The organism is Mucilaginibacter sp. OK098, from assembly GCF_900142915.1.
Lineage (GTDB): Bacteria > Bacteroidota > Bacteroidia > Sphingobacteriales > Sphingobacteriaceae > Mucilaginibacter.
Map to the genome: position 1 here is coordinate 1 of NZ_FRCM01000011.1, position 57,671 is coordinate 57,671.

Below are 57,671 nucleotides of genomic sequence, written 5' to 3' on the forward strand. Positions count from 1 at the left end.
TTGTCATAAGCCCTGGCAGTTTCTCTTGTACGGTCTTCAGCTCTCACCCAAAACTCCCTGGCATCATCACCCGGGAATACAGGCCTGTCTTTTTGACTTTGGTGTTTGAAGATGGCATTCCTTTTCCTGATCACCTCCTGTGGGGATAACGGTACGGCCATTTCTATTTCATGGGTTTCAAACTCCAGCCAGGCACCCCGGTACATCCACAACCAGCAGTCTTTTACCCAGTCTTCCGTTTCCCTTAGTCTTTTTAAGGCGGCTATAATGATGTTAAAACAAACCAGGTGCGTTCCGTTCGGGTCGGCAAAGTCGCCCGCTGCAAAGATCTGCTGCGGTTTTACTTTTTGCAGCAGCTCAATGGTGAGCTTGATGTCTGCCTCGCCTGCCGTGTTCTTCTTGATCTTGCCGGTTTCATAAAACGGCAGGGCCATAAAGTGGATATGGTCGTCCTGTAATCCGGCATACCTTGCTCCCGAGATCGCTTCTGTCTTTCTTATAAATCCTTTTACATCCCTGATCTCTTTGGTATCTACCTGGTTGGGCTTTTTGGTCGGGATAAAGGCCCGCATCTCTTCATATACCTTTTTTAACTTGGTATTGTCATCGCCTATGCTGTTGTTAAAATCTATTGCAAATTCTACGAATCTTAGCACGTCATCATCCCATACGGCCGTATTGCCCGAGGTTTGGTAAGCTACATGCACATCATGCCCCTGGTCAACTAGCCGGATAAAGGTGCCGCCCATGGAGATCACATCATCATCCGGGTGGGGAGAGAAGATGATCGAGCGTTTCCTTGCAGGCTGTGCTCTTTCCGGTCTTTGGCTGTCATCCGCATCCGGTTTACCTCCCGGCCAGCCGGTAATGGTATGCTGCAGCTGGTTAAAAATATCGATGTTGATATTGTATACCGGGCCCTGCTCTACTGCAAGCTGGGCCATGCCATGGTTGTTATAATCTTCTTCGGTAAGTTTCAGGATCGGTTTGTTCAGGTTATCGGCCAACCAGATCACCGCTTTCTTTTTCAGACCGTTTTCCCATACGCAGTCTTTTACCAGCCATGGGGTATTGAACCGAGTTAATGAACTTGCAGCAGGTTCATCCAACACAAATTCCACATTATCCGAGAGCTGCAGGTAAGTAGCCGGTACATCACCGGAGATCTCGCCTTCTACCGCTTTTTTGATGATCGGCGCTTTCTTCCCGCTCCAGGCCATCAGGATGATCTCTCTAGCTTTGAAGATGGTGCCGATGCCCATGGTGATGGCCTTGGTAGGCACATTCTGTTTACCGCCAAAGTCTCTTGAAGCATCATTCCGGGTCAAATCATCCAGGGTTACCAGCCGGGTACCCGAGTTGGGCGCCGAGCCCGGCTCGTTAAAGCCGATGTGGCCGGTTCGGCCAATCCCTAAGATCTGCAGATCCAGTCCACCCAATGCGGTGATCTTTTTTTCATAATCCAAGCAAAAGGCGGCTACCGCTTCCTGGTCAAGGGTGCCATCAGGGATGTGCACATTATCTTTATCGATATCTACATGCGAGAACAGGTTCTCATTCATGAACGTTACATAGCTTTGTGCCGCATTAGGCTGCATGGGGTAGTATTCGTCCAGGTTAAAGGTGATCACGTTTTTAAAGCTTAAGCCTTCCTGCTGGTGCTGGCGCACCAGCTCGGCATATACCCCTATCGGGGTTACACCAGTGGCTAAGCCCAGCACGGTCTTTTCGCCTTTTGCAGTTTTGCTCTTTATCAGCTTGGCTATTCGCTGGGCTACTGCCAGCGATGCTTCTTTCTGATTGCTGTACACCGTTACCGGCAGCTTCTCGTAACGCGTCTCTTCTAGTAAATTTAATCTCGCCATTGGGTTGGTTGGGTTGTATCCGTAGCCTTAAATCCAATTACTTCGGATTCATGGCTAACAGCTTTAGACTTAGAAAATTTGGTGAAAACAAATATATTCAGATATGTTTATAATTTGGCTAATAATTTAACTTTTGTACATGCATTAACATTTAGGTAATTTAAGCCCATGTTAGCCCTTAATACAAACCTGCAAAAGCTGGTAAGCATCGCTCAAAAAACAGAAAAAACAGGGATCGGCTTAATGTCGGGCACCTCGCTCGACGGGCTTGACATTGCCTTGTGCCGTTTTAAAGGCAGCGGCTTGCAAACCAAATTTTCGCTGATAAATTTTATAACTATCCCTTATGCCGATGCCTTTAAAAACGAGGTACAACAGGTTTTTGCACATAAAGAAGCAAGTCTTGAAAAAGTCTGCCTGCTTAATGAATACATCGGAGATTTTCATGGACAACTGGTATTGCAGGCCCTTAACGGTTGGGGTATTAAACCTGCTGAGGTAGATTTTATAGCCAGCCACGGGCAAACAATTTATCATGCCCCCAAACGACGGCATAAACAGCCAGGCTATTCAAATGGGACCCTGCAAATTGGAGATGGTGATCATTTGGCTGTTAAAACGGGCATATTAACCATCAGTGATTTCAGACAAAAGCATATTGCCACAGGTGGTGAAGGTGCACCGCTGGCTTTATATGGCGATGTATTGCTGGGGAGTAAAATCGGTGAAAATAGGATCCTGTTGAATATCGGTGGAATTGCCAACCTTACCTGGTTACCTGCCGATGGTAATTATGCCGGTATTGTGTGTACGGATGTTGGCCCCGGCAATACGCTGATTGATGCAGCCTGCCGCAAACATTTTAATAAGGCATATGACGAAGATTCAAAAATCGCCTTTTCGGGTAACATAAATGAAGACTTGTTAGCCGCCCTACTCGATCATCCATTTTTTAGTGAGCAGGCACCCAAAACCACCGGGCCTGAATTATTTAGCCTGGCTTATGTTGAGGCTGCGCAGCAAAGGTCAAACACTTTAAATATCAGCAACGAAGACCTGGTTTGTACTTTGAGCGCATTCACCGCTAAAACAATCACTGATTTTATTTCAAAGAATTTTGAGGCTGATAATATCCGGATTTTTACCAGTGGCGGGGGGGCGAGGAATATTTATATCATTGAACATTTAAAGAAAGCTTTACCACTGGTTGCTATTAAAACTACAGGTGATCTGGGTATTGACCCGGATGCTAAAGAAGCCATCCTGTTTGCCCTTTTAGGAAACGAGGCATTGTGCGGCGAATCTATGGCGATAGGAAATAACCCTGCGGTTTTAATGGGGAAAATTAGTTTCCCTTTGTAAAAGCACTCGAAAAGACTTACGAAGTTTTCAAAACATCGTAAGTCTGATGTACCAAGATCTTAAATTATACTTACTGCCATGACATTTTTACAATAACAACCCTGCTTAGTGTATTTAACCCATTGCAAAAGCACTAAGAAAAGTTTAGTATTGTAACTGCTTTAACAGAGGCAACAAGGCAGCTAATCAACTTGTTTAAATCCTGGTAGCTTATCATTATCAAAATCAATAATATGAAAAAATATTTATTTGCCCTTGCAGCTGTTTGCTGTGTTACAGGAGCAAGCTTTGCCCAGGTTGAGCCTGCTGCACCAAAAAACACTAACCCTATTTCTAAAGGCCGCATCCTGTCGGTAGATTCGGCCGTTGTTACCAAGCACCAGGTAACTATAAAAGGAAAGCTTATCCCTTATACCGCAACTGCCGGCAGTATGCCGATTTGGGATAATGACGGACGCCCGATTGCCGGTGTGTTTTACACTTATTATGAAAGAGATGATGTTACTGATAGGTCTACCCGTCCGTTAGTGATCTCATTTAACGGTGGCCCCGGCACACCATCTGTATGGATGGAAATAGGTTATACCGGACCGCGCTTACTTAATATTGATAATGAAGGATATCCTATTCAACCATACGGCATTGGCGAGAATAAAAATTCCATACTTGATGTTGCCGACATTGTGTACCTGGACCCGGTAAACACCGGCTATTCACGAATAGTTAACAAAGATACGCCTGGCTCTAAATTCTTTGGGGTAAATGAAGATATTAAATACCTGGCCGAGTGGATAAATACTTTTGTTACCCGTAAAAATCGCTGGGCATCGCCTAAGTTTTTAATTGGCGAAAGCTACGGAACAACAAGAGCTTCGGGCCTTGCGCTTGAACTGCAAAATTCGCAATGGATGTACCTTAACGGGGTGATCCTTGTATCACCAACGGATCTTGGTATTGAACGGAGCGGCCCGGTACAGGCAGCACTTAAACTGCCTTATTTTGCTGCCACCGCATGGTACCATGGAGCACTTGCCCCGGAATTACAGCAAAAAGACCTTACTGCATTTTTGCCTGAAGTTGAGAACTTTACCATCAATGAGCTGATCCCTGCCCTATCACGCGGTGGATTTATTGATGATGCCCAACGCAGCGCTATTGCTGCAAAAATGGCCCGGTACACCGGTATTTCAGAAAAAGTGATCATGCAGAATAACCTGGATGTATCATACGATCTTTTTTGGAAAGAGTTATTGCGTGATAAAGGGTTTACAGTTGGCAGGCTTGATTCTCGCTACAAGGGAATTGACAGGCAGGCGGGCGGCGAAAGCCCTGATTATAATGCGGAGCTTGTTGCATGGCTGCATGCGTTTACCCCTGCAATTAATATTTACCTGCGTGGCGAGCTGAACTACAAAACCGATTTGAAATATAACATGTTTGGTAACGTATGGCCATGGGACGATAAAAATAATCACACCGGCGAAAACCTGCGCCAGGCCATCGCACAAAATCCATACCTGCACCTGTTGATCCAATCAGGCTATTATGATGGCGCATGCGATTATTTTAATGCTAAATACAGCCTTTGGCAGCTCGACCCAAGCGGTAAGCTTAAAGATCGCCTAAAATGGGAAGGTTATAAAAGCGGGCATATGATGTACCTGCGTAAGGAAGATTTGGCGGTAGCTACAGAAAACCTAAGAAAATTCATACAGGAGTCCGTACCGAAAGCCGGTACACCTGCTAAGTATTAAAACCCGTAGAGACACAATACTTTGTGTCTCTGAATATTTGTGTCTCTGTATAAATATAACAAAGCCTTCTCATTACGTGCATGAGAAGGTTTTTATTTTAGATGATATTTTATAAGAGGCGCAAAGTATTGCGTTTCTACAATTAATTCTTCAACCCAATCCTGTGGTTGGTATAATCAAGCAAAAATTCATTGTCTGCAAAGAAATCAATACTGAAAATAGTACGCGGATCATGCGTAAATGAAGGGTTTTCAACCTGCGTAAGGTTATAGTCGCTGGTTGTGGTGTACTGGTAACTAAACCCGCTGGTGGTGGTGATAGTAACAGAAGAATTGGCAGCCAGCGTAGTTTGATTAACAGTGGCATTAGGATCTTCAATGTTGGCAAATGCCGGTGTTCCGGTATCAAACAATAAAGTACCCTGGATGCTTTTGCCATTAAAACTTATAGTGGCCGGAATATTCGGCGAATATCCTGCAGATGTATGCGTAAGTGAATGCATAATAAAACCGTTTGAACTGAGGTCATCAGGTACAAGGCCAATGGTAAGCAATTCCTTAACATAAGTTAACTGGTTAGAGATGTATGATGCTTTATCAAATTTTGAAAGCTTAAAGCCCTGCGTTACATTAGCCTTGGTATCAAAATAGCTTAGCGGACTTGCTATACTAAGGTTACTAAAGCTGGTATTTGGCCCTACTCCAAAAATATCATTGTAATGCGGATCCTCTTTATTGCCTGTTTGTGTATCAATTGCCTTATAATATAAAAAGAAAGGGATGCGTTTAGTGGTAACGGAGCCATTTGCATCGCCAATAGTTATTACCGCGTAAGCCAGGTTTCCGTATTCTTTTATTCCGCTGGTTGCATCGCCATAAGTTAAAGTGGCTGTTTGCTTGGTAACGGTAATGCCGTTTACAAGCAGGGAGTCGCCGGTAATTGTTATGCCCGAACTTGTGATCAAAGAAGCTGGAATAAGGCCATCGGCATCAATTGTCATAGCAGATGAACCCGTATCAAATATACTATAGTAAATTTGTTTTACTGTACCTACCTGCGATATAGGAATGATCACTCTCCGGAATATTGTACTTTGATATTCATACAAGCCAAGTGTGGCAATAGGCACCGGTGTTGGTGCGGGCGTATTATGATCTTTTTTACAGGATGCTATTAATACCGTTAAAAACAATCCCCCAACAATAAGCGGGAGATACTCTTTGTACATTTTCCCCATATATCAATTACGTATATTATAAATATTAAAATGGATAACGAAAATTTGCTCTTTTATGTATAGTAAAACTTAAAAGTAGAAATTTATTGTAAGCAATTGCTGTTAAACCCTTGTTAAAAGTTAAAGCAAACCTACTGAATATACGGATTTAATAATGCTGTTAGTTGCTTTAATTAAATATTTTGATTTTATAGTAGTATCAGGGTATGTTTTATTTAGAATAACGCGCTGTTTATACATAGAAAGTAGATAAAATCGGTATTAATTATAAACTTATCTTTTTTCATAATTTATTTTATACTACTGATGTATTTAGCTCCTTCATGGCTTTGAGTGATCTGTTTTAGTAATGCCAAATTATTTTCCTAAACAAGCCAGTAAGCCCGATTTACGCTGTACCTGTTCTATGTACGCTTCTGCATCCTGCTCCTCATAAAGCTTGTAGTACAATTCAGCGCCATCATTTAAATTGGCTATACCATTAATTTCTGTAACGGCAATAAACTGCCACATTACAGTTTCCTTCTTCGCGTTTAAAAAGCTATCCTGCCCGGCAATGCCAACGCTGTTGGCTTTTTCAAGAGCCGCAGCCTCATTTTCGGCTTCAATCAGTCTTAATTGCTCGTCAAACTGTGCGCAGTGATTGCCATCGCCGCTTACTATCCTGAATATTATTTTTGCTATGTACCAGTTCATAGGTTTTGTTTTTTTATCTAAGAATAATTTTTTCACCTCTTTACGCGCAGCGAAGAGAGGTCGACCAGCGTAGCGTTGTCGGGTGAGTCAACTCTGCGTCATTAATTAGCGTTAATGCATCGCGTTAATATCGCTCGCAGAGTTTACTCACCTGGTCATTGCTTCGCTCGACCGGCCCTCTCTTCGCTGCGCGTAAAGAGGGCAGAAGAACATGCTTAATTCATAAATGATCAAGTTTTCTTCTCCTGTTCTTTTTAATTATTTCTAACAGGCATCTATTTTAATCTTTTCTGTGTTTTACTTCCCCATCGCCATATTGCTTAATGTCCTTCAGTACGCCATCGCCCCAATAGCTGATATTGCCCTCACCATAATTACTGATGGTAAGTGTTTCATCAGCATAAACCTCTAAATTGCCTACCGAGTAGTTTTTAAGGCTCACATTTTTTGCAAGCATCCCACGTGCATAAAGGTTCCCTTCTGATTTTGCACTTATCTCTAAAACATTGCAGGTTCCTTCCAGCTCCACATCGCCAACACATGCAGTTATCAGTTTTACAGCCGGGGCGTTTATAGCGAGCTTGCTGCTGCTTTTATCGCTGTAGATCTTTACTTCAACAGGCTCACTTGATTTTAGTGGATTGGCGCATACCAGTGTGCCGTTGGTACTGGCGTTATAAATATTGAATAGCTGCCGGTAATAGATCTTAACATTAAGCCTGCTGAAACCCGGCGTGCGCCATTTTCCTTCGGCGGTAACATACAGGGTGCGGCCCGAGTTGGTTACCTCAATATATTCCTGCAAATTATCATCTGCTTCAACAATTACTTTTTCTTCATCAGCCTGGATCAGTTCAATGGTTCCGTTAATGCTGATGTGCAGGCGGATGAACGAGCTAATACTTTTTACTGCGGATACAATGTTTCCGCTTCCTTTTACTTCAATCATTTGTCGTAGTTTTTTAAAAGACATTTATAAATTTCAATCTTGTTGTCGTAACTAATTGCCGCTCCGGGCGTTTAATTAATAATACAAATGTGGGAAGATGTGCACCCCCGCAGGTTACACCAAACGGAGCAATAGTTATATAAAAAGGAACAATGCCATTTGAATTAAAAAATAAAGCAGACGACCAGGTGCTGCATAGCAATGAATTAGCAGCTGAAGATTTTAACACCGATAAGCTGGTTGAAAATACCATAAGCTTTAACCTGCCCTTTGCTGAAGCTAAAATGAAGCAATGGTACTTTAACGGGATAAGAATGGGTCATCATAACTGGCATTATAATGACCGTGTTGAAATGGAATGGAAGGCCGACCTGGATATGGTTACCCTTTATTTTAACATGCGGGGCAAAACAACTATTGCTAATAAAGATGCCGACAAACCCTATGAGCTGGGTAAGTATCAGCATAATTTATTTTACTCGCAAACCGGCGAAGGCACTATAAAGAATGACGACCTGTACCTTGATACCTTTATGATCCAGTTTAACAGGGATGCTTTTTTACGCCTTACAGAAGATTCAAACGAGGTGTTAAAGCGTTTTGGCGGCAATGTGCTTGAAGGTAAAAATGTTGCGCTTTGCGATAATAGCCTGTTTATGGATATTAATATGCTAAACGCGATAAATGCTATTATAAACTGCAAATACCAGGAAGATTTGAAAAAAATGTTTCTGCTTTCAAAAAGTATTGAGCTATTGGTTTTACAAGCCGAGGCTTATAATAGTTTTCAAAAAAGGGGGAGCGACTATTTAAAAACCGAATATGATAAAGAACGCATTATTTATGCCCGCGAATACCTGGTCCAGCACCTGGATCTTCCGCCAAGCCTAACCGATTTGGCAAAGGTTGCAGGGATAAACGAGTACAAGCTAAAGCGGGGCTTTAAAGAAATGTTTGCCAATACCGTATTTGGCTACCTGGCTGATACCCGCCTTGAGCTTGCCAAAACAGACTTGCTGGAAAGAAAGAAATCTGCCAGCGAAATAGCTTTTGAACTAGGTTATAGTTCCGTACAACATTTTAGCACCGCTTTTAAAAAGAAGTTTGGCGTATCGCCCACCAGGTGTAATTGATTGCTGACAGGATCTGTATAAAAAAGAAAATAGCTCCCTTCATCATTCGATATTCCTTTTCGCCTTTTACCATTCTCACAAAAAATACTAACTTAGCCTACCAACCAATCCTTGCAATGAAAACTATTACCTGTTTATCCGCAGCTGTTTTAATTTGCAGCTTTGCCCTTGCCCAACAAATGAATCCAAAAACTATAGCTTACCCCGCAACCAAAAAGGTTGATACCGTTAATAATTATTTTGGTACCGAAGTGCCTGACCCTTATCGCTGGCTGGAAGATGACCGCGCTGCCGATACCAAAGCCTGGGTACAGGCCGAGAATAAGGTAACGCAGGATTACCTGGGCCAGATCCCCTATCGTGATGCCATGCATGCCCGCCTCAAGCAATTATGGAACTACGAAAAGTACAGCGCCCCCTTTAAGGAAGGCAAATACACCTATTTTTATAAGAATGATGGCCTGCAGAGCCAGTCGGTTTTGTGGCGACAGGTGGGCGATGGGGCTCCGGAGATTTTCCTTGATCCCAATAAATTCTCTGCCGATGGCACTACCTCTTTACAGGGAATTGATTTTACCAAAGATGGCAGCATGGCTGCTTACCAGCTATCAGAAGGCGGCAGCGACTGGCGCAAGGTGATTGTGATAAAAACTGCTGATAACAGCATGGTTGGCGATACGCTTATTGATATAAAATTTAGCGGGATAGCCTGGAAAGGCAATGAAGGCTTTTATTATAGCAGTTATGATAAGCCAAAGGCTGGGAGCCAGCTGGCGGGGATAACGCAATACCACAAGCTGTTTTACCACAAACTGGGCACCGCACAAAGCAGCGATGTGCTGATATTTGGGGGCGATAAAACACCGCGGCGCTACATTGGCGCGGGGCTGACCGAAGATGAACACTTTTTAGTGATCTCGGCTGCCAAAGAAACCACCGGCAACGAACTTTACATCCAGGACCTTAGCAGCCCTAACAGCCTTATTATTAACGTGGTTGATAATTTTGATAACCAGCACAGCGTACTGGGCAATGTGGGCAGCAAGCTGTATATTATTACCAATTTGTACGAGCCCAATTTTAAGATAGTTACCGTTGATGCAGCCGACCCAAAAACCAAAAACTGGAAAGATCTGGTCCCTGCAACCGGCAATGTGCTGAGCGCAACAACTGGCGGCGGAAAGATCTTTGCCGAATACCTTAAAGATGCTACCTCATTTGTGCAGCAGTATAATATGGACGGTAAATTGGAGCGCACCATTACCCTGGCATCAATAGGTACGGCAAGCGGTTTTGGCGCCAAGCTTAAGGAGAAGGAAACATATTATACTTTTACCAATTACGTTTATCCTGGAACTATTTTTAAATTGGATATTGCTACCGGCACATCAACAGTTTATAAAAAAAGCGGGGTACAGTTTAACCCTGAACAGTACGAAAGTAAGCAGGTCTTCTACAAATCAAAAGACGGTACTAAGATCCCGATGCTTATCACTTATAAAAAAGGAACCGTGATGAACGGTAAAAACCCATTATTGCTGTATGCCTATGGCGGCTTTGGCGTTAACCTTACCCCGGCCTTCAGTACATCAAACATTATACTGGTGGAACACGGCGGCATTTACGCGGTGCCTAACCTGCGCGGCGGTGGTGAATATGGCGAAAAGTGGCACAAGGCCGGCATAAAAATGAAAAAGCAAAATGTGTTTGATGATTTTATTGCCGCAGCAGAGTACCTCATCAAAAATAAATATACTTCTAAAGATTACCTGGCAATTTCGGGTGGATCAAACGGTGGCTTGCTGATAGGTGCCGTTATGACCCAGCGCCCCGACTTGTGCAAGGTTGCTTTACCGGCAGTTGGTGTTATGGATATGCTGCGCTACAACCAGTTTACCGCAGGTGCCGGGTGGAGCTATGATTATGGTACAGCACAAGACAATAAGGAGATGTTTGCGTATTTGTATAAATATTCACCTTATCATGCTTTAAAGCCCGCCAGCTACCCTGCAACTATGGTTACTACTGCTGATCATGACGACCGCGTGGTACCAGCCCACTCGTTTAAATTTGCCGCACGGCTGCAGGAATATCAGAAAGGCCCGGCGCCAACCCTTATCCGCATTGAAACCAAGGCTGGTCACGGTGCTGGCCAAAGTACCGAACAAGTAATTAGCGGCCAAGTTGATAAATGGGCATTTATGTTTTGGAACATGGGTGTGAAGTTTTGAGGTTAGTGATTAGAGACTAGCGATCAGTAAGAATATATATTAGCGCCCTTGTTAGTGTTGTCCCCAACAAGTTGGATGAAGTATGTGGGGGGGTAAAAAGCACGGCGTGGTTTTCGGCAGGATAAGCACAGTGGGTGTCCTTGTTAGTGAATACAGCTATAAACCAATTATAAGTTATGATAAAACTTAAAATATCACTTTTAACAGCATTTGTGATCTTGCTTTATGTTACCGGCGCATTTGCACAGGCTAAAAAAGATCTTAATATTGTATTTATTGGCAACAGCATTACTTATGGTTCAGGCTTAAGTGATCCGGCAACGGAAGCGCCCCCGGTTATAGCGGTTAATTATTTAAAGCAGCAAAGTAATATAGGGAAGGTTGAGTTTGTAAACCAGGGACACAGCGGCTATACAACGGTTGATTTTTTACCATCAACAAACGGGATATTTAAAGATGTTGAACAGGCAGCCAAAGCCTTTACCGATAAACAGGCGCTGCTGATATTCTCCGTTAAGCTGGGCACAAATGACAGCGCCATTGAAGGCCCGAGAGGGGCGCCCGTTTTCCCGGAAGTGTATTACCAAAATTTAAAGACCATTGCTGATAGTTTACTGAAAGAGTTTCCGGGCAGCATCGTTATTTTTCAGCATCCGGTATGGTACAGCCCCAATACCTATAACGGTGCAAAATACCTTGCTGAGGGATTAGAACGCCTGCAAAATTACCTGCCGCAGATAGATCAACTGGTAGAAGACTATACCGCAACTTATCCGAAGCGTGTTTTTGTAGGTGATACCAAGGCTTTCGATTACTTTAAAAAACATTCCCTTACCGATTTCCAGCCAGAGCAAGGTCACCAGGGCACATTTTATCTGCATCCCAACCAGCAGGGCGCTGTAGCGTTAGGAAACTTTTGGGGCGAAGCGATAAATAAAGTATTAAAGAAAATAGGGAAATAAAATCAATTTTAATGAGATGGTAAACCAGGCGTCATTACAATGGCAGAGGGGTAAGTAATTTTTTTTACTAAAAACAAAACGCGATGCTTGCTGTTGATGGTAGCGTTGCAGCAGCATTGATTTTAGATCTATAATACTTCAGATAATATTAAAATGATTTTTTAATCAGAGGGCGGAGTAACCATCCGCCCCCTGAAGGGGAGTTTCGCCTCAAATTTTTCGGGATTGAAAAATGTTAGTTAAGGAGGCAAGAAGCTATTCAAAAAACTCCCCCTTCAAGGGGGTAAGACGGCTATAGCGTTATTTTGTTGGATCGTTCACTGTACCCATAAATATAATGAGGCCGCTGCTCATTTCCCTTATTGCAAATATAAAAGGATGATTAATAGCAACCGTTTGTGGTATAATAACATCTGTTGGAACTATACCCACTAGTGTTACTGCCGCCGCAGTAGTACCGCTTTCATCAATTTCAACAAAAGCTTTATGTTTAACCTCGCTTATTTGCAGGTTACCGCTTGTGCTTATTAACGAAAAATCGGCCTGATCAGTAAAAGCAATTCCCATACCTAAATTTGTCAGTGCGTTGTTTAGCGTTACGCTGTAACTAAATTTAAATTTTGGCAATGATATTTCGCTGTTTAAAGGTACTAACTTTTGTGTTAAGTTTTGCCATTTTACTGAATCTAATCCGGCTATTACATCTTTAAGCGGCGTACCGTCTGTCGGCATGATAATAACCATACTGAATTTCCTGTCAGAATAGGGCAACTCAAAAATATTCAGCCCCCCTTCGGCGTAATAATTATAGTCATTTGTGCCAGTCATAAAACTGGTTGTTACCTGGCTGCCATCAGATTTATAAAATGGCTTTGGCTGGGTTTTAGCCGGGTCGAATTTTTGATTCCAGCTGCTTTTAAAATAAATGGCATTTACCAGGTACATAACGACTTGCTTGTCTATCGCATCAATAATGGTTTGTATTTTCCCGTTAGTATTATCATTCACCCAATTGTTAATGGTATTTACCGATGATTGGCTGTTAAAATCAAGTGCCTGCACTTGGGCATGAAAATTATCGGTATTGGTTTTTAAAAATTGAGGCAGCACATCAAAGCCCTGCCTGTACCAAATGGAATTTGCTATTTTAAGTGTAGTATTAGGGTTAAGCAGCGGTAAGTTGGTAATAAGGTTGTTGTAATAATTGTTTACCTGTTGCTGTGTAAGACCGGCAAAGTTCAATGTATTCCGTATAGCATCAAGCGTTTGGCCGTTAGCGCCATTACTGGTCATCCCAAGGGCAAAACTCACGCTTAAGGGCGATACAAACAGGTTGGCATTTGAAGTATTTGCGCCGCTTAGGTTTTTAAACAGTTTTAAGGAAAACACATTGTCCGCTGTAACTTTTTGTTCCTCGAAAGATGAAAGTACCAGGCTCTTTCCCTTAAGCAGGGGTGTGATATTGTTTTTTTTGCAGGAAGCAATAACAATTATCAAAAAGCTTAATAATAACAGCGAAGTTTTGTGTTTTACCATTATATAACAATAAGGAGCAATTAATTTATTTTCACCTGGTTATTAAGTATTACGGAGATAGATTGGTAAGTGATACAGGGGGATACAAAAAATTAATTTCGAATAATGAATTTTGAATATCGAACAACGAAGTTTACTTCATCATTCGATATTTAAAAATCAGATCCTTATTTTAAGGATATAGAGCACTAACCTATTCCACTTCAACAACAACCATGGCTGTCAGTTCCTTCTCCCTTGTTTTTTTGTTTAAAAAAGGGAGCCCGATCCGCGTAACCCAATAGCGCTGAAATGTTGCTAGTGTTTGGGTGTGCAGGCCTTTGGCATTTAGTCCTTTTACTGCTTCGGCCTCGGTGTATAACAAAAATGGGGGTGCCGGGTGACTAAGTTTCCCATCCGCATTAAAAGCAAAAACGGGCTTATTACTGTAAAACTCAAAAGGGGTAGAGTTATCATCTATAACCGCGGCAACAGGCAGGTTCCGCGGGTTATGATCATTTATCCATATAGAAGCTTCGCTGCTTGTTTGGTAGTGCATTAATGATGGATAAAAAGAAAGGTTAAGGTACAGGTTAACAATAAATGAAACCAGCAGGGTGCGGAGTGCGATTTTTTGATACCCGTGGATCCTGATAAACCTTGAAAAAAACAAAAGCATTATTAAAAGCATCAACAGGGTTAAAGCTGTGAACCAGCTAAATACTTGGGGCCTGAAAAAATAATGGAGAGCAGCTATCAGCAACAACATAAGGCTAATAACAACATTTTGTGTAATGGCAATTGCAAGAATAGATTTTTTGCCTGATAGGTAGTTAAGGTACTGCGCCGTAATAATGGCAAAAAACGGGAACACGATATTTAAATAATGCGGTAGCTGAAACCCTGATGCCGAAAATAGCAGGAAGGTAAGCAGCGCCCCGCTAATGCAATACCATTCCTTAGCCTGTGCATATTTAAAGCCCTTTTTTATAAACTGGAAAACAGCCACAAACATAATAAGCGACCATGGCAAGAAGGCCCAAAGAGCGGTATGTACAAAAAACAAAAGATCGCCGTGGCCTTTTATGGGGCCGGTGTTAAAGAAGCGGCCAAACTGGCTATCCCAAAAGAAAAAACGGATCCCTGATACGCCTTTTTGTCCAAAAATAACCTTTTCGGGATGAAGGTCAAATTGCTGATTAAGGCACCAAAGCTCGGGCAGGATAAATATAAAAATTAACACCGCTGCTATTAGCCAGCGTAAGTTAAACAAAGACCGCCACTGCCTGGTAAAGATAAATTGCCCTGCTATGGCACCGCCAATTGGCACCAGGGCAAACATGCCTTTGGTCATAATAGCGCAGGCGGTGAAAATGCAGCCAGTAAGCAGTTGCCAAAAGCTATTATTAGTATGGGCTTTATAAAAATGATAAACGGCGGCAATAATAAGCCCGGTTAAATAAGGCTCGGCGCGCACATCGTTATTTGATAATACAATATGCTGGGCGGTGAGCAATATCAGTACGCTCCACAAAGCAATTTGCTTGTTGTACAATTCTTTGGCCAGCAGCCAGGTATAATAAGCCCCCATCATTAAAAACAGGATGCCAGGTAGTTTATAGGCCCAGGTAGTAAACCCGAACAACTTAAAGGAAAGCGCGGTTATCCAAAACGGAAAATGGGGCTTATCAAGCCAGTCGGCGCCATGATAAATAAGCTGTACAAAATCATTGCGCTGAACCATTGTTTTGGAAATAAGCGCATAGATGGTAGCGTCAACACCCTGGATAGGGATAAACAAGCCGCTAAAATTTATTAAAACAGCCAAGCCGGTAAAAAGGTAAAGCAATTTATTTTGGGCTGGTGTTGGGCTTTCGTCTGTCATAGCTAAGGGTGCATAAAGGTAAAGAGATTTTGGGTAAATGTTTTATCTTAAAGCTAAAAGTGGGCTGTCATGCTGAGGCACTCGAAGCATGCGGGCAAAGGCCTAAGCACCATGCTTAGCAAGCGGACTGGCCACTGCGCTCATGCTTCGAGTGCCTCAGCATGACAGCCTTTTTTAACGGGTATATCAACATTTTTACACTAAATATATAAGGTTAAGCAATATATCCCCGATATTGAAACACAAACCAACTAACCTTAATTATGAAAAGATCCTTCATACTGTTGATCCTTGTATTGCTGCTTTGCACGGGCCTGTTATCAGCGCAAACGGGTAAGGTTTATGACAATCTTTCACTGCCCAGCAAAATATTAAAAAGCGACCGCAAATATGCCGTTTACCTGCCACCTGGTTATGAAACATCTGATCGCAGCTATCCAATCTTATACCTGCTGCACGGCAGCGGTGATGACCAAACCGGCTGGGTGCAATTTGGCGAAGTATTAAACATAACCGACAAAGCAATAGCCGATGGCATAGCTACCCCCATGATTATTGTAATGCCCGATGGCAATACAGGCAGGCGTGGTTATTTTAACGATATAAAAGGCGACTGGAATTATGAGGATTTCTTTTTTAAGGAGCTGGTGCCCTTTGTTGAAAAGAAATACCGCGTAAAAAGCGATAAACGCTTCCGTGCTATTTCAGGCCTGTCCATGGGTGGTGGCGGCACTTTTATGTATGCCCTGCATCACCCTGAAATGTTTTCATCCGCTTGTCCGCTCAGCGCATCGGTTGGGCCGCTAACTTTAGATGATGCCCGCACCTCCATCACCAAAAACAACCCCGGTATTGCTGATTCGCTGATCGTAAATTATTATAACCAGCACAGTGCTATAGCATTAATAAATAATATGCCCGACAGCCAGAAGAAAGCAGTGCGCTGGTATATTGATGATGGTGATGACGATTTTTTGTACGAAGGTAACTGCCTGGTGCATATCGCCATGCGCAAAAAAGAGATCCCGCACGAGTTCCGCATCCGTGATGGCGCTCATACATGGACCTACTGGCGTGCATCATTGCCAAGCGTACTTGAGTTTGTATCGCAGGCATTTCATCAGTATTAAATTGAGATGCAGGCAACCGGAATAGAAAGAATGACGTTGTTATTTGTAATTGTTTATCTCTAATTTTAACTAATCTCTGATTAACCAACCTCTAATCTCTAACACCCATGGAACGCCGTCAATTTTTAAGAAACACCGCATTAACAGCAGGTTCGCTTGCATTATTAGGCCGAAAAAGCTTTGCAGCCCTGCTGGCCGACCCTGCTTACCAGTTTAAGCCCCTGCGCAATAACGTAGGCATGTTTGCCGAACAGGGCGGTACCATTGCCTGGCTGATAAATAAAGAAGGTATTGTTGTTGTAGATGCTGAATTTCCTGATCCGGCAAAGCACCTGATAGCCGAGTTAAAAAAACAATCCGATCTGCCTTTTGAGTGGCTGATAAATACCCATCACCATGGCGACCATACCAGCGGCAATATCTCATTCAAGGGCATCGCAAAAAATGTGGCTGCGCATACCAATTCGCTGGCCAATCAAAAAGCGGTTGCAATAAAAAATAACAAGGAAGATCAGCAGTTGTACCCTGATACTACTTTTACCGATACCTGGAAGATAAAGGTTGGCGATGAGCATATTACTGCTCATTACTTTGGCACCGGCCACACCAATGGCGATGCCATGATCCACTTTGAAAATGCAAACATCGTGCACGCCGGCGACCTGGTATTTAACCGCCGTTACCCATTTGTTGATAACAGCGCCGGGGCATCAGTAAAGCATTGGCCAATAGCTTTGGAGCAGGCAACAAAAAAGTTTGATAAAAACACCATGTTTGTGTTCGGGCATGCTTTTGATCCGCAAAAGGTGATTGGTACCATGGAAGATGTTAAAGCCATGCAGGATTTTATGGAGAAGCTGGAAGCCTATGTTGCCGGCGCGAATAAAGCAGGTAAAACAAAGGATGAGATCTTACAGGCAACTTCTATCCCCGGTGTAACTGAATGGCAGGGAGATGGCATTCAGCGCGGCATTCAGGCTGCTTATGAGGAATTAACAACATAGATACACTAATTTCACGAATTAAGCACACAAGGTTGAAATTCGATTCAATTCGTGTTAATTTGTAACTTAAATAAATAACACATGAAATTTTTACCAGCTCTGCTGTTTCTTGCCTTTTTTATCCCGTTAAATAAAAACTCAAATTCAAAAGAGGTTTTAACCAGTATGTATAAAAAGTATCATGGCACCTGGCATCAATCGCTGAAGTTTAACCAAACTACGGAGCGTTTCAGAAATGATAGTTTGATTAAAACAGATACCTGGTACGAAACCATTGTGTACCCTGATCTGCTGCGGATTGATATCGGCTCAGAAAAAAGCCCCAACGGCATCCTGTTCAGGCATGATTCAACCTATGTGTTTCGGAATAATAAGATAGTTAGGGGAGTGAAAGACGAGAACGAACTGATATTTTTCCTTGGCGGGATGTATTTTAAAACATTCGACCAGGTGCTGGTTCATTTTGCAGAGTTGCATTATGATCTTTCAAAGTTTCATACCTCAACCTGGAAAGGCAAACCTGTTTATGTTTTAGGGGCCGATAAAGATAATGATAAGGTGAACCAGCGTTGGATTGACCAGGAAAAAATGGTAGCCGTGCGATTTATAAAGTATGATAAGGACACCAAAGAAGAAGGCACTTTTGAAGATCAGTTAGCCCTTAAAGGCGCCTGGAGCGAAACCAAATGCAAGTTTTACATAAACGACAAGCTGCTGCAAACAGAAACCTATCATAATTTAGTTGCCGGCGAGCCGGTTGATATGGGCATTTTTGAACCCGGGTTGTTGAAATAAACCGTTGATTTTTTTGATTAAAGGATTCCGCAGATCAAAAGGCCGACAATTGCTGAGTACGATTTTTACTTCTTCACCTTCCCTAATCCCGCAACCCGGCTTGCATTATCCTTGGCAAAAGTATCCCAGCCGGAGTATGATTTCTTGCTGCCTGAGCTTTTGCCCGTAGGAATGCGCTGGAAGGAGTGACAAACAGCTACAGCCAGGCCATCGGTGGCATCTAAAAAATCGGGGGTCTCTGTAAATTTAAGCAGGGTTTGTAGCATAGCGGCAACCTGTTCTTTTGTGGCGTTCCCGTTCCCGGTAATGGATTGTTTTATTTTGCGGGGTGCATATTCGGTAATCACCAAATTGCGCGACAAAGCAGCAGCAATAGCCATGCCCTGTGCCCGGCCAAGCTTCAGCATCACCTGGATGTTTTTACCATAAAATGGCGCCTCAATAGCCAGGCAATCCGGGTTATAGTTATCAATTAAAGCAACTGTTTTTTCAAAGATGCGTTGCAGCTTCAGCATGTGGTCGTCAATTTTTTCCATTTTTACCACACCCAGGCTTACCAGCTCTATTTTTGTACCCACCTCTTTCACAAGGCCGTAACCCATCACTACCGTTCCAGGGTCAATGCCTAATATTATACGTTCTTTTTGAATTTCCATTTGTTCGGCCGGCAATGTGCGGTGGGCTGTAGTGTTTGGATATTTTCTGTGCTAGCCGCATACTACAAACTACGGCATTTTTCGTGAAATAAATAGGCTCAACAACCCTTTGTGTGGAGATTTCCTTATAGAGCCATGGGCTCGAAATATTTTGTAACGCTGGGTTTTAACCCAGCGCAGATAAAACTCACCAAATAAAGTGCCATAGGCACGACCAATATGATATAAATGGATCGAACATACTGTTCTTTTTTTTATTCTTTACATCTTCAACGGATTAAAATCCGTTGTTACAACATTTGCCGAGGCTATGCCTCTGTTTAAGAAAAAAGAGAACCACACAAAAGGTCATAGAGCCAGTAAATACTTCCCCGGGCAAGTATCTCATTACACAAGAAGGCTCTTAAAATATTAGACCATGCTATAAAGTAAAGCCGAAAGCTTATTATGGCGCAACATCATAATTTATTGTTATAGCCGGCAATAAGGTTGCCATATCAAGAGGGATTTGATTATTAGGAAAAATAGGCCTTTTATTACGATAGTTATCATAAGCCGCTTTTTGCAGGTCGGCATCAGGGGTTTCAGGTAAATTATAGCGGATATAAAATGGCATTATATAATCATGCGCTTTTTCATGATTAGGTATTACCCATTTATGATTCGATTTTTTAATGGCCTCAATTACCGGAATCGCTAAAAGGGCATCATCGGCATAATAAATAATAGTCTTTTTAATATTACCCTTTACATCGGCAGTAAATTTAAACATAACCACACCAACAGCTTTTTTCTGAATAATATCCTGAGAAACAACCAGGCTGTCTTTAAAAAATTTGATCATTGCATCCTTCCCGCCCTGGAAAGGAAACGCAATTTCTTCCTGTGCAAAGCAGCTAACGGATATTAATAGAGCTATTATTGATAACGTGATTCTTTTCATTTTATAATTAACATAGTAAACAAACGACAGAGCAGATAGCCGGTCTTTTAACCCAATCGGCTTAATCTAAACTCAATCAACTCAAAACTAATCCCGCGGCTCCCTTTTACTGCCGGTATAAAGCTCATATTCTAATAGGCGGCAGTCAAGCTTGCCATTGTAAAACTCAATTTTGCGCGATGCCCGTAAGCCAATCACCTTCGCAAGGTCGGGGTTGCCGGTAAAAACATAACCGCGATAGCCCAAACACTCCTTTTTCATAAAATCGCCCATCCGCTTATAAGTGGCTTCCAGTTTGGTGTGCACACCAAGGCGCTCACCATATTCAGGATTAAACATTATAACGCCTGGCTCTTCCGGTACCGGTGTATCTGCAAAATCACAAACGCTAAAATCAATTAAATGTTCTACTCCGGCTGTTTTTGCATTTTTTTGTGCGATGTCAACCGCATCTTCTGATATATCAGTAGCAATGATTTTAAAGCCGGTTTCTTTTTTTGCTTTATCCTTTAGCTTTCTGCGTTCGGTAAAAAACACAGTTTCATCATAACCCATAATGTGCATAAAGCCATAATTCATTCTGAACAGGCCCGGGCATTTATCAGTAGCCAGCAGGGCGGCTTCAATAGCAAGAGTACCCGACCCGCACATAGGATTAATAAAAGTGCTTTTCCTATCCCAATGAGTGGCCATAATGGTTGATGTAGCCAAAGCCTCAAGCATGGGCGCCTTTCCCGGTATCTTACGATAGCTGTGCTTAGCCAGCGTTTCGCCCGATGTATCTAGAAATATATCGGCCTCGTTATCCTGCCAATAAAGGTGAACCACCGTTTTATTTGATTCGGCGCCCGAGTTTGGCCGTAAGCCTTTTACAGATTTTATCCTGTCGGCAATAGCATCCTTAACCTTCACATTTGCAAAAAGCGGGGTAAGTATATGCTCGTTATTTACGTTTGACGTAACGGAGAAATAGCCGCTAAAATCAATAAGCTTTTCCCACTCTATCTCAACCAGCTCATCATAAAGCTGTTTGGGGTCGTCGGCATTAAAGCTTTTAATTAAATAAAGCACCTGGCTGGCGCAGCGCAAATTTAAATTTAACGCAATACAGTCGGTAACTGTACCCAAAAGCTCAACGCCGGTTTGAAAAACACGGACAGGCTTAAAACCCAGGTCTTCAACCTCCTGTTGCAGGTAAGCTGACAACCTTTTATTACAGGTTATTATAATTTTATTTTCAGTGTGGAAAACTTGCATGATATTTTGCGAATTTATGAATTAAAAACGCCCGATTTTATTTCTTATCTATTAACTTTACATTTTTAATTTTGAAACTATGGAAATTAAGGGTAAGGTACATGAAGTGAGCCCAACAGTACAGGTTACTGACTCACTAAAAAAAAGAGAATTGATTATTGAATATATCGAAAATCCGCAATATCCGGAGTATTTAAAATTCGAAGCAATACAGGACCGCTGCAATTTATTAGACAATACAAAAGTTGGTGATGATGTTGAAGTTTTCTTCAATTTAAAAGGCCGCCCGTGGACTGATAAAACCGGCAAAAAAAGCTATTTCAACTCTATGCAGCTTTGGAAAATAAACGTTTTAGCAGGCGCAGGCGCTGCTACAACACCAGAATATGCACCTCCGGCCGACATCAGCTCAACACCTGATGAGGATGATTTGCCTTTTTAGTGATGAAAGTTTGCAGTTGCTGGCAGGTAGTTTGCAGTAGTAAAAAGAACAAAGAAAAAGCCATTTCGATTTGAAATGGCTTTTTCTTTGTTTGAAATATTCCGCAGGTAAGCACATTATCACCAGGCAACTGCCCACTGAAAACTGCCCATTGCCCACTTCTTAAAAATTATTCCTCCTTCATTATCCTTTTCAAAGAAATGCTTTTACCCTGTTTTATTTGCAGGTAGTAAATACCGTTTAAGCCTAAAGCAAAGCCTTTGCTAAAGCTGCCGTTTATAGCTTTTTCGCTCCAAAGAAATTTGCCTTCGCTGTCGCTCAGCTTAACTTCAGCGGGCGCTTTTGAAAGCAGGTTAAACATCAGTAAAACTTTACCGCTAGAAAACTGCGGTACAAGGTTCAGGTCTTTAATTTCAAATTTTGGTCCTTCAACATAGGGCATCCTTTTCAGGTCATCGTCTGATGCTTCTGATACACGGAAACTAATATGGGTGCTAACGCCATCGTTATCTGTATTTACATACTCAAAATTCTGGGTGTTTTTCCTGTCGAACCTCCCTATTGAGCGCTCAAATCTTCTCTCTTTCATTTCCATTTTGTCGGCGGCGCCTTCGTCCTGGCGATAGTTAAACACCATTTCCCTGTTCATCTTTTTCATTTTGCCGGGCTTCAGCTCATCACCGCCCAGGGTATCCCCCCGTTTAAAGGTAAAAACACGGCGGTCATTACTGTTTTGCCCGAATTCTTTAACGGGACTTTTAGGCAGATTGTTAATATCAGTTAACGCATCCTGCCTCTCGGCAGCAGAAAGCTCTTTTATATTTTTACCATTTATAGTAGTATCGCCATTTGCTATTCTTATGTCCATATCTTTTTGCGTTTTAATTTGCGCAAGCAATACAGGCGGAAGGCCAAGTATCATCACTAAACTAAAAGAAAAAATAAATTCGAATCCGGGTTTTACTAAAAGCTTTTTCATTGTGGGGTATGTTTGTTTAAAGTTAATTAACTTTAATGGGGTTTTAATATTGCGTGTTCACATCAAAGTTACAGTAACCAGGTTTAATTGCTTGTCAAATTTAAACAAACAACTATATTTCAAGGCGTTAAATATTAGTTATTAATTGTTAAAATTTGTTAAAAGCAAAATATGTAGGCTTATTTAAAATATTTTTGTTTTTTACGATGAGAAAAAGAAGTATAGCACTTATTATCGGGTTGATGAGTTTTGCGCTTTTGGGCGTAATTACTATGCAATTATACTTTTTAAATCAATCCTATCAATTGCAGTCTGAGCTGTTTGACCGCTCGGTAAATGAAGCGCTTAATAATGTGGTAGCAAGGGTTACCCGGCACGATGCATTAAACTTTTTAAATTCAAAAACCAAGCTTCATAATACGGCTGTTACAGCCTGGAAAAGCAAGGCTGTTGACGATAATGGAAACATTAATAATAATTTAACAAAAACCACTTCGAAAAAGAAGCTTACCTATCGCCAAAAAAAATTGGCACTATTGCGCGATAGCCTGCGCAGGCTTATCCTTAATAAAAAAATGGATGAAGAATTTACCAGGCTTACCCATGGCGGCAAATTTGACCTCCAGTTTCGCTTTGAAGAATATACAGATGAGCTCGGCATTACCCATCAGCGCATAACACCCGAATTTGTAAAAAACCCGCAAGCTTCTCAAAAACGAAAACTGCATAAGTATGATACCGTGAAGTATTTATACAGCGACCCTCAATTTGGCAAACAGGTAATTTCTGTTCCCCATTTAAATGAGGAATGGGCACGTGTGCAGGAGAGAAAACTGAAGGAAAAGCAGCTGAGTGAAATAAGGAAATTATTAGAGAACGACTCGCTGGAAAACACACCGCAAAATAACAGTAAAACAACGGTGATTGCTAACCTGGCCGAAGAGTATGGTAAATATGGCGAACCATTAAAATTACGCCTTGATCCATACTGGATTGATACCCTGCTTAGATTTGAACTGCGTAACAAGGGTATTAATTTGCCTTTTAGCTATGAGGTTACCCTGGCTAATAAAGACTCGCTTATTTTTTCAAAAGCGAATGACCTTTCCGGCGTTAAGCCAACATTTACAGATATAAACATTTACCAAACCTCTATCTTTAGTAAGGATGTGATCAATGATCCGGGGCTTATCAGGCTTGCTTTCCCGCAAAGAAATGTATTGCTGTTAAACAAGATGACGGCCTCATTGGCTACAACAGGCGGATTATTGCTTGTATTGATATTTTGTTTTGGTTACACCATATTCTCCATCCTTAAGCAAAAAAAGGTGGCCGAAATGAAGACCGATTTCATTAATAATATGACACATGAGTTCAAAACTCCTGTATCAACCATAATGATCGCCAGCGAGGCCCTGAAGGATAGCGAAATTGCACAGGACAGAAGCCGGGTTGCCCGCCTTGCAAATATTATTTACGAGGAGAACGAACGCTTAGGCAGCCATATTGAAAGGGTATTGAACATTGCCCGGATTGAGAAAAACGATTTTAAGCTGGAAAAAAGACCACTTGATGTTAATGAAATGATTGCCGTAGTGGTTGATAGCATGGAGCTTAAGCTTCAAAAAAACAATGCTGTTATTGCTTTACAGCTTGATGCCGAAAACGCAATTATTAGTGCCGATGAGCTTCATTTTTCTAACGTGATCTATAACCTGATCGACAATGCCATTAAATACAGTGTTAACAACCCTGATATAACTATCAGCACACTTAACAAAAACGGGCAGGTGGTTATTAAAGTGGCCGATAAGGGTGTAGGCATGAGCCGCGACCAGCAAACCAAGATCTTTGAACAATTTTATCGCATCCCTACCGGTAACCTGCACGATGTTAAAGGTTTCGGCCTGGGCTTAAGCTACGTAAACACAGTAGTAAAACGACTTAACGGAATCATCAGCGTAAAATCTGAAAAAGAAAAAGGATCGGAATTTGAGCTGAAATTTCAAATCGCTTAGAGAGGAATTTCGGAAGTCGGAATTTCGATTTCGGATTTTGAAGAAAAGAATAATCTCAAAGAGCGAAGTTAAAGTCTCCCCTACCGGGGGAGATTTAGAGGGGGCCTAGTTTCGGATTTTGAAACGGGTAAGATGCTCAAATAATAAAGTATACTACTAATAACCTTAAAATAATACGCTTTCCGGCTTTCCGGACTACAAAAACATCATGAAAAAAATACTACTGGTTGAGGATGATCCGAATTTAGGCTTACTGTTACAGGATTACCTGCAGTTGAAGGGAAAGTTTGATGTTATTTTGTGTAAAGATGGCGAGGAGGGTTTGCGCACTTTTACCAAGCACACTTTTGATCTGCTGATCCTGGATGTGATGATGCCCAAAAAAGATGGCTTTACTTTGGGCAAGGATATCAGGAAAATTAATGCTCACGTGCCAATAATTTTTGCAACGGCAAAGGGTATGATAGAAGATAAAACCATGGCTTTTAATTTAGGCGGCGACGATTATATTACCAAACCTTTCCGCATTGAAGAACTATTGCTCCGTATAAATGCATTGCTTAAAAGAACCAGCAATTCAGAGAAACACGAAGAAGAAAAACAAACCAGGTTTAAGCTGGGCCACTATACGTTTGATTATACCTCGCAGATCATAACTATTGGCGAGGCACAGCAAAAACTGTCAACCAAAGAAGCCGAGTTGCTGCGCCTGCTTTGCATCCGCAAAAACGAAGTACTTACCCGCGAAGAAGCTTTACTGAACATCTGGCATGATGATAACTACTTTAACGGCCGCAGCATGGATGTTTTTTTAAGTAAGATCAGGAAGTATTTAAAAGACGATCCATCGGTTGAGATCATTAACGTGCATGGAAGAGGGTATAAGTTGCTGATAAATTAAGAAAATAGAATCAGGAATTCAAGAGTCAGGAATCAAGTGTATATAAACTTACGAAGTTTTCAAAACTTCGTAAGTTTTAAGGTCATAATTCGCAATAATCATCCTTCCCTGCCATCTCAATGTTTTAAAATAACAGGGCTGATTTTTTGCGGCTTCAACTGCTACCCTGGCGTTAAAAGCCGACCAATCATTATTACTCTCACCCATAATTCAAATATACCTCAAATTAATTATTACATGTAACAACTTTGTTAAAGCGCTTATTAAGTTTTGCGGTTTTTAATAAATAAGTTTGTTTGCAACTGACAACATTATTAACTGTAGAATTATTATAGCCTCCCCTAAACTGTAATATTTCAAAAAACTGATCGTATGAAAATAAAATTACTTTATTCCTGCCTGCTTTTGGCAGCTACTACCGGCGCAACGTTTGCCCAGGACACCCCCGACCCTGCAATGGTCCAAAAAATTCGCGAAGAGGGGCTTAACCATTCAAAAGTTATGGATATTGCTTTTCATTTAACTGATGCTTCCGGTCCGCGTTTATCCGGTTCGCCTGGTTTAAAACGTGCGCAGGATTGGGCCGTAAGCGAACTTAAAACCTGGGGTATGGCAAATGCCAAACGCGAAGCATGGGGCAAATTCGGCAAGGGCTGGGAAGTTCAAAAAAACTATATAGCCATGACGGTTCCTTACTATCACGCGCTAATAGCCATCCCTAAAGCCTGGACTCCCGGTACCAACGGCTCAATAAAAGGCGATGTGGTTTTGGTAAAGGCCGATACCCTTACAGACCTTGATAAATACAAAGGCACCTTAAAAGGTAAAATTGTAATATTTGATACCAAACCTGGCACTGAAAGAACCTTCAAAGCTGATGGCGTTCGTTATACCGATGAGCAGCTTGATGAAATGGCCAAAGCAAAATCACAGGCAGGCGGTCAGCGCAGAGCGGGTGGTCCAAATTCACCGCAGTTTGCAGCAGCGCAAAAAGCACGTGCCTTACGTACCGCAATTAATACCTTTTTACAGGGTGAAGGTGCGGGCCTTGTATTAACCCAGACGCGCGGTAGCGATGGTACAGTATTTACAACCAACGGCGCTTCATATGCCGATACTGCAAAAGCCGTATCGCCTGAGCTGGAAACCAGCGGCGAAGATTTTCAACGCATTTTACGCCTGGTTAAAGCAGGTGTAAAAGTAAGTGTGGAGGCTGATATTAAAACCCAATTCTTTACTGACGATCTGCAGGGATATGATGTTGTTGGCGAGATCCCCGGAACCGACAAAAAACTAAAAGAGCAAATTGTAATGATTGGCGGTCACCTCGATTCATGGCATGGCGCTACCGGCGCAACAGATAATGGGGCAGGGAGCGCTGTAATGCTTGAAGTAATGCGCATTTTAAAAGCGGTTAACTTTCAACCCCGCCGTACTATCCGTATAGCTTTGTGGAGTTCGGAAGAACAAGGCTTATTTGGCTCGCGCGGATACGTGCTTAACCACTTCGGCGACCCTAAAACAATGGAACTGAAGCCGGAGCAATCAAAAGTTTCAGCATACTATAACCTTGATAATGGCAGCGGTAAATTGCGCGGCATTTACTTACAAGGCGATTCGCTTGCTGGCCCGATATTTAAAGCGTGGCTGGAGCCGTTTAAAGATTTGGGAGCAACCACTGTTACCATCAGCAATACCGGCAGTACTGACCATGTTTCGTTTGATGCTGTTGGCATTCCGGGCTTCCAGTTTATCCAGGATGCGCTTGACTACGGTTCACGTACCCACCACAGCAACCAGGATACTTATGATAAGCTAAGCGAAGACGATTTGAAACAAGCTGCAACTATTGTAGCATCATTTGTTTACAATACATCACAACGCGATGAAATGATCCCGCGCAAAGAGCTGCCAAAACCACAGCCTCCGAGAAACTAAAATTTAATATTGAACACTGAATTCTGAATAACGAATGATGAAGTAAAATGGCTTCATCATTCGTTATTTTTTTGCTATAGTTTTATTCTGCTATCGAACACAAACGGCTGTGTTTTCACAATTTTTATCTGCCCGAAATCAGGGTGCTTTGGGTTGATGAGGTAATTAACTTCTTCACTTACTATTGATGATGGCACCTGCAATATAGCCGATCCGTTATTCTTTACCCATTCTTCACCAATTTTTTGTGTTAAATACATTTGGTCAAAATCAATCCAGTTTGCGGGCAGGCCTTTTAATGGGATGGTTTCTATTTTAATGGCATCAGGGCATTCAATAGTTAAAATATTAAATACCAGGCTCAACCCTAGTTTATCACGGTGAACAACATTTTCAAGGCAAGCCAGTGAACGCGACGCCGCCGTATAGATCATTTCAACGTCATTAGGGTTCCACCGTGCGGCCCTGCCTGATGCAATTAACTTGCCTGAATATTTGGCTAATGTTATCCTGTAAACCAGCATATAAGCTTAGGCAAGATCACCAAACTCAATCCGGATCAGCTCTTCCTCTATGAGTTGGATGCCTGTAATTGTATCCATCAGCTCGAAAGGCAGCTGGTTGCCAAGCCCGTAGGCAGGCGTATTAAGCCATTGATGAAAACTACGTGCCGAACCAAATATTTCAGTGCCCTTATCAAAAAGCGCAAATGATTTTAATAGTTTTTCACTGAGGGCCGCATCAAGGGTTAGTTCGCGGGTTACGTGATTTTGGATGGTTTTAACAGTAGTTTTAAATGTTTCCTGGAACTCATCCTGGGTAAACCCCGAAAGGGAAAGAAAATCAAGAGCTGCTTTGGCGTGTAATCCCTTTTTTGAACGTGCCAGCAGGCTGATGTCATTATCATAAAACGGCTTATATACATTATAAGGCACTTCAAAATCCTTAAAAACAAATATTTCAACAGGCTCAGTAACGTAAGGTTTTGGCTTGTTGAGTTTTGCTTTTGGCGTATCGGTGTGTTTTTTTGTTGCCATGATATTATTCCCTCACACAAACATAGAAATTTTTCCAAGAAAAAAAGAAATTTTTCCAAATTTTGTTTTGGAATTATACAAATGGCAATGTTAAACTAATAAATCTCTGTGCTGCTCTGTGTTTTCTCGTAGCGCGCTTTGTAGTAAAAAATTTACCACAGAGTTCACTAAGTAGTCGCAAAGTTCACGGAGATTAAATACTAAGTATAAAAGAACCTTTAAATTTCTACCCTTTGATGCTGATAAGGGATCTCTACCGTTGCAAAACCTTTATCTAAAATGCGTTGCCTGAAATGCTGCTGAACCTCGTATTCGCCGTGTACCAGGAAAATCTCTTTTACTTTTTTAGGATCCTGGCAGCTGATAAAATGCAGCAGGTCTTCATAATCGCCATGTGCGCTCATTGATTTTATGGATTGCACTTCGGCTTTTACCTCATATTTATCACCAAAAATAAACACCTCATCGTCACCGCGCAAAAGGTGCCCGCCTAACGAGCTTGGCTCACAATAGCCTACCATTAATATGGTGCATTTTTCGTTACCGATGTTGTTTTTAATATGATGCTTAACGCGCCCGGCTTCGGCCATGCCAGATGAAGAAATAATTACGCATGGCGTTGGATCATCATTTAGCGCCTTTGATTCTTCGGTTGATTGGATAAAACGTAATCCCTTAAATCCAAACGGATTGGCGTCAACTTTTAAAACATCGGCCACCTCCTTATTGTAAACTTCGGGATGGTTCATTAATACGTGTGTTGCTTTTTCCGAAAGCGGGCTGTCAACGTAATAATGCAGATCTGGCAGTGTACCTTTTAGTTCAAGTGCGTTTAACGCATATAATATTTCCTGGGTACGCCCTACGCTAAAAGCAGGAATTATCAGCTTGCCTTTCTTTATTTCGCACGTATGTTTTATAATCTCAAGTAATGCATCCTCAATAGCGCCAACATCCTTATGTAAAGAGTCGCCATAGGTTGATTCCAGTATGATATAGTCTGCCTGCGGAAAAGGTTGCGGGCTTTTTAATAACATATCGCCGTAACGGCCCACATCGCCGCTAAATGTGATCTGAGTTTGTTTTCCATTTTCGGTTATTGACAGATTCACGGCCGCGCTGCCAACTAAATGTCCGGCATCGGTAAATTTCAGTTTAACTGATGGGGTTATTTCATATTCCTCGTTATAATCAACAATTTTAAATAGTCGCAGGGCTTCCATGGCTTGTTCTTCACTATACAAGGGTTCAAGCGGCGGCTGGCCATTTCGTTTTCTATGTTTATTGCTGTACTCTGTATCCTGCTCCTGGATCCTTGCCGAATCCATTAAAAGGATCTTTGCCAGGTCCATTGTTGGTGCGGTACAAAATATTTGCCCGTTAAAGCCTTCGGCCACAAAGCGTGGAATTAAGCCGCAATGATCAATATGCGCATGTGATAATACCAGGTAATCAACTTTTTTAGGGTTAAAGCCAAAATGTTCATTTAACTCTTCTGTATGTTCCCCCATTCCCTGGAACATGCCGCAATCCAGCAAAATAGCGGTTCCGTCATTTAATCGTATTAAATGTTTGCTGCCGGTTACGTTACGCGCGGCGCCGTGGAAAGTTATATTCATTTATAAATTATTGTATGCTTTAGGTTTAATCGAAAATAAATAATTAAAATAAATGTTGGCAAACTAATATTTTAGTTGTAGCTTTAATTGTCATTTAAATTATGAAGGTAATAATATTAATGGCATTATTGTTTTTAAGTATAGCTACAGGTATTCAGTAACGCGTTGCAACATTTAAGGTACTGCAAAAAACAGTTTAACCGCTAATGTATTGAACAGGCAATATATGAACGCCCCTGATACTGATAGTAATAAAAACGCAAATAATTATAACTTAAAAATAAATGCTGATACAAAGTTTGCCTGATTCGGGCCGGCTATTTACCAGGACTAAAACCCCAAGTGTATGGAAATTAAAGAATTAACACGTGCCGAAGAACAGATAATGCAGGTGTTGTGGCAGCTAAAAAAAGGATTTGTAAAAGAAGTGATCGATGTGCTTCCTGAACCTAAACCGGCTTATAATACGGTGTCAACCATTATAAGAATATTGGAAGCAAAAGGTTTTGTTGGGCACACGGCATTTGGCAAAAGCCACGAGTATCACCCCGTAATAAGCAAAGAACAATACCAAAACTTTGCTACCGATAAGTTAATGAACGGCTATTTTGATAATTCGGTAAAGCGCATGTTCTCGTATTTTGTGAAAAAAGAAAAGATAGACTTGAAAGAGGCCGATGAGATAATGAAACTGATTGAAAAACTAAAAGATAAGTAATTATGACCGGGTGGCATTATTTATTGCTGGTAAATATTTACCTGCTGCTGTTTTACGGATTTTATGCTTTGCTGTTACGCAAAGAAACCTTTTTTCAGCTTAACCGGGTTTACCTGGTAGCCGCATCCTTGCTCTCGTTTTTTATCCCTATGATCCAGTCAAATTGGGTGCAGAATTTATTTATCACAAAACAAGTACAATTAACCATATACAGCAGCCCTTTGGTTGTTTACCAGTTTAAGCCGATACAGGATACGCAGTTAACCATTGGGCAGCTATTAGTGTTTATTTATTTGGCAGGGATGATATTTTTAGTGGGGCGATTTATTTGGCAGATGATAGTGCTTAAAAAATTAATAAACCAGCCTAACTCGGCTATTGCCTATTCATTCTTTAAAAAAATAAAGCTTGCGCCCGACCAAGTGGATAACCATGTAATAGCTGCTCATGAACATGTTCACGCAAATCAATGGCACTCTGCTGATGTATTGCTGATTGAAGCGGTAATGATCATTAACTGGTTTAACCCGGTGGTTTACCTTTATCGCTTTGCTATAAAACATATTCATGAGTACATTGCCGACAGGCAGGCGCTACAATCAGGCTCCAATAAAAGTGATTATGCTTTACTGCTTTTAAGCCAAACCTTTAACACGCCCGTACATCAGTTAGTAAACCCGTTTTATAACCATAGCTTATTAAAACAGCGGATAATAATGCTGCAAAAAAATAAATCTAACAGGATCGCTCTTATTAAATACGGGCTGTCGGCACCTTTGTTTATTTTGATGCTTGTACTATCGTCAGCAACCATCAGCAACAGTAAAACAATAAATCTTGTTAATAAAAAAGCCGAGCAGGTTTTTTTAACCCCCGCCGCAGCTATCCAGCCAAACATTATACTTGATAGCAGCACCATGGTGCATGATAGTGCTATTGAAGTAAAAAAGGAACCGGAAATAATAAAAAATGGAGATCAATCAATAACAATAGATAGCGTCGGGGCGAAACCCAGCCCTGTATTTACATCGGTTGAGCAGGTACCGCAGTTTCCGGGTGGGATAGATGGCTTTGTTAGTTACATATCGAGAAATATAAAGTACCCTGCAAATTCACGTGATAAGGGCATACAAGGAAAGGTGATAATTAGCTTTATAGTGGAACAGGACGGAGCATTATCTGGCGTTCATGTAACGCGAGGTGTTGCAGATGACATTGACAAAGAAGCGTTAAGAGTAATAACAGCATCACCAAAATGGGAGCCGGGAATCCAAAACGGAAGAACTGTAAGGGTGGCATATTCTGTACCTATTTCATTTGCTTTAGATGGATCAAACGGCTCCGTTATTGATAAAACCAATGATCAAAACGATGCTAGAGGTACTCAAAGGCTCTCGCTTGCTGCAATAACTTCAATTGTTTCCAAAACCGATACAGGTAAAAAAAAGGCTGAATTTAATATCAATTCTCTTTCCGGAAAACCTTTATATGTGCTCGATGGCAAGGAAGTGGATGACTTAGCCACTATAAACCCCAATGATATAGAAAGCATCTCGGTACTAAAGGATGCAAGCGCAACATCTATTTATGGTGTTAAAGGCGCACATGGAGTAGTTATAATTACAACAAAGAAGGGACTTAAAGATAAGACTTAAAGATAAGTTAAAGGTCCCCGTGGCAAAAGAACCTGAAACAAAACAATAGTAGAGACATATCAACTTAAACTTAGTGGCGGCCGTAATTTTATGGTTGCCATTTTTTATTTGCGGGTTTTTGTTTCTTTATATAAATCTTTACATTTATATAAAAATCCTATCGCAATGAACTGGAAACTCATCTTTCAATTATCAATTTTTGGGTTGATAATGGCCTTTGGCACCGTATCCCTCATTCCTCAAAATGTTGAACCCGCCTTTTGGCTGGTGATATTTATTTTTTGTGCATGGGTTATTGCTAAAGCATGTGCGGGCAAATACTTTTTGCATGGCTTTTTTACGGGCCTGGTGAATTGTATCTGGATCACGGCTGTCCATGTGTTTTTTTTTCAAAAATATATTGCCGGTCATAAACAAATGGATAGCATGATCACAGATATGCCCGCATCATTTTCAACCCATCCGCGTGTGGCTATGGCCCTTGCCGGCTTGGGCTTTGGCATATTATCGGCCATTATATTAGGTCTATTTGCATTTATAGCCTCAAAAATTGTCGAAAAAAAATAGTCATTTAAAGGGCTCCGTTAAAAAAACACCCATCATGCGAATAATTATAAAGAAATGGGTTTTAGATAAATTCAAAATTTATACCTTTGAACACAAATATCCTTGTTAAGATATTTATTTAAATAAAACATCAAAAAGTATAATAAAAATATGAAGCCCTTTATTTCAACAGCAGTATACGGAGTTTTAAATTATATCGTAGCCCTTACACTTATTGCATCCCCATGGCTATTCGGATTTGTTAATGTCTCAAGCGCTGCATTGCTTTTACCGATGTATATTGGATGGTTGCAATTAATAATGGCTATATTCAGTAATAACGAAACCGGGTTTATAAAACAATTTCCTTTAACTATCCATCATGTGCTTGATGTATTAATGGGCTTTGTAATATTGGTATCGCCATGGTTATATACATTTGCATCAAAAGTATTTTGGCCGCAATTAATATTGGGCGGTCTTTTATTCTGCATGGGTTTATTCACCAAAAAGTCGCCTTTTACTACCAGGAACCCGCACAATCATTCAGTAGGTTTTTTAACTTCTACTGATTCAAACTAGTACAGCGTTAAAGTCTAAAATATTTAAAGGCGTATAAATTGATGTTTATACGCCTTTTTTTTATAAGTAGCCTTCCAGCGCCTTTTGCAATATTTCTACCAGTGCTGAATCTCCATAGGGATAGAGGTCTTCAATATCAAGCACCACTAATTGTTTGCCGTAAATAATATAGCATTGCCTAAGCAATTCTTTATGCTTGCGTTCCATTACAAATATCACATCTGCCCAATCAACTAGCTTCTGGTTCACTTTTATTCGTGCCTTGTCACTTGTTCCGGCAGAGCGGGCTTTATGAATAGCGTGGTTTTTAAACAGCATTTCGGCAGTGGGGCTGCGCCATTGGTTTTTACTGCAGATAAAAAGAAGATTAGACAATAAATAAATTTTTATAAGGTACTATTTCCCAACTCTTATTTCTTGCATCTTGATTCTTGTTTCTTACCCCTCACCTAATAATCCATCCCTTTTTCGGGCATCCAGGCCTGGCTCTTTATCAGCCACTTATCGTTTATCTGTCTTAATACAAAAGTAAAGGCCCCCCTTGCCGAAAAATGGGCCTTACCGGGTAAATCACCAGTATAGTTCACCGGTACAACTACATAAACGTTATCTGCATTTTGCTGATAAACCTTTACCGGCTCAATTGTGCCGGCAAATTTGGTAATACGAAAGTCTTTTACCGCTTTTTCAACAGCATTTATCCATTGAATACCTGCGGTTGGGCCATTCCATGAATACGGGGGCTCATCATCAGCAACTACAGCATTGGGCGTATATAAATTGGCCACTGCCTGAACGTTGAAATCATTAGCAGCATAAATGGCCTTCCTGACAACTTCCATTACATCGGCATTGGGAATAGTATCGGTAGTGGTTATAACTTTCCTGTTAATATTAAGGTGATACGGCTTTTTAGCATATGAAAACCTGCTTAACGCAAGTAAACCAAAGATGGAAACAAGCAGAATTTTTTTTATCATGGGTTTAATTGATAGCTATCCGCTTTTTCTAATTTAAAAAATCACCTGAATGTTATATATCCGGTATTTATTCTCCGAATATAAAAAAAGGATTTGATGTCTAAAAGCACAAAAGTTATCAAAGATAATATACAATAATTAAAAAAATAAAAACCACTTATGAATGGCAGATTTGTATGAGGTTTATAACTTTGCACCATGGAAACCATTACCTGGCATGATTTTGAAAAAGTAGAGCTGCATGTTGGGACAATTTTAGAGGTGGCTGATTTTCCCGAAGCCCGTAAACCGGCCTATAAAATTAAAGTTGATTTTGGTCAGTTTGGTATAAAATGGTCGAGCGCGCAGATTACTAAACACTATACAAAAGACCAGTTGCCGGGCCGTCAAATTCTGGGGGTTATAAATTTCCCTAAAAAACAAGTAGCAAACTTTATGTCGGAATTTCTGGTTACAGGGTTTGCCGATGAAAACGGCGACATTGTTTTAGCAGCAGTAGAAAAGCCTGTCCCCAATGGCAGTAAACTAATATAATGAGGTATATTAATTTTGGTGAAGAGCCAACCGTATCACCCGATGATTTTTTTATGAACGAGGCGCTAAAGGAGGCCAAAGCTGCACTTGCAGCAGATGAGATCCCTATCGGTGCTGTAGTGGTTTGGAACGGGCGCATTATAGGCCGTGGACATAACCTTACCGAGCGGCTAAATGATGTATCGGCACATGCAGAGATGCAGGCCCTTACAGCTGCTGCAAATTCAATGGGGGGTAAATATTTAAAAGACTGTACTTTATACGTAACCATGGAGCCATGTGTAATGTGTGCAGGCGCATGTTACTGGTTTCAGCTTAGCCGTATTGTTTTTGGCGCTTATGATGTTAAGCTGGGTTTTGGCCGCTTAAATCAAAAAATAACCCATCCCAAAACACTGATAACAGGCGGCATCCGTGAAAATGAATGCTCCGAATTGGTAAAGGATTTTTTTAAGGCGAAGAGGGAGAAATAGTTAGCAGTTTGTAGTGGGCAGTTGGCAGCAAAAAAAATCAGTTAAACCTGCCAACCGCCAACTGGGCACTGCCAACTTCACCTTTCGGCTATGAACTATGAACCATCAACTATGAACTACCAAACAAATGACATTTATAAGAACAATTATCACCTTTAACACTTTATATTTGTTACATACTATCATTAAACATTAAACTAATCATTATGGCTTTTACACTACCGGCGTTATCTTACGCTACCGATGCCCTTGAACCGCACATTGATAAACTGACCATGGAAATTCACCATGGAAAACATCACCAGGCTTATGTTACCAACTTAAACAAAGCGTTGGAAGGCAAACCTGAAGCCGATGGCAGCATTGATGATATTATAAAAAATATTTCAAAGTTCCCGCCTGCTGTACGCAACAATGGCGGTGGCCACTATAACCACAGCTTATTCTGGACATTGCTTTCGCCAAGCGGCGGCGGCGAGCCAACAGGTGCTTTGGCAACTGCAATTAGCAGCACTTTCGGTTCATTTGCCGATTTTAAAACAAAAGTGCAGGAAGCAGGCGCAACCCGTTTCGGATCAGGTTGGGCTTGGCTTATTGTTACTGCCGATAAAAAATTAGCTGTTACATCAACCCCAAACCAGGATAACCCTTTAATGGATCTTCCCGAAATAGTAAAGGGCACGCCAATTTTAGGTATTGATGTTTGGGAACATGCTTACTATCTGAAATATCAAAACCGTCGCCCGGATTATTTAGCGGCTATTTGGAACGTGATCAACTGGAACCACGTTGCTGAGTTGTACGCAAAAGCGGTATAGCCCCCTAACCCCCTAAAGGGGGAACTTGAATAACATTGCGGCAGTTTCTTTTAGATACTGCCGCTTTTATTTACACTTGTCATTGCGAGCGCAGCGTGGCAAGCGCAAACTTTACAGAGCGGACAGAACGGTGTAGAATCTGCAAAGCGGAAATGCATTATTCGCGATTGCCACGCTGCGCTCGCAATGACATAAGTTAGTAATTTACTATGAAAGCAATAGTCCTCGAAGCTCCCGATAAACCGCTTGCATTTAAAGAAGTTGACAAGCCCACCCTTGCCCCGGGCGAAGCACTGGTAAAAATAAAAGCCGCTGCCTTAAACCGCCGCGATTACTGGATAACCATTGGCAAATACGCCGGGATAAAATATCCAACCATCCTCGGCTCAGATGGGGCCGGGATTGTTGCCGAAGTTGGCAGCGATACTGATAAGCATTTGATAGGTACGGAAGTAATTATCAATCCCGGTTATGGTTGGGGTAACGATCCAAACTTTCAGTCGGATGATTTTAAAATTTTAGGCCTCCCTGCCGATGGTACCTTTGCTGAATATGTTAAAGTGCAATCACAGCATTTACATGTCAAACCTGCACATTTAACCTGGGAGCAGGCTGCAGCAATTCCGCTGGCAGGGTTAACGGTTTATCGCGCTTTATTTACAAAGGGCAAGGCAAAAAAAGGCGATAAAGTATTAATAACCGGAGTTGGCGGTGGCACAGGCGCTTTTGCATTACAGTTTGCCCTTGCCGCAGGCTGCCAGGTATTTGTAACATCCGGGTCGGGCGAAAAAATTGACCGCGCCAAACACCTCGGCGCATCAGCCGGGGTAAATTACAAAGCGCAGGACTGGGCCGAACAACTGCATCACCTTGCCGGTGGCTTTGACGTAATAATTGACAGTGCCCTGGGTGATGGATTTGCCAAACTGCCTGATGTTTGCAATCCTGGCGGGCGTATAGTGGTTTTTGGTGGTACGGCAGGTAATATTCCTCCATTAAACGGCCGCAAGATCTTTTGGCGACAGCTGCAGATAATAGGCACCATGATGGGTAATCCGGATGACTTTAAGGCAATGGTTGATTTTGTAAACGAGCACCAGATAATCCCCGTTGTTGACGAGGTATTTTCATTGGCCGACGCTGCAAAAGCAGTGCAAAAAATGGAAAGCTCATCGCAGTTTGGCAAAATTGTTTTACACGCCTAACCCTTATGCTTCAGTTAAAAGTTGAAGCCATAAAGTGGGAGCTGCCTGATACGGCTACCTTCTCTTTAAAAGAAACATCCGGCAAAAAAATCGGCTATAATGCCGGGCAGTTTATTACCCTGGTATTTACTCATCATGATGAAGAGATCAGGCGGTCATACTCCCTGAGTTCATCGCCCGATGAAGAGTTGCTTTCCATAACTGTTAAACGGATAGCCAATGGCGAAATTTCCCGCTTTATGCTCACCAAAGTAAAGCCCGGTGATATTTTAAGCGCGGTTGAACCGGCAGGAAGGTTTACCATAACTGATTTTGAATCCGAAAAAACGATCTTACTGTTTGCAGCGGGCAGCGGGATAGTCCCTGTATTTTCGCAATTAAAATATGTGCTGGGCCGTAAAGGAAACAGCAAGCTCACACTTATTTATAGCAATTTGAATGAGCGTTCAATTTTATTTAAGGATGAACTTGAGGCTCTTTTACAAAAACATGCTGACAGGTTTAAGGTCATCCATCAGCTAAGCAGCGAAGCCAACAGGCTGAATAACCTTGTAGTTGAAAGATTGGTGCGAAGTGAGGTAAAGTACAATTTATCCAAAACCGAAATTTATACCTGCGGCCCTTTTTCCTACATGCGCATGATCAGGCTTACCCTGCTTTACATGGGCCTTGAATCCGGCCAAATCCGCAAAGAAAATTTTGTGCTCGAAACCATCCCTGTAACAGCAACTGAAAAAAGCTATCCACCCCGTAACATCCGAATTCACTTCAAAAATGGAATACATGACCTGGTGGTTGGCGAAAATCAATCCATACTACAGGCTGCTCTGCAAAATAACATCCAGCTGCCCTACAGCTGTCGAGTTGGCGATTGCTCAACCTGCGCCGCCATATGCAAAAGCGGAAAAGTGGAGATGGTAAAAAACGATGTGTTAACAGATGCCGACCTTGCCGCCGGCTGGATACTTACCTGTACCGGGCATGCTTTGACGGATGATGTGGTGATTGAATACTGAATTGCGCATCTAAAGCCAAAACATGCACACATTTTTGAATATGCTTTTTTTTGCCTTGTAGCAACACTTAATAAGCCAACGTAGGTACTTCATTTTATATAAAAAGTAAATGGCTCATCGGGTAATTTGAATGGCAAACACATCTTTCAAGACCTGTAAATGACCGAAAGCTTCATAAGCCCAAAACCACTCCGCCAACAATCCGGTACCCATTCCTCGCCACCCTATTAAGCTGCGTTTTATCAACCTGGCCTGATGATAAATAAAGCTGATCCGTACCATTCCCTGTTTGCCAGCTGTAGTAGCCGTAACCAAAACTTAACCCAATATTAGGGGTGAGATTATAAACTAGACGTGCAGCAGCATTTATACCATAACCTTTTGCGGCATGGCGATAACTAACCGGGTGTTGAAACTCATTGATCAAATTCCAGTCGCCTTGTGCGCTGTAGGTTACCTGGTTATAAGTAACATCGGCAGTCAATTTTAAAGCACGCCAGATTTTTACGGATGATGTTGCTTTTATAAATGGCCCTTTCCACCGCGTATTATAGCTGCTGTTAAGACCCGGGAACTGCCCGGTGAGGTCTACAATATAAAGCGATTGCGTACTGGCGCCATAGCCAATATAGGGGATAAGGCTAAACAGATTGTTATTAAAAATAACGTACCCGGCTCCGGCATTCCATGCGGAAACAGATCCTTTATTATCGCTGAAATTTTCCTGGTAGGTTGGTTGAGTGCGATTATCGCCGGCATAATCCATATCGCTCACACTGCCCGATCTTACATTTACCCGGTTATATTCTCCTAACAAAGAAAACCTGCGCCAGAAATTCCACTGCAGGGCGCCAGAATAATTTTGACCGCTAACATTTTTCCATTTAAGTTCAGAAAGCACATTTGGGCTTTGCCCGTTTATGTTCCCTGCAATGTCCCAATGAAAATCTTCCTGTTGGCGGCCGGTTGATAATGATAGCTGGAGTTTTTTTTCGAGATCCTGCCCATACCCTGCGCGGATGCCAAAAATGATAATTAAAGCTAAAGGGTAAAATTTTATCAGTCTTTTCAATTATATAATTATTTATCACGAAGAAGAAGAGCCTTTAATTGGCTTTATTAAACCAGCACATAATCTACATACATTTTAGTATAATACAGGTGGAAAGATGTAAGAAATCAAGAGTCAGGAATCAAGACAGAAGGTTTTAAGTTTCTTTTTATCCTGATTCCTGACTCTTGATTTCTTGATTCTTGTCTCTTGACTTCTTAATTCTATTCTTTCTTACTGGTTCACCTTAAATGCTTCCCAGCCCGAAGCCGTGGTACGGGTACAGGTCATAGGCTGTGTGCCATTCTCTGATGAAACAAATTTGCCATTGCTGCCCTGCAGGGTAATGGTACCATCGGCATTAGTGCCCCAGGTAAACGTTTCCCAGGCACCTACGCTGGTACGGTTACAGGTAATTGCCATTGTGCCGTTTTCTGATGATACATATTTACCCATGCTTTGCAGTGCAACTTTGCCTCCGCCTTCATCAACCACTGAAAACTGCTCCCATGCGCTTGCAGTCGGGCGGTTACAGTTCATAGCCTGTGTGCCGTTTTCGCCGCTTACATAGTCATTATTAAAGCCTTTGAGGGTAATGGTTTGTCCGATTGGCGGGCCTGTTGTTGAAGTACCTGCTGTGTATACATGCACATAATCAACATACATGCTTGCAGGTAATGCGCCTGTGTTTACAGTTTGGCCCGGGAAATCACCTGCTACCGCAAGGTTAAGTATGATGTAAAATGGAAGATGGAACGCGCCTGTATTATTGATATTGTTCTGAATATTCCCGGTAACATACAGGGTATTATCAACATACCAGCGGATTTGGTTGGTGTCCCATTCCACTGCATAAACGTGATAATCTGTTGGTGTTGTGGTTGTGTTGAGGCCGTAGCTTACATGCCCGCTGCCGCCGTTCCAGTGCATGGTGCCATATATGGTATTACTGGTATTAACCTGCTCCATAATATCAATTTCGCCGCAGCTTGGCCAGCCAACGGTACCAATATTAGTGCCCAGCATCCAGAAAGCCGGCCAGCTACCCTGAAAAGCCGGCAACTTGATCCGCGCTTCTATCCTGCCATAAGTAGCGGAGAATTTGCCTGCGGTCTCTAATTTACCAGATGTGTATGGCTGCCCACCCACGCTCTGATTTTTTGCGGTAATAACCAGGTTGCCGCCTGTTTCGGTAACATTGGATGATTGATAATATTCCTTCTCGTTATTAACGTTTGGGTTGCCGTTGTCGATGTTCCATTTCGAGCCGTCAACGCTGGTGCCGTTAAACTCATCTGACCATACCAGCTGCCACGTAACTGCGCGGGCTTCGGTAGTTTTTGCCACATCAGTAGTTTGGATTTTTGGCTGATTGTTGCTATCCTTTTTACAGGAAACAATCATGCTAACCAGCGCCAGTACTATACCGGTGCGGGTTAAAAAGTTTAAAATTGTTTTTTTCATAATTGTTTGGTTTAGTATAATAAATTGGTTAGTTGTATGGGAGAGAGTCAAGAAATCAAGAGTCATGAATCAAGATAAAACAGTGCGCAGGTTTTTCCTGGTTCTTGACTCTCTTCCTCTTGATTCCTGACTCTTGACTTCTTAGATCTATCCTACTGATTTACTTTAAACGATTCCCATCCCGATGCAGTAGTTCGGGTGCAGGTCATCGCCTGTGTGCCGTTCTCGCTCGAAATAAAATCATTGTTGCTGCCCTTAAGGGTTATGGTGCCATCAGCATTTACACCCCAGGTAAATGTTTCCCAACCGCCAAAGCTTGCGCGGTTACAGGTAATAGCCATGGTGCCGTTTTCGCTGGATACATATTTACTCATGCTTTGCAGTGCAATTTTGCCATTGCCGGCATCAACAACTAAAAATTGCTCCCAGGTGCCTGCTGTGGCGCGGGTGCAGGTCATGGCTGTGGTGCCGTTTTCGCCGCTCACATATAAATTGTTGAACCCTTTTAATGTGATAGTTTGGCCAATTGGTGCTCCGCCTCCGGTACCGCTTGATTGTGTGCCGGCCCATTTAAAAGTGGCAACAGCGCCTGCCGGTAAAGTGTAGGTAAATGATTCAGCGCCCCATTTAATTTTAAATGTTTGGCTTGATGATGCTGTGTTTAGTGCCACTATAACTTTAGTGCCGTCAGGATTTTTAAAGGCTACGTTCTGAATGCTAGCCGAAAATGTATTTGATGAAATGCGCACTGCACCGGCCTTTACAAATTCAGACGCATGCGCTACGGTATAGTAAGCCGTATTGCGTGTATAGTTGTTGCCTGAAATAGTTACTGCTCCCTGGCAATTTGAACATCCGCCAGAAGTATGCGGGTTATAATTCGGATCGGCGGCCAGGTTCCACTCTAAAACCACGCGGCTCCAGTTACGCGGGGCGCCAATAATTAAATTGTTAACATGCCATGAAAGGTCGCCGCCAAAACTGCCCGGGCCGCCTATGTATTGTTCAGTAAAATAAACATTTTTGGCTGGGTAAGCATTATGCACAGCTGTTAATGCGCTGATATCACCGGCATATAAGTGGAATGCTGATCCATCAACATACGGGTTGGCGCCTGCATCGGCAAAAACAGCTTCCGGATAGCCTGGCTGGTCGCAATTATGATCATATGCAATGATCTTGGTACTGATGCCGTTTGCCGCAAACTGCGGACCTAAATTATTTTTAATAAAGTTGGCCTCCTCGTTTGACTGCATGGTCATGGCCGGGTTATTATAGGGGTTTAAAGGCTCGTTTTGTGGTGTTACGGCATAAATATTTATCCCCTGTGCCTGCATCGCCTGTATATATTTTACAAAATAACGGGCATAAGCATCGTAGTAGGCCGTGTTTAAGTTGCCGCCGGTAAAGCCGCCATTGCCGGTTGTACTGCTTTTCATCCAAACAGGTGCTGTCCACGGGGTAGCCAATATTTTAATAGCCGGGTTTATGGCTACTATCTTCTTTAAAACAGGTACCAGGTCGGTCATTTCCTGGGTAATGTTAAAGTGAGTAAGATTAACATCCGTTTGCCCTGATGGCATATCATCATAAGTAAAGTCAGAAGAGCTTAAGTCTGATGCACCTATGGTAATCCGCACAAAGGCCGAACCAACGTGCCCTGCGGCTGTTGAAAATATATCATTCAAAAAAGTGCTTTGATTAGCGCCAAGCCCGTTAATTAATGATGCGCTGCCACCTGTTAAACAATAGCCAAAGCCATCAATAGTTTGATAGCTTGTGTTTTCATCAACTGTAATGGTTGTTGCATTTGTACCGGCGTCTGCAGCAAAATTAATGCTGGTTTGCTGCGCTAGTAGTTTGCTTTGATCTGATGTGGTTTCCCAAATGCTTACGGTTTCGTTAGCCGCCCTTGCTACTGTGGTGCTTGCAGTACTTGCCAAGTTGGGCGCCGGTTTAGAAAGATCTTTTTTGCACGAATAAAACAGCAATGCAGGCAGCATGATCAATGCGGCAAGCAACTTTAAATGGTAAATTGTTTTCATAATAATTGGTTATAGTTAATTGATTTGGTTTAGAAGTATAACCCAATTGAACTATTGTCGTGTCAATTACAATTGACGCTTAGTCTTGAGTCGAAAGTCTTAAGTTCTAAGTCAGAAAAAAACAAAATCTGACTTAAGACTTGTGACTCAAGACTATTGACTTGACACCACCACCGCCGGATTAAATCATCCGCAGCAATTAACTTATGCTTAAAAAAATAGCGGGCAAATTAGCCATAAGGCTAAGCAGCATTTTAACTTTTTTTGGTACACGGGCAGACGTTTAGTTTATATTGGTATTACAAAGCTATGTTAATTAATATTCAAATTCCAAATATATTTTAACATAAATAACTGATTAGTAGCTAGTTGTAATAGAGTCAATACGCTTTAAACACATGGTGTATTTTGTACAAAAAGGGGCTTTAAAATGTAACAGGGCAGGTTTTTATATTTTGGAAGGATAATAATGATACGCTTGCTTCACAGTTAAGTTTGAAGAAAGTCGGGAAAGTCCGGAAGTCGGAAAGTCCGAAAGAAGCTGCAGGTTGAAGTTATTAAGCCATTAATAAAAAAGACCGAAGAAAAAGCCTTTAGCGAAACTTACGAAGTTTTTAAAACTCGTAAGTTTTACTCATACTTTTCTTTCGGTCTTCCGGACTTTCCCGCCTTTCGGACTTCCTACGAACGCACCAACAGCTTTTCTCTTTCCAGTTCTTTTAACTGCTGTTCTAATTCTTCGCGTTTGTGCTGGTGAAGCGGGTCATAGGCGAGGTTATTCATCTCATCCTGGTCATGAATAAGGTTATAAAGCTCATATTGATTTGCATAGGCACCCATGGCGTCAAAATAATAACTGTATTTCCATTCTGCTGTTCTGATAGTGCGTACGCGGTTAGCGGCATTTACCATTGATGGCTTGTTATTAAGGCCGGCCTTTGTATCGTCAAATGCAAACAAAATGCTATCCTGAACTGATGTGCCATCTTTTACAATAGGTAACAAGCTCACCCCGCGCAGGCCGGAGGGCACCATCCTTACATTAGCAATTTCGGCGATGGTTGGCAAAACATCTATAAGTGAAGCCAGGTGCATTGAGTTTTGAGGCCTTTGTTCGTCTTTAAACAAAATAGGGTTTGAGATCACCATAGGGATGCGGATCGTTTCCTCATAGGCATTAAACATTTTTTGGCGCAGCCCGCCATGTGCAAGCCCCATTTCGCCATGGTCCGACGTTTGGATCACAATGGCGGTATCAGCAAGGCGCGTTCCGTCATGCGCGGGTTTGTACAGCTCATTTGTAAAGTAGCTGATCTCCGTGTCGATCTTCGAAAGCAGGTATCCATAAAAATTAAGGTAATTAAGCTGGTCTTTTTCATCTTTCAAATTGCCCAACCCTGCTTTTTGTACCTGTAGTACGTCAAACTGCGCCACCGGCTTTTTATTTTCCAGCAGGTTCTCGTCAATGCTTGATGGCAGGCCTATTTGGCGCCCTGCCCAATTTTTTTCATCGTATCCGTATGTTCCGGCGGTTTTCGGATAAGCCAGCAGATCATGCGGGTTTACAAGCGAGAGGATCATGCAATAAGGCGTCATATCATTATTTGCGCGCCTGGCTTTTACTGTTTGCAGGTAGTCTATCGCTTCTTTTACGTAGCGGGCATCGTGGTTGGCATAACCTCCTCCAAAGTTCAGCGGGTTTGTATCCTCGCCCGAATCAGGCGGTGCCCAGCCCATAGCACCGTACAGCGCTACATCTGCCGCTACCAGTGAAGCATAAGTTGTTACCCCTTTGCTTAAATGCCATTTACCGCGGTACTGCACATCATAGCCCTCGCCCTGCAGCATGTTCATAATGTTGGGCATGGTATTATCCAGCTCACCTTCTGCCGGCGAATAATTACCCAAAGCAGTAAGGGTTTGCGTAACACCATGCTGTGCCGGGTAAGTGCCGGTAAGCAGTGTGGCCCTGCTTGGCGAGCACATACAGGTGTTGCAAAAAGCCCTGTCGAAGCTAAAGCCATTCTTTTTCAGGAAGGTAAGATTTGGGAGGTTTTCTTCTTCCCAACCAGGCGGAAAATGTTGTGTAGCGCGTTGCTGATCGGTAATTATGATAATAATATCAGGGTGTTTACCAACCTTTTCAAGATTTTGTTTGAAGCTCATATATTGTGATTTTGGGTTACAGGTTATTACCCAAAACTAACAAAAGTATAATGAGAAAACAAGGCAGGAGTCGTCTTTTCCTCTAACATCAATCTTCTTTTTCTTCCTAATCTCTAACCTCTGGCCTCTAATAACTATTCCACCACCAGTCTGCTCCACCCTTTATCCCCGGCGTTTTTAATCTCTTTCTTCCTGCTTTCCATCACCTTTTTTATGCGCGAGCTGTAGGCCCAGCAGGTACTTTGGCGAATAGAAAGGATTTCGGATAATTTGTGCGATGAGATCTTCCCTTTGGTTGAGTACATCAAAAAGATCATGTAAAAAGCTTTATTAATTGGGATACGGGTATTTTGTAAGATAGTATAGGCAATTACCGATTCTTCATAGCCGCATTTGGAACACCTGCGACTATAGGGCAAATGCCCGTGCCCGTAATGGGTGTTGCCACATTTGCGACAGCCATATCCGTTTTCCCATTTCAAATCCGACAGAAATTTAAAGCAGGTTTCCCTGTCGGGATAGATCTTGCTGAACTCTTCAAAATCAACCTCGGCCGACATTACCCTGTCATGACTGATCTTTTCAATATCCTGGTGCAAAATTGTATTGTCCTGCTCCAGCAACACATTCATCCTGGAGATTTCTTCGGCCTGTTGTTTTAACAGGTCGTTAACGGTTGTCAGCTCTTCATTTTGCTGCTCAATCAGCGTTGATTTTTCAACCAGTTCTTTGGTGCGCTCCTGTACTTGCGCCTCTAAGTTTTTATTCAGCGCATCCTTTAGCTCTTCATTTAATTTTAACTGCCTTATTATGTGCAGCTGCGCCTGCTCTTCCTGTTTTTTTAACAGGCGTACTTTATCGCCAATGGCAAAAGATATAAATACCATCTCCATTATAAAGCAAAAGCTTAAGCTGTAATAGGCAGAGGCAGTTACCGGCAGCCACCATAAGTTTAAAGCTATTAATGCTTTTACAACAAAACCGGTTAATAAAAACAAATAGCCGATAACAAAAAAGCGCGCGGCCCTGTATCCATTTATTAACACATAACAGCCTGTAAAAAAAGCCAGTGTTAAAGGTACTATCTCAATTATCTTGTAGCTGAACCAGTTTGGGTTAACGGTTAAGCAAAGCACAAAAAATAGTGATCGCAAACCAATAACCCACCATACCAGTTTGTTTAAGCGTGGGGCATTAACTTTTAAATTCAGCAGGCTTTGCGCAAACAGCACCGAAAATATACTTGCTGAAAACAAAGCAACCCCATAGGCATTATGGTTCCACATAGGCGAGCCGGGCCATATGTATTGGTAGGCAATACCATCGGCACACATTTCATAAAGGCCGATGCTGAGGTTATATGCTATATAATACAAGTATTGCCTTTGCCGCATAGCAATAAACATCATGAGGTTATACAGCCCGAAAACCAGGATCATTCCGTAAAAAATGCCGAAGAAAAAATACTCATCAAGCGCATAGCTTATAAACCAGTTTACTGAGCGCAACACCATAATAACATTTACAGGCTGGTGCGATTTTATGCGGATATAATAAATGTATTCGCCACTGAGGCTGTTGTTAAGATTTAAGCTAAAGTTTTTGTGCTGATAAAACCGGGCCGAAAATGGCCTGCTGCTGCCAAGTAAGGTGGCTGTGTAATTATAGTTTTTATCAGGTGAATATACTGTAATGCTGTCAATGGTCTGGTCAAAAAATTCCAGGATCCAGTTATTCCGCGATTGGGGATTGTGATTTATTTTAACCCGATACCAATAAGCAGTGCCTGGTTCAGCGGTTATGGGGGTAGCCTGTTTGTTAACCTTAAATTTATTAACAAATGCACTGCTTTTTATCTGCGCTATACCAAGTGCGCTGTGTACGTCCTCAAAACAATCAACCTCATTAAACCTGAAAATTTGCTGTTTTAATTTATCGCTGATGTTAACGGCAACCTGTGCTTCGGCGGTAATTGCTGTAAGCAGCAAAAACAAAATGGGGGGTATATAAAATCTCAGTAAAAGTTTATTCATGCGCACAGGGTCATTGCAATACTTAAAGGTTTTTATAAGCATTACAGTTTATAACGGATTGGTTCCGTTAAGCAAGATAATATATTTCTTTTCTTAATCCTATTAAGAGTGGATTTTACAATTAATTGTTGAGGTAAAAGTGAAAAGCTGAAAGCCCCAAGACCAAAGCTTAATTGCCTTTTGCTTTCCCCTTTTTCGTCATTCCTTTTTGCTTTCAGCTTTCCGCTCTCCTCCTCCCTTAAGGTACTTTAAATCCCAACGCCTCTATATATCCTTTATTTGGCTTACAATTTTCAAATTTGCTGTTGTTTAAAAATGCATATAGTGCTTTTATTAATTGTGCGCGGTCTTCGGGTGCGGCCTTGCGGATCTCTTCAAAAGTTGAACGGGGTTTTTCGGTGTACTCAATTAGGTTATCGTAGCCGGCAGGTACATCAAAGGTGATAATGCCGGCGGTATTGTCCAGTTTTTTATAAGGCCAGTAATGCCAGCCGATGTTATTTTTCTCTAACAGGTCTTTAAATGTTTTTACCCATTCATCCTTATTTTCGCCGGTTTCGCCGCAGTAAATGGGCACGTTGTACTTATCCCTGAAATCTACATAATCCTGGATCACTTTCTGGGTTGGCTCCGTCCAGTATTTATGGAACTGGTAAACCAGCTTTGAATCAAACGGCGGACCAAACACTTTAAAATTACTATCCCATTGTGCACCGCCTAAAAACAGGATATGATTTTTATCAACCATACGGATCGATTTAGTGATCTCTTTATACAGCGGTTCCAGGTATTGATTGAATTCTTCGGCCTTAAAATAAGTAGCAATAGGCTCGTTTAACAGATCATAACCCATAACTGTTGTTTCATTGGCATAATGCGCCGCTATCCGGTGCCAAATATTTATGGTTAATTGTTGGCTAGCCTTGCTTTTAAACAAAAATGGATATCCATAGCCATCGTCAATATTATCACCGGTTTGACCGCCAGGTGCGGCATGCATATCTAAAATAACATATAAACCTTCTTTTTTGCACCAACCAATAACCCTGTCAAGCAGCTCGAATCCACGGTTAGGATTGTTCTGACCCATATAGCTTTCCGCTGTAAACAGGCGGTAATTAAAAGGGATCCGGATAGAATTCATCCCCGATGCTTTTAAAAAGTGGATATCGGCTGCGGTGATATAAGTGTCCTGGTATTTTTCCCAGAAAGCCTTTACATCTTCGGGGCCTAATATTTCTGCCAGGGCCTGATTGATCAGCTTTGGCGAATTAACGTTTTTAAATTTAAACATATAGCCTTCGGGCACCAGCCAGTTACCCAGGTTTGTGCCCCGCATTAAAAAAGGTTTATTATTGGGGCCAATAACCTCCTTCCCTTTCACTGTAATGAACTTACCGGTTTGGGCTTTTAAAATTATTGGAGCTATAAACAGCAATAAAAAAGTGAGGATTTTTCTTAACTTATTCATATTGATACAGGAAATGGGAGGTGTATAATTTGATTTTGTAAGCTAATATAGTATTATTAACTATTATCAATTACATACATTTGGGCGAAGATTTTTTCTTTAAATACCGGCTCAAATTTTTTGATACGCTTTAATAACAACGTATATTAACACTGCATTAGCTATTTAAATAAAAAAGTAAATGCGCAGTAAACATTTTAATACCAATAACATGAAACGAATAAAAATTTTAGTAGCAGTATGCATATTTTGTATCTCACCTGCATTTGCTCAAAATTTGAAGGTGGCGGTAGCTGCAAACCTGCAGTCGGTTATAAAAGTATTGCAAAGCGATTTTAAAAGTAAAACGGGCATTATGATCGAGCCGATAGTAGGCTCATCAGGTAATTTGACCAACCAGGTAAAAAACGGTGCGCCTTATGACGTGTTTTTATCTGCGGATATGACCTTCCCGGAGCTACTTTTTACGGAAGGGTTCAGCGCAAAAAAACCAGTAGTTTATGCACAGGGCAGTCTAATTATCTGCAGTAGCCAGGATATAGGTTTTGAGAATTGGGAAAGAGTGTTGCTTACAGAAAGGGTAAAAAAAATAGCCATTGCCAATCCGGCTATAGCACCCTATGGCAAAGCTGCCGAAGAGGCCCTGAAGCGTAAGGGGATTTTAGACAATATTCAATCAAAAGTCGTCCATGGCGAAAGCATCTCGCAGATAAATACTTATATCACCACCGGGGTGGTTGAAGTGGGCTTTACAACGCAGGCGCTGGTTAAAGATCCTGCCAATAAAAACCCGCTGTACTGGAAAATCATCGACCCTAAATTATATGCCCCTATTGAACAGGGAATGGTAATATTGAAGCATGGAGCTACCAATCCTGATGCCGAAAAATTTTATCAATACATTTTAGGTCCGGCGGCGAAAGCTGTTTTTGAGAAATATGGGTATCATGTTCAATAGTAAAAAAGCATGGGGCTGTGCGGTTCTCCTCTTGAGAGGGGTGCAGGGGTGTGTTCTTCCATTGCTTACCTCATTCCCTGTCCTGCGGCGGGCTGTGAGGACACAGCCCGTAGGATTCCAGATATCGATGGGTTTTAAACTCCGTATGTTCGAAATGTACTCCATTAATGAATTTGCCATATTTCGCAGGCCTTCGACCTGCGCTGTTATATGTCGCCCTTTCAGGGCTTGGATGCTACAGGCTTTTTTTAAAGCCCTGAAGGGGCTAAACGCGTCAGCGCAGGTCGAAGGCCTGCGCGCAGATGATGTTTTTTTAAATCTTCCTTTAAAATGGATCTAACTCCCATATATCTCACCTTAAAATTAGCAGGCATAACAACCCTGTTATTGCTGCTTACCGGCTTGCCGGTTGCGTGGTGGCTGTCAAGGGGGCGGTCGTTTTTTAAAATAATGCTTGAAGCTATTATAACCATGCCGCTGGTCCTGCCGCCATCGGTGCTGGGTTTTTATTTGTTGCTGGCTTTTAGTCCGCAGCATGGTATTGGCAAATGGTTGCAGCATACGTTTGACGTGCAGTTTGTATTTTCATTTAAAGGATTGGTGCTGGCATCTGTTATCTACAGCATGCCCTTCATGATAGGGCCTATAAAATCGGCATTACAGCAATTGCCGGTCTCCCTTTCGCAGGCATCTTATAGCCTGGGGAAAAGCAGGTGGCAAACTTTTATAAAAGTGCTTTTGCCCAATATAAAGCCATCGTTATTAACGGCAATTGTATTAACCTTTGCCCATACTCTTGGCGAGTTTGGCGTAGTACTAATGATAGGCGGCAACATTCCCGGCGTTACCAGGGTGGCATCCATTGCCGTTTATGATTCAGTTGAGCAAATGGATTATCATACCGCCAATGTATATTCGCTCATCCTGTTTGCCATTACTTTTGTTTTGGTGATAGCCGTGTTCATCTTTAATAAATACCAGTTAAAAAGCCCTTTGGAATGATCAGCATAGATATTGAGAAAAAGCTAAAGGCTTATAAAGGGCAGCAGATATTGCGGGTGAAAGAGCAATTCCCAACCGGCAGTATTACCAAAATTTACGGCCCTTCTGGCGCCGGTAAAACCACACTTTTAAAAACTATTGCCGGGTTTACTAATCTCGAAAAAGGTAAAATTGTAGTTAATGATATAACCTGGTTAAATACGGATCAAAAAATAAACCTGCGACCTCAAAAAAGAATGGCCGGATTTGTTTTCCAGGATTATGCGCTGTTTCCTAACATGACTGTTTTGCATCACCTTGAATATGCAACAAATGACAATGCATGGATAACCCGCTTATTGGCCATAGGAAAGCTGGAGCCATTTGCAACCCACAAACCCGAATACCTTTCAGGTGGACAACAACAGCGCTTAGCCATTTTAAGGGCGCTGGCCATTAAACCAAAATTGTTGCTGATGGACGAACCATTTTCGGCCTTAGACCCCGAAAATAAATCGGCTTTGATTGCTGAACTGAAGGTGGTTTTTGAGGAACTGGGCACATCCGTATTGATTGTAACCCATAATCCGCAGGAGTTGGACGGGCTGACGGATAGAGAACTGAGGATACACTAATTTAAGAAACACTAATTGCACGAATTTATTCGAATTTCACGAATTGGGGAGGGTAGCTGATTAGAACGAATTTTCACGAATCGAGTTTGTGCTAATTCTCCTCAATTCGTGAAATTCGGTTCAATTATAAACTTTTTGCTATCAGGCTTATCGATGGTCTTTTTGTGTAATCCTTGTCAAAATGAACAAACACAATTTTTCCTGAGCTATTGATCACATAGGTAGCCGGAACAGGCAGCACATGGTCTGTATTGCCATTACCTTTTTCTAAATCAACTCCATACCCTTTTAGTTTTGCATACAGGTTTGGGTCAACTGTATAGTTTACATCGTAAGCTTTCATTATTGAATAGCCTTTATCCTGCACTATTGAAAATGATGCGTGTGTTTTTTCAATGGTTTTATTGATGTTTTCGCCTGTTTCAGGCGTTACGCCAATTACATAGGCACCTTTTGCGGTTAATAATTGCAATGAATCCTGCAATTGCTGTATGTGCTTATTGCAATAAGGGCACCACTGGCCACGATAAAAAAACAACACTACCGATTTATGTTCCTTAAGCAAAGCTTTCAGATCAAGGGTTTTGCCTGCGTTATCCGTAGCTGTAAATTCCGGTGCGTGGGCTCCGTTTTTAAGTCCTGTTTGTGCAATTGCCTGTAAACAGAAAAACAGTGTAACGGCTATGAGTATATATTTTTTCATTTGTCCTTTAAGTATTTAAAAATTTATAAAAAAGGAAGGAAGAAAGCTCTCCCTTCCAATCAAACAAAAACAACTCACATTTTACCTGAAGAGTCTTTCTTCATTTTGTCCATTTTCTTGTCCATTTTCATTTTGTCTTTCGACATTTTGTCCATCTTTTTCTTTTCCATTTTATCCATCTTCATCTTATCATTTTTCATTTTGTCCATTTTGCCGGTATCGCTAAGGGCAACGGTTGTTGAAGATAAATGGTTTACTGGTTTTGCCTGGATAGTTAATGATAAACAAGCTACAATGGCAGTTGCTAAAACTGCGCCCGAAATAATTGATTTCATACGTTGTAATTTTTTAGTTTTTTAATTGTTATTTACCCCTTAGTCGGGTATAGGCAATTAACCTTACAAAGTATTTTTAAATAGAGTGAAGAAGACACTAATTGCACGAATTTATTCGAATTTCACGAATTGGAAAGGGGCGAGAATTCGTGCAAATTCGCCCTCATTCGTGCCAACTTAGTTTTTGTTCAGCTCCTCTTCAATCCTTATCTGCAGTTCTTTTTTAAACTTATCATCAAGCTTTCTGTCTGCCTGCATTGAGCTTCGAAAAAGTTCCTGCACCATTTCATTAATAACCCGGCTTTGTTTTTTGTAGATCCTGCAAAAAGAGCAGCCCACCAAATGAATACGCAGTTCAAACGCTTCCCTCAAGGTTATTTTACCTGACGACCTTTTTTCTATCAGGAAGGTGGCCTGTTTACAGTTATATATAATTCTTTTCAAATAGCTCATAATTTTAAATTTTAAATCCAGTTTCGCTGAAGACATGCCCTCAAATTAAGCTTGGCACGATGGATGATCACCCAAAAGTTTGCAGCCGTTACTTTTAATTCCGTACAAATAATTTCAGTAGCTTCTTCATCAATATGCTTCATGGTAAATACCGACATCCACAAGGCAGGCAGCTTTTGAAGGCATTTTTGCATTATCTGTTCAAACTCCTTACTCACCAGCCGGTCTTTATCCTCAATACCAAATTCCTTTGGCCCGTTGTTATTTACCCAATGCCCGTCATCAGCATTAAAAAGGTCGCTCTGCTCATCCTCTGCCTCCTTTACCATTTTATTTTGCAAGCCGGAGGATTTTTTTCGGTACACATCAATAATTTTGTTTTTAAGGATGGCGGTAAGCCACGTTCGTTCCGAGCTTTTGCCTTCAAAGTTTGCGACTTTCTCCAATGCCGCTAAAAAAGTTTCCTGCACCAAGTCTTTTGCAAGCTCTTCGTCGTTAATGCGGGTTATAGCAAAGCCAAACAGGTAATCGGCATGCGCCGCCACCCAGTGATGCGGATTTAGTTGATGATCCATAAATTTAAATAGGCACTAATTTTCACGAATTGAATTTCGCTGTAATTTATTTATACCACAACTTATACTCTTAGTTGTTTATGCTTAGTCGTTAAGGTAGGTAAAACCTTACAGATAGTTAGAAAATAGGGGTTGTGGGTTAAAAGTGATTAAGTTCGCTCATATATTTTTTAATTGTGGCTTTATTTTCGCAAAAAACTCTTTATAATCATTTTCGTATTCTGCGTTTGTTATTCTTGAGAAACCACAATTTTCCATACAAATTCTTAAATAGTTTATGAATGTAGTTTCATTAGGCTCATTTAAAAACAAACCATCAATGCTTGGTTCCTTTGTTAATTGTATTGAGTAAGGAGGTCCCCCGCTAATATTATCTTTATGCAGATAATCTGCAGCTAATTCCAAATAAGGTGATTGTGAATTATCATCTTCCAAAGCTTCACTTAAATATTCTGTCCAATCATCATCTGAAACGTAATTAACAATATCGTCAATGCTGTTGATTTGTATCGGATCAGCACATTTCCAAAACATTTCTGGCCGGTTGTCATAGTCCCAGGCAAAGTTGCATGAACCCACAATTTTGTAGAATAATTTTAAGGATAAAGGTATCTGTCCAAAATCGCTGGTGGCACTATTGAGTTTAACCAGTAGTTCATCTGTATCTGGTAACGGGCGCAATAGGGGCCTTTCAGAATTGCATTGAAATTCGGTCTTAAATGCGTAATTGATATTTTTTAATTCTGAAAAAATAATTTCGAGATTAAAAACAACTCTATTAAAGGTTTCCGTCAATACACTTTGTATATCATCGAAGTATTTATCGCTAAACGCCTCTTGCCTTAAATTGTAAATATCGGAATAGACAGACCTACCATCTTCTCCATTTATATATCGATTATAAAATATCATAATGTTACTAAGATAGCATATTGCTACGCAACAGGTTCATCCTCCAGCGCCACCCGCGCCAGTTATCCGGTTCATCCTCATTGAGCAGCCTCGCAGCCCTTCGCTGCCACAAGCATCCTCGTTTTTAATTAGCTACAAAGCTAGCTACCCAACCTCTATATAAGTAAAATGCCCCCCGGTTTCCTGAGAGGCGCATGGGTAACTTAATGATGTTGCCTTTTCATACTCCCCTGTACAAGTTCATACAAGTTGATTCATTGCAATTTCTAAAAATAAAAAAATCTAATTTTATTGTAAGGAATATAAACCCCATCCGACTAACCATCAAAAACGTAAATAAACTATTAAATTATATTATATGAAATCAATTAAAATATTGGGCCTTGTTGCATTCCTGGCAATTGCAGCACTGGCATCCACAGCCTTTATTAATGTTAAGCTGTTAAACAAAGTAAACGCGGATGATAAAGGCTTTGCGGTTGTTGAGTTGTTTACATCAGAAGGCTGCTCAAGCTGTCCGCCGGCAGATGAGCTGGTTGCGAAAATTGAAAAAGAGAGCAAAAATAAGCCCGTTTACATCCTGGCGTTCCATGTTGATTATTGGGATCGTTTAGGCTGGAAAGATCAGTTTAGCAATGCTGATTTTTCGAAAAGACAGCGGGACTATGCCCATTATTTACACATTCAAGGTGTTTATACGCCACAGATAGTTGTAAATGGAGAAACAGAATTTGTTGGCTCACAGGAAGGTACCCTTCGCGATGCTATCCATACTACTTTGCAAAGAGCAGCAACAGCCCGGGTTGAGTTAAATGTTTCAACGATTGATCCAAAAAAGGCCAGCCTTAAATATGCCGTTGAAGGCACCGACAAAAACACGGTATTGCAGGTAGCAATTTTGGAGAAAGCGGCGACATCAAAAGTGGCAAGCGGCGAAAATGGTGGCAAAACGTTATCGCATGTTCAAATTGTACGTAAGCTACAGGCAGTAACGTTAAATGCAAATAACGGCACAGCAACCATTGCTTTGCCCAAGGGTTTTGATACAAAAGACTGGGAGATCATAGGCTTTTTACAAAACAAGATAAGCGGTGTGGTTACAGGCGCAGGCAGGGCCACATTTTCAAATGAAGCAATGGCATCGGTTAAGTAGTTTTAAAATTAGCTAACTTTACATCCGGTTATACATCAACACAATGAAAGCCATAAAAGAAAAACACTCCTTAGCTATGCGGTGGTGCCATTGGGTGAACTTCCCCATCCTCACCATTATGATCTGGAGCGGGATGCTGATCTACTGGGCAAATGACGAATATTCGTTCACCCTGTTTGGTCATACGTTCTTTCGCTTTTTCCCCGAATGGTTTTATCGCTATTTAAAAATTCCATATCGCCTTTCCGAGGGTATGGCTTTTCATTTCCTGTTTATGTGGTTCTTTACGCTCAACGGCATCCTTTACATTTTATATACCATTATTTCCGGCGACTGGCGTGAGCTGGTCCCCAAAAAGAATTCATTTAAAGAAGCCTGGCTGGTGCTGTTGCATGACCTGCATATCCGTAAAATGGCACCGCCGCAAAAAAAATATAATGCAGCCCAGCGCATAGCTTACACGGCTATTATTTTTATGGGCATTGGTTCGGTAGTTACCGGCCTGGCTATCTATAAACCTGTACAATTTTATTATTTAACCTGGCTTTCGGGCGGTTATCATTTTGCCAGGATCCTGCATTTTGCATTAACGCTTGGCTATGTTTTCTTTTTTGTGATCCATATTGTACAGGTTTTCCTGGCGGGATGGAATAATTTCAGATCGGTAATTTCGGGCTTTGAGGTAGTTAATGAAACCCCTGAACCAGCTATTCAAACAAACAACGATGAGCACTCCAAATAAAAAAATCAAAAAGGAACTTACCGTTCAACAAAAGATAAACAGGCGCAACTTTATATCATTTGCCAGTTTTACCATATTGGCAGGCGGTGCATTTGAGGGTTGGCGTTGGCTTTATAAATCGCCGCAGGAAGCTGCGGGCGGCATAACATCCGGCGCGCACCAACCGCTCCGCAGGGCTCTTAACAAAACCGAGTTGGTTTTCAGAAGGATTTTCAGCCCTAATCACCTGGTTAAAACCTACCCAAAATCAAGAGCGGCCAAACACGTGCGGGTTAACAGCGATATTGGTGTTGAAGCAGCAAAAAAGTTTGATCCTGCAAGCTGGACACTAAACGTAATTAAAAAAGGCGGCGAAGTTTTACAGGTTAGCCTGCATGACCTGATGGCCCTGCCAAAAACCGAGATTGTTTACGATTTTAAATGTGTTGAAGGCTGGGACCAGATCTCGCACTGGGGCGGCGTAAAATTCAGTGATTTTATAAAGCACTTCCAGCTGGATGAATATACAAAAATGGATTATGTGGGTATGGAAACCCCGGATAAAGCGTATTATTTAGGCTTAGATATGCCAAGCGCAATGCACCCGCAAACGCTGTTGGCTTACGAGATGAATGATAAGCTGCTTCCATTGCAAAATGGGGCGCCGCTACGCCTCATCATCCCGGTTAAGTACGGCATAAAAAACATCAAACGCATCGGTACCATATCCTTCAGTAACTCCCGCCCCAAAGATTACTGGGCCGAGAGAGGGTATGATTATTATTCGGGGCTGTAGGAGGAGGTGAAAGCTGAAAGGTAAGACTTCAAAGCCTGTACACTGTATAAGAACCCGGCATATAAAGACTTCCGTTTAAACCCCGGATTTATATTTTTACCAATTACACAAATCAAATTCGTTTAATCCGGAATAATTTGTGTAATTCGTGGTAGTTAAATATGCCCGTTACAAAGCTGCCTTTTTCCAAACAGATTGCCTATGCCTGCGGAATGATAGGCTGGAGTATTATGACCAATATTATTATTGTAATGCTCCCCTATTTTTATTTGGCGCCGTCAAATTCGGGGTTAATTCACCTTATTCCGCAATTGCTACTGTTTGGAATATTTAATATCATGTCGGTTGTTTTAACATCAGGGCGCCTGGTTGATGCAGTTGTCG

At 41.6% G+C, this 57,671-nt stretch carries 54 protein-coding genes (1 of these 54 running past the window's edge); 28 read left to right on the top strand and 26 right to left on the bottom strand.

Translation table 11 applies throughout. The annotated features are described in order from the left end of the window. Positions 1 to 1,865 (bottom strand): glucosamine-6-phosphate deaminase (nagB, locus tag BUE31_RS28105; protein WP_073407208.1); only part of this gene is annotated, 1,865 nt, incomplete at its 3' end. Positions 1,866 to 2,033: 168 nt separating this feature from the next. Between nagB and BUE31_RS28110 the strand changes: the two genes are divergently transcribed. Both BUE31_RS28110 and BUE31_RS28115 read left to right on the top strand, forming a co-directional pair. Continuing rightward, a complete protein-coding gene (locus BUE31_RS28110; RefSeq protein ID WP_073407209.1) occupies positions 2,034 to 3,227 on the top strand; it encodes an anhydro-N-acetylmuramic acid kinase in 1,194 nt (397 codons plus the stop codon). 233 nt (positions 3,228 to 3,460) lie between these two features. After that, entirely contained in the window at positions 3,461 to 4,981 is a 1,521-nt protein-coding gene (locus tag BUE31_RS28115) for a S10 family peptidase (protein ID WP_073407210.1), read from the top strand. A 142-nt stretch (positions 4,982 to 5,123) separates the two neighbouring features. Here BUE31_RS28115 and BUE31_RS28120 read toward each other — a convergent pair whose 3' ends face one another. From BUE31_RS28120 to BUE31_RS28130, 3 genes are all read right to left on the bottom strand, one after another. Beyond that, positions 5,124 to 6,218 carry a hypothetical protein gene (locus tag BUE31_RS28120; RefSeq protein ID WP_073407211.1) on the bottom strand — a complete coding sequence of 365 codons (1,095 nt, stop codon included), beginning with the start codon at positions 6,216 to 6,218 and terminating at the stop codon, positions 5,124 to 5,126. A 357-nt stretch (positions 6,219 to 6,575) separates the two neighbouring features. Next, positions 6,576 to 6,914 carry a DUF4288 domain-containing protein gene (locus BUE31_RS28125; RefSeq protein ID WP_073407318.1) on the bottom strand — a complete coding sequence of 113 codons (339 nt, stop codon included), beginning with the start codon at positions 6,912 to 6,914 and terminating at the stop codon, positions 6,576 to 6,578. Positions 6,915 to 7,194: 280 nt separating this feature from the next. Further along, on the bottom strand, positions 7,195 to 7,863 hold the full coding sequence (locus BUE31_RS28130; protein WP_073407212.1) for a head GIN domain-containing protein: 669 nt from the start codon (positions 7,861 to 7,863) through the stop codon (positions 7,195 to 7,197). Between the two features lie 152 nt (positions 7,864 to 8,015). Between BUE31_RS28130 and BUE31_RS28135 the strand changes: the two genes are divergently transcribed. The 3 genes from BUE31_RS28135 (at position 8,016) to BUE31_RS28145 (ending at position 12,189) form a co-directional block, all read left to right on the top strand. Next, a complete protein-coding gene (locus BUE31_RS28135) occupies positions 8,016 to 8,996 on the top strand; it encodes a helix-turn-helix domain-containing protein (protein WP_073407213.1) in 981 nt (326 codons plus the stop codon). 116 nt (positions 8,997 to 9,112) lie between these two features. After that, positions 9,113 to 11,227, top strand: coding sequence for a prolyl oligopeptidase family serine peptidase (locus BUE31_RS28140; protein ID WP_073407319.1), 2,115 nt, complete (start codon positions 9,113 to 9,115; stop codon positions 11,225 to 11,227). 176 nt (positions 11,228 to 11,403) lie between these two features. Continuing rightward, complete coding sequence (locus BUE31_RS28145) at positions 11,404 to 12,189, top strand: SGNH/GDSL hydrolase family protein (protein ID WP_073407214.1); 786 nt, start codon at positions 11,404 to 11,406, stop codon at positions 12,187 to 12,189. A 300-nt stretch (positions 12,190 to 12,489) separates the two neighbouring features. Here the strand turns inward: BUE31_RS28145 and BUE31_RS28150 are convergent, their stop codons facing one another. Beyond that, positions 12,490 to 13,725 (bottom strand): serpin family protein, encoded by a 1,236-nt coding sequence (locus BUE31_RS28150; protein WP_073407215.1) that lies wholly within the window; start codon positions 13,723 to 13,725, stop codon positions 12,490 to 12,492. A gap of 193 nt (positions 13,726 to 13,918) precedes the next feature. Beyond that, positions 13,919 to 15,589 (bottom strand): ArnT family glycosyltransferase, encoded by a 1,671-nt coding sequence (locus BUE31_RS28155; RefSeq protein ID WP_073407216.1) that lies wholly within the window; start codon positions 15,587 to 15,589, stop codon positions 13,919 to 13,921. A 263-nt stretch (positions 15,590 to 15,852) separates the two neighbouring features. On the opposite strand from BUE31_RS28155, the gene BUE31_RS28160 reads away from it, so the two are divergent. The 3 genes from BUE31_RS28160 to BUE31_RS28170 all read left to right on the top strand — a co-directional run bounded on the left by BUE31_RS28160 (position 15,853) and on the right by BUE31_RS28170 (position 18,518). After that, on the top strand, positions 15,853 to 16,719 hold the full coding sequence (locus tag BUE31_RS28160; RefSeq protein ID WP_073407217.1) for an alpha/beta hydrolase: 867 nt from the start codon (positions 15,853 to 15,855) through the stop codon (positions 16,717 to 16,719). A 107-nt stretch (positions 16,720 to 16,826) separates the two neighbouring features. After that, entirely contained in the window at positions 16,827 to 17,723 is an 897-nt protein-coding gene (locus tag BUE31_RS28165; RefSeq protein ID WP_073407218.1) for an MBL fold metallo-hydrolase, read from the top strand. 81 nt (positions 17,724 to 17,804) lie between these two features. After that, entirely contained in the window at positions 17,805 to 18,518 is a 714-nt protein-coding gene (locus BUE31_RS28170; protein WP_073407219.1) for a hypothetical protein, read from the top strand. A gap of 65 nt (positions 18,519 to 18,583) precedes the next feature. Here BUE31_RS28170 and ruvC read toward each other — a convergent pair whose 3' ends face one another. The 3 genes from ruvC to BUE31_RS28185 all read right to left on the bottom strand — a co-directional run bounded on the left by ruvC (position 18,584) and on the right by BUE31_RS28185 (position 21,374). Further along, a complete protein-coding gene (gene ruvC / locus BUE31_RS28175) occupies positions 18,584 to 19,174 on the bottom strand; it encodes a crossover junction endodeoxyribonuclease RuvC (RefSeq protein WP_073407220.1) in 591 nt (196 codons plus the stop codon). A gap of 445 nt (positions 19,175 to 19,619) precedes the next feature. Beyond that, positions 19,620 to 20,117, bottom strand: a complete 498-nt coding sequence (locus tag BUE31_RS28180) for a hypothetical protein (RefSeq protein WP_073407221.1) — start codon at positions 20,115 to 20,117, stop codon at positions 19,620 to 19,622. A gap of 87 nt (positions 20,118 to 20,204) precedes the next feature. Beyond that, a complete protein-coding gene (locus tag BUE31_RS28185) occupies positions 20,205 to 21,374 on the bottom strand; it encodes a THUMP domain-containing class I SAM-dependent RNA methyltransferase (RefSeq protein ID WP_073407222.1) in 1,170 nt (389 codons plus the stop codon). 79 nt (positions 21,375 to 21,453) lie between these two features. Between BUE31_RS28185 and BUE31_RS28190 the strand changes: the two genes are divergently transcribed. Beyond that, positions 21,454 to 21,816 (top strand): DUF3127 domain-containing protein, encoded by a 363-nt coding sequence (locus BUE31_RS28190; protein WP_073407223.1) that lies wholly within the window; start codon positions 21,454 to 21,456, stop codon positions 21,814 to 21,816. A 169-nt stretch (positions 21,817 to 21,985) separates the two neighbouring features. Here the strand turns inward: BUE31_RS28190 and BUE31_RS28195 are convergent, their stop codons facing one another. Then, on the bottom strand, positions 21,986 to 22,795 hold the full coding sequence (locus tag BUE31_RS28195) for a T9SS type A sorting domain-containing protein (protein ID WP_073407224.1): 810 nt from the start codon (positions 22,793 to 22,795) through the stop codon (positions 21,986 to 21,988). A gap of 206 nt (positions 22,796 to 23,001) precedes the next feature. Here BUE31_RS28195 and BUE31_RS28200 point away from each other — a divergent pair, with 206 nt between their 5' ends. The 3 genes from BUE31_RS28200 (at position 23,002) to BUE31_RS28210 (ending at position 27,652) form a co-directional block, all read left to right on the top strand. Continuing rightward, on the top strand, positions 23,002 to 24,813 hold the full coding sequence (locus BUE31_RS28200; protein WP_073407225.1) for a sensor histidine kinase: 1,812 nt from the start codon (positions 23,002 to 23,004) through the stop codon (positions 24,811 to 24,813). 208 nt (positions 24,814 to 25,021) lie between these two features. Then, positions 25,022 to 25,714, top strand: a complete 693-nt coding sequence (locus tag BUE31_RS28205) for a response regulator transcription factor (protein ID WP_073407226.1) — start codon at positions 25,022 to 25,024, stop codon at positions 25,712 to 25,714. 372 nt (positions 25,715 to 26,086) lie between these two features. Beyond that, positions 26,087 to 27,652 carry a M28 family metallopeptidase gene (locus tag BUE31_RS28210; protein ID WP_073407227.1) on the top strand — a complete coding sequence of 522 codons (1,566 nt, stop codon included), beginning with the start codon at positions 26,087 to 26,089 and terminating at the stop codon, positions 27,650 to 27,652. Positions 27,653 to 27,726: 74 nt separating this feature from the next. Here the strand turns inward: BUE31_RS28210 and BUE31_RS28215 are convergent, their stop codons facing one another. The 3 genes from BUE31_RS28215 to BUE31_RS28225 form a co-directional block, all read right to left on the bottom strand. Continuing rightward, a complete protein-coding gene (locus BUE31_RS28215; protein ID WP_073407228.1) occupies positions 27,727 to 28,176 on the bottom strand; it encodes an RES family NAD+ phosphorylase in 450 nt (149 codons plus the stop codon). 6 nt (positions 28,177 to 28,182) lie between these two features. Continuing rightward, on the bottom strand, positions 28,183 to 28,689 hold the full coding sequence (locus BUE31_RS28220) for a type II RES/Xre toxin-antitoxin system antitoxin (protein ID WP_083620467.1): 507 nt from the start codon (positions 28,687 to 28,689) through the stop codon (positions 28,183 to 28,185). 218 nt (positions 28,690 to 28,907) lie between these two features. Then, the gene (locus tag BUE31_RS28225) at positions 28,908 to 30,308 is read right to left on the bottom strand and encodes an MBL fold metallo-hydrolase RNA specificity domain-containing protein (RefSeq protein WP_073407229.1); all 1,401 of its coding nucleotides are present in this window, start codon (positions 30,306 to 30,308) and stop codon (positions 28,908 to 28,910) included. A gap of 346 nt (positions 30,309 to 30,654) precedes the next feature. Between BUE31_RS28225 and BUE31_RS28230 the strand changes: the two genes are divergently transcribed. From BUE31_RS28230 to BUE31_RS28245, 4 genes are all read left to right on the top strand, one after another. Further along, positions 30,655 to 31,026: a BlaI/MecI/CopY family transcriptional regulator gene (locus tag BUE31_RS28230; RefSeq protein ID WP_073407230.1), complete on the top strand. Its 372-nt coding sequence runs from the start codon at positions 30,655 to 30,657 to the stop codon at positions 31,024 to 31,026. 2 nt (positions 31,027 to 31,028) lie between these two features. After that, positions 31,029 to 32,681: a M56 family metallopeptidase gene (locus BUE31_RS28235; RefSeq protein WP_073407231.1), complete on the top strand. Its 1,653-nt coding sequence runs from the start codon at positions 31,029 to 31,031 to the stop codon at positions 32,679 to 32,681. Positions 32,682 to 32,846: 165 nt separating this feature from the next. Continuing rightward, complete coding sequence (locus BUE31_RS28240; RefSeq protein ID WP_073407321.1) at positions 32,847 to 33,248, top strand: hypothetical protein; 402 nt, start codon at positions 32,847 to 32,849, stop codon at positions 33,246 to 33,248. Positions 33,249 to 33,398: 150 nt separating this feature from the next. Continuing rightward, complete coding sequence (locus tag BUE31_RS28245) at positions 33,399 to 33,809, top strand: SPW repeat domain-containing protein (RefSeq protein WP_073407232.1); 411 nt, start codon at positions 33,399 to 33,401, stop codon at positions 33,807 to 33,809. A gap of 60 nt (positions 33,810 to 33,869) precedes the next feature. Here the strand turns inward: BUE31_RS28245 and BUE31_RS28250 are convergent, their stop codons facing one another. Together BUE31_RS28250 and BUE31_RS28255 are read right to left on the bottom strand one after the other, a co-directional pair. Beyond that, the gene (locus BUE31_RS28250) at positions 33,870 to 34,184 is read right to left on the bottom strand and encodes a low molecular weight protein tyrosine phosphatase family protein (protein WP_234997927.1); all 315 of its coding nucleotides are present in this window, start codon (positions 34,182 to 34,184) and stop codon (positions 33,870 to 33,872) included. 74 nt (positions 34,185 to 34,258) lie between these two features. Next, on the bottom strand, positions 34,259 to 34,789 hold the full coding sequence (locus tag BUE31_RS28255; RefSeq protein WP_073407233.1) for a DUF4440 domain-containing protein: 531 nt from the start codon (positions 34,787 to 34,789) through the stop codon (positions 34,259 to 34,261). 198 nt (positions 34,790 to 34,987) lie between these two features. On the opposite strand from BUE31_RS28255, the gene BUE31_RS28260 reads away from it, so the two are divergent. From BUE31_RS28260 to BUE31_RS28280, 5 genes are all read left to right on the top strand, one after another. Then, positions 34,988 to 35,323, top strand: a complete 336-nt coding sequence (locus tag BUE31_RS28260) for a tRNA-binding protein (protein ID WP_073407234.1) — start codon at positions 34,988 to 34,990, stop codon at positions 35,321 to 35,323. Further along, entirely contained in the window at positions 35,323 to 35,796 is a 474-nt protein-coding gene (locus tag BUE31_RS28265) for a nucleoside deaminase (RefSeq protein WP_073407235.1), read from the top strand. Before BUE31_RS28260 ends, BUE31_RS28265 begins: the two co-directional genes overlap by 1 nt. A 206-nt stretch (positions 35,797 to 36,002) precedes the next feature. Further along, positions 36,003 to 36,614 carry a superoxide dismutase gene (locus tag BUE31_RS28270; protein ID WP_073407236.1) on the top strand — a complete coding sequence of 204 codons (612 nt, stop codon included), beginning with the start codon at positions 36,003 to 36,005 and terminating at the stop codon, positions 36,612 to 36,614. 209 nt (positions 36,615 to 36,823) lie between these two features. Further along, complete coding sequence (locus BUE31_RS28275; protein WP_073407237.1) at positions 36,824 to 37,819, top strand: quinone oxidoreductase family protein; 996 nt, start codon at positions 36,824 to 36,826, stop codon at positions 37,817 to 37,819. A gap of 5 nt (positions 37,820 to 37,824) precedes the next feature. Further along, positions 37,825 to 38,835 (top strand): ferredoxin--NADP reductase, encoded by a 1,011-nt coding sequence (locus tag BUE31_RS28280; RefSeq protein WP_073407238.1) that lies wholly within the window; start codon positions 37,825 to 37,827, stop codon positions 38,833 to 38,835. Positions 38,836 to 39,007: 172 nt separating this feature from the next. On the opposite strand, the gene BUE31_RS28285 is transcribed toward BUE31_RS28280, so the two are convergent. The 6 genes from BUE31_RS28285 to BUE31_RS28310 all read right to left on the bottom strand — a co-directional run bounded on the left by BUE31_RS28285 (position 39,008) and on the right by BUE31_RS28310 (position 49,065). Continuing rightward, on the bottom strand, positions 39,008 to 39,907 hold the full coding sequence (locus tag BUE31_RS28285; protein WP_073407239.1) for a hypothetical protein: 900 nt from the start codon (positions 39,905 to 39,907) through the stop codon (positions 39,008 to 39,010). A gap of 213 nt (positions 39,908 to 40,120) precedes the next feature. Beyond that, a complete protein-coding gene (locus tag BUE31_RS28290; protein ID WP_073407240.1) occupies positions 40,121 to 41,350 on the bottom strand; it encodes a family 16 glycosylhydrolase in 1,230 nt (409 codons plus the stop codon). Positions 41,351 to 41,502: 152 nt separating this feature from the next. After that, positions 41,503 to 43,395 carry a glycoside hydrolase family 30 beta sandwich domain-containing protein gene (locus tag BUE31_RS28295; protein ID WP_073407241.1) on the bottom strand — a complete coding sequence of 631 codons (1,893 nt, stop codon included), beginning with the start codon at positions 43,393 to 43,395 and terminating at the stop codon, positions 41,503 to 41,505. 681 nt (positions 43,396 to 44,076) lie between these two features. After that, positions 44,077 to 45,561 (bottom strand): sulfatase-like hydrolase/transferase, encoded by a 1,485-nt coding sequence (locus BUE31_RS28300; protein ID WP_073407242.1) that lies wholly within the window; start codon positions 45,559 to 45,561, stop codon positions 44,077 to 44,079. 134 nt (positions 45,562 to 45,695) lie between these two features. Beyond that, a complete protein-coding gene (locus tag BUE31_RS28305) occupies positions 45,696 to 47,594 on the bottom strand; it encodes a 7TM diverse intracellular signaling domain-containing protein (RefSeq protein WP_073407323.1) in 1,899 nt (632 codons plus the stop codon). Between the two features lie 238 nt (positions 47,595 to 47,832). Beyond that, entirely contained in the window at positions 47,833 to 49,065 is a 1,233-nt protein-coding gene (locus BUE31_RS28310) for a glycoside hydrolase family 5 protein (protein ID WP_073407243.1), read from the bottom strand. A gap of 211 nt (positions 49,066 to 49,276) precedes the next feature. Between BUE31_RS28310 and modA the strand changes: the two genes are divergently transcribed. The 3 genes from modA (at position 49,277) to BUE31_RS28330 (ending at position 51,639) form a co-directional block, all read left to right on the top strand. Then, positions 49,277 to 50,023, top strand: a complete 747-nt coding sequence (gene modA / locus BUE31_RS28315) for a molybdate ABC transporter substrate-binding protein (RefSeq protein ID WP_073407324.1) — start codon at positions 49,277 to 49,279, stop codon at positions 50,021 to 50,023. A gap of 330 nt (positions 50,024 to 50,353) precedes the next feature. Continuing rightward, positions 50,354 to 51,025: a molybdate ABC transporter permease subunit gene (modB, locus tag BUE31_RS28325; protein WP_073407245.1), complete on the top strand. Its 672-nt coding sequence runs from the start codon at positions 50,354 to 50,356 to the stop codon at positions 51,023 to 51,025. After that, the gene (locus tag BUE31_RS28330; RefSeq protein WP_073407246.1) at positions 51,022 to 51,639 is read left to right on the top strand and encodes an ATP-binding cassette domain-containing protein; all 618 of its coding nucleotides are present in this window, start codon (positions 51,022 to 51,024) and stop codon (positions 51,637 to 51,639) included. The genes modB and BUE31_RS28330 overlap by 4 nt, the downstream gene beginning before the upstream one ends. 124 nt (positions 51,640 to 51,763) lie before the next feature. On the opposite strand, the gene BUE31_RS28335 is transcribed toward BUE31_RS28330, so the two are convergent. The 5 genes from BUE31_RS28335 to BUE31_RS28350 all read right to left on the bottom strand — a co-directional run bounded on the left by BUE31_RS28335 (position 51,764) and on the right by BUE31_RS28350 (position 54,617). Further along, positions 51,764 to 52,342, bottom strand: a complete 579-nt coding sequence (locus BUE31_RS28335; protein WP_073407247.1) for a peroxiredoxin-like family protein — start codon at positions 52,340 to 52,342, stop codon at positions 51,764 to 51,766. Positions 52,343 to 52,416: 74 nt separating this feature from the next. Next, positions 52,417 to 52,677: a hypothetical protein gene (locus BUE31_RS30860; protein WP_143167296.1), complete on the bottom strand. Its 261-nt coding sequence runs from the start codon at positions 52,675 to 52,677 to the stop codon at positions 52,417 to 52,419. A gap of 177 nt (positions 52,678 to 52,854) precedes the next feature. Next, the gene (locus tag BUE31_RS28340) at positions 52,855 to 53,130 is read right to left on the bottom strand and encodes a hypothetical protein (protein WP_073407325.1); all 276 of its coding nucleotides are present in this window, start codon (positions 53,128 to 53,130) and stop codon (positions 52,855 to 52,857) included. A gap of 11 nt (positions 53,131 to 53,141) precedes the next feature. After that, entirely contained in the window at positions 53,142 to 53,705 is a 564-nt protein-coding gene (locus BUE31_RS28345) for a sigma-70 family RNA polymerase sigma factor (protein ID WP_073407248.1), read from the bottom strand. A 159-nt stretch (positions 53,706 to 53,864) separates the two neighbouring features. Next, on the bottom strand, positions 53,865 to 54,617 hold the full coding sequence (locus BUE31_RS28350) for a hypothetical protein (RefSeq protein WP_073407249.1): 753 nt from the start codon (positions 54,615 to 54,617) through the stop codon (positions 53,865 to 53,867). A gap of 358 nt (positions 54,618 to 54,975) precedes the next feature. Here BUE31_RS28350 and BUE31_RS28355 point away from each other — a divergent pair, with 358 nt between their 5' ends. The 4 genes from BUE31_RS28355 to BUE31_RS28370 all read left to right on the top strand — a co-directional run. Continuing rightward, positions 54,976 to 55,770 carry a DUF1223 domain-containing protein gene (locus BUE31_RS28355; RefSeq protein WP_073407250.1) on the top strand — a complete coding sequence of 265 codons (795 nt, stop codon included), beginning with the start codon at positions 54,976 to 54,978 and terminating at the stop codon, positions 55,768 to 55,770. A 43-nt stretch (positions 55,771 to 55,813) separates the two neighbouring features. Further along, complete coding sequence (locus tag BUE31_RS28360) at positions 55,814 to 56,512, top strand: cytochrome b/b6 domain-containing protein (protein WP_073407251.1); 699 nt, start codon at positions 55,814 to 55,816, stop codon at positions 56,510 to 56,512. Next, positions 56,496 to 57,287: a molybdopterin-dependent oxidoreductase gene (locus BUE31_RS28365; RefSeq protein WP_073407252.1), complete on the top strand. Its 792-nt coding sequence runs from the start codon at positions 56,496 to 56,498 to the stop codon at positions 57,285 to 57,287. The genes BUE31_RS28360 and BUE31_RS28365 overlap by 17 nt, the downstream gene beginning before the upstream one ends. Positions 57,288 to 57,448: 161 nt before the next feature. Beyond that, positions 57,449 to 57,671 carry the beginning of an MFS transporter gene (locus tag BUE31_RS28370; RefSeq protein ID WP_073407253.1) on the top strand. It continues 1,160 nt past the right edge of the window, so 223 of the gene's 1,383 nt are visible here — the first part of the coding sequence; the start codon lies at positions 57,449 to 57,451; the stop codon falls past the right edge of the window.

Coding starts and splice junctions, on each gene's coding strand:
- BUE31_RS28225 (WP_073407229.1), bottom strand. CDS start 30,308: ATGAATATAACTTTCCACGGCGCCGCGCGTAACGTAACCGGCAGCAAA.
- BUE31_RS28280 (WP_073407238.1), top strand. CDS start 37,825: ATGCTTCAGTTAAAAGTTGAAGCCATAAAGTGGGAGCTGCCTGATACG.
- BUE31_RS28215 (WP_073407228.1), bottom strand. CDS start 28,176: ATGCTGGTTTACAGGATAACATTAGCCAAATATTCAGGCAAGTTAATT.
- BUE31_RS28110 (WP_073407209.1), top strand. CDS start 2,034: ATGTTAGCCCTTAATACAAACCTGCAAAAGCTGGTAAGCATCGCTCAA.
- BUE31_RS28270 (WP_073407236.1), top strand. CDS start 36,003: ATGGCTTTTACACTACCGGCGTTATCTTACGCTACCGATGCCCTTGAA.
- BUE31_RS28155 (WP_073407216.1), bottom strand. CDS start 15,589: ATGACAGACGAAAGCCCAACACCAGCCCAAAATAAATTGCTTTACCTT.
- BUE31_RS28115 (WP_073407210.1), top strand. CDS start 3,461: ATGAAAAAATATTTATTTGCCCTTGCAGCTGTTTGCTGTGTTACAGGA.
- BUE31_RS28230 (WP_073407230.1), top strand. CDS start 30,655: ATGGAAATTAAAGAATTAACACGTGCCGAAGAACAGATAATGCAGGTG.
- BUE31_RS28290 (WP_073407240.1), bottom strand. CDS start 41,350: ATGAAAAAAACAATTTTAAACTTTTTAACCCGCACCGGTATAGTACTG.
- BUE31_RS28130 (WP_073407212.1), bottom strand. CDS start 7,863: ATGATTGAAGTAAAAGGAAGCGGAAACATTGTATCCGCAGTAAAAAGT.
- BUE31_RS28330 (WP_073407246.1), top strand. CDS start 51,022: ATGATCAGCATAGATATTGAGAAAAAGCTAAAGGCTTATAAAGGGCAG.
- ruvC (WP_073407220.1), bottom strand. CDS start 19,174: ATGGAAATTCAAAAAGAACGTATAATATTAGGCATTGACCCTGGAACG.
- BUE31_RS28140 (WP_073407319.1), top strand. CDS start 9,113: ATGAAAACTATTACCTGTTTATCCGCAGCTGTTTTAATTTGCAGCTTT.
- BUE31_RS28350 (WP_073407249.1), bottom strand. CDS start 54,617: ATGATATTTTATAATCGATATATAAATGGAGAAGATGGTAGGTCTGTC.
- BUE31_RS28260 (WP_073407234.1), top strand. CDS start 34,988: ATGGAAACCATTACCTGGCATGATTTTGAAAAAGTAGAGCTGCATGTT.
- BUE31_RS28125 (WP_073407318.1), bottom strand. CDS start 6,914: ATGAACTGGTACATAGCAAAAATAATATTCAGGATAGTAAGCGGCGAT.
- modA (WP_073407324.1), top strand. CDS start 49,277: ATGAAACGAATAAAAATTTTAGTAGCAGTATGCATATTTTGTATCTCA.
- BUE31_RS28365 (WP_073407252.1), top strand. CDS start 56,496: ATGAGCACTCCAAATAAAAAAATCAAAAAGGAACTTACCGTTCAACAA.
- BUE31_RS28210 (WP_073407227.1), top strand. CDS start 26,087: ATGAAAATAAAATTACTTTATTCCTGCCTGCTTTTGGCAGCTACTACC.
- BUE31_RS28220 (WP_083620467.1), bottom strand. CDS start 28,689: ATGGCAACAAAAAAACACACCGATACGCCAAAAGCAAAACTCAACAAG.
- BUE31_RS28235 (WP_073407231.1), top strand. CDS start 31,029: ATGACCGGGTGGCATTATTTATTGCTGGTAAATATTTACCTGCTGCTG.
- BUE31_RS28265 (WP_073407235.1), top strand. CDS start 35,323: ATGAGGTATATTAATTTTGGTGAAGAGCCAACCGTATCACCCGATGAT.
- BUE31_RS28335 (WP_073407247.1), bottom strand. CDS start 52,342: ATGAAAAAATATATACTCATAGCCGTTACACTGTTTTTCTGTTTACAG.
- BUE31_RS28300 (WP_073407242.1), bottom strand. CDS start 45,561: ATGAGCTTCAAACAAAATCTTGAAAAGGTTGGTAAACACCCTGATATT.
- BUE31_RS28295 (WP_073407241.1), bottom strand. CDS start 43,395: ATGAAAACAATTTACCATTTAAAGTTGCTTGCCGCATTGATCATGCTG.
- BUE31_RS28185 (WP_073407222.1), bottom strand. CDS start 21,374: ATGCAAGTTTTCCACACTGAAAATAAAATTATAATAACCTGTAATAAA.
- BUE31_RS28245 (WP_073407232.1), top strand. CDS start 33,399: ATGAAGCCCTTTATTTCAACAGCAGTATACGGAGTTTTAAATTATATC.
- BUE31_RS28305 (WP_073407323.1), bottom strand. CDS start 47,594: ATGAATAAACTTTTACTGAGATTTTATATACCCCCCATTTTGTTTTTG.
- BUE31_RS28190 (WP_073407223.1), top strand. CDS start 21,454: ATGGAAATTAAGGGTAAGGTACATGAAGTGAGCCCAACAGTACAGGTT.
- BUE31_RS30860 (WP_143167296.1), bottom strand. CDS start 52,677: ATGAAATCAATTATTTCGGGCGCAGTTTTAGCAACTGCCATTGTAGCT.
- BUE31_RS28345 (WP_073407248.1), bottom strand. CDS start 53,705: ATGGATCATCAACTAAATCCGCATCACTGGGTGGCGGCGCATGCCGAT.
- BUE31_RS28310 (WP_073407243.1), bottom strand. CDS start 49,065: ATGAATAAGTTAAGAAAAATCCTCACTTTTTTATTGCTGTTTATAGCT.
- BUE31_RS28275 (WP_073407237.1), top strand. CDS start 36,824: ATGAAAGCAATAGTCCTCGAAGCTCCCGATAAACCGCTTGCATTTAAA.
- BUE31_RS28145 (WP_073407214.1), top strand. CDS start 11,404: ATGATAAAACTTAAAATATCACTTTTAACAGCATTTGTGATCTTGCTT.
- BUE31_RS28170 (WP_073407219.1), top strand. CDS start 17,805: ATGAAATTTTTACCAGCTCTGCTGTTTCTTGCCTTTTTTATCCCGTTA.
- BUE31_RS28135 (WP_073407213.1), top strand. CDS start 8,016: ATGCCATTTGAATTAAAAAATAAAGCAGACGACCAGGTGCTGCATAGC.
- BUE31_RS28340 (WP_073407325.1), bottom strand. CDS start 53,130: ATGAGCTATTTGAAAAGAATTATATATAACTGTAAACAGGCCACCTTC.
- BUE31_RS28205 (WP_073407226.1), top strand. CDS start 25,022: ATGAAAAAAATACTACTGGTTGAGGATGATCCGAATTTAGGCTTACTG.
- BUE31_RS28255 (WP_073407233.1), bottom strand. CDS start 34,789: ATGATAAAAAAAATTCTGCTTGTTTCCATCTTTGGTTTACTTGCGTTA.
- BUE31_RS28180 (WP_073407221.1), bottom strand. CDS start 20,117: ATGAAAAGAATCACGTTATCAATAATAGCTCTATTAATATCCGTTAGC.
- BUE31_RS28150 (WP_073407215.1), bottom strand. CDS start 13,725: ATGGTAAAACACAAAACTTCGCTGTTATTATTAAGCTTTTTGATAATT.
- BUE31_RS28120 (WP_073407211.1), bottom strand. CDS start 6,218: ATGGGGAAAATGTACAAAGAGTATCTCCCGCTTATTGTTGGGGGATTG.
- BUE31_RS28160 (WP_073407217.1), top strand. CDS start 15,853: ATGAAAAGATCCTTCATACTGTTGATCCTTGTATTGCTGCTTTGCACG.
- modB (WP_073407245.1), top strand. CDS start 50,354: ATGGATCTAACTCCCATATATCTCACCTTAAAATTAGCAGGCATAACA.
- BUE31_RS28200 (WP_073407225.1), top strand. CDS start 23,002: ATGAGAAAAAGAAGTATAGCACTTATTATCGGGTTGATGAGTTTTGCG.
- BUE31_RS28355 (WP_073407250.1), top strand. CDS start 54,976: ATGAAATCAATTAAAATATTGGGCCTTGTTGCATTCCTGGCAATTGCA.
- BUE31_RS28195 (WP_073407224.1), bottom strand. CDS start 22,795: ATGAAAAAGCTTTTAGTAAAACCCGGATTCGAATTTATTTTTTCTTTT.
- BUE31_RS28360 (WP_073407251.1), top strand. CDS start 55,814: ATGAAAGCCATAAAAGAAAAACACTCCTTAGCTATGCGGTGGTGCCAT.
- BUE31_RS28240 (WP_073407321.1), top strand. CDS start 32,847: ATGAACTGGAAACTCATCTTTCAATTATCAATTTTTGGGTTGATAATG.
- BUE31_RS28165 (WP_073407218.1), top strand. CDS start 16,827: ATGGAACGCCGTCAATTTTTAAGAAACACCGCATTAACAGCAGGTTCG.